Consider the following 56,540-nt stretch of genomic DNA (forward strand, 5'->3'; position numbering starts at 1 on the left):
GTGACCGTCGGGATAGACCTCGGCGGTCAGCTTCAGCTCGGAAACGACGTTCGCCGCCTGCTGCAGGTTGATGTCGGTCACGGCAACGACCTGGCTATTGAGCAAGGTCTGGCTGCAACGACGGATGTGGTCCTGGCCGATGGCCCCGGTGCCGATGACGCCTAACTTCAATGACATGTGCGGACTCCTTGTGGTTGTTCGATTCAGGGCAATCAGTACTGACGGGCCTTGGCCAGTCGTTCGTTGAGGGTTTTGGCCACTTCATTGGTGCGGGCACTGGTGGAGACTTGCGCCACGCCGACCCGCCACCACGACAGGTAGCCGTGAATCATGGTCTTGGGCAGGACCTTGATGTCGATCAGCGTCGACACCGTCTGCAAGCGCGCATCGGCCAGCGCGGCTTGCAGCTCTTCAACCGTGTTCACCTTGTAGGTCTTGCAACCGTAGGCCGCCGCGCTCATGGCGAAATCCACCGGCACGAAACCGCCGTCGAGCTTGCCGGTTTCCGGGTTGCGGAAACGGAACTCGGTGCCGAAGCTGTCCATGCCGTTGCCCATCTGCAGGTTGTTGATGCAGCCGAAGGTCATGTTGTCGAGCAGCACCACGTTGATCTTGCGTCGCTCCTGGATCGAGGTGGCCAGCTCCGAGTGCAGCATCATGTAGGAGCCGTCGCCCACCAGCGCGTAGACCTCGCGCTCAGGCTCGGCGAGCTTCACCCCCAGCGCGGCGTTGACCTCGTAACCCATGCAGGAATAGCCGTACTCGACGTGGTAAGTGTTGACGCCCTTGCTGCGCCAGCTGCGCTGCAAGTCGCCGGGCAGGCTGCCGGCGGCGGCGACGATCACCGCGTCGTCGGCCAGGGATTGATTGAGCACGCCGAGCACGCGGCTCTGGGTCAGGCAGGAGCCGGTCAGCTCGATGAATTCGCGCAGCACCGCCGGGTCCAGGTGGTCGTTGATTTCCGGAACGAAATCCTCGGCCTGGTATTGCACCTGATACAGGCGATCGACTTCCTCATCCAGCTGCGCCTTGGCCTGACGGGGTTGGTCGCCCCAGCCCGAGCGGTAATCGCCCAGAGCTTCGGCCAGTGCCTGCAAACCGGTTCTGGCATCTGCCAGCAGCTGCACGCCGTCGAGTTTCAGGGCATCGCAGGGGCTGATATTGAGGTTGAGAAATTGCACCTGCGGATCCTGGAACAAGGACTTCGACGCCGTGGTGAAGTCGCTGTAGCGGGTGCCGATCCCGATGATCAGATCAGCGTCCCTGGCCAGCAGGTTCGCGGCCAGGCACCCGGTTTCGCCGATGCCGCCGACGTTCAGCGGATGGCTGGACACCACCGCGCTCTTGCCGGCCTGGGTTTCGGCAAAGGGGATCGCAAAGCGCTCGGCAAACGCCTGCAATGCGGCGTTGGCCCCGGAGTACTTGACCCCGCCGCCGCAGATAATCAGCGGTTTGCGCTTGCCTTTGAACAGCGCGAGCGCATCACCGAGCATCGCTGCAGTGGCCGGACGACGCTCGATGCGGTGCACGCGTTTTTGCAGGAAGTAATCCGGGTAGTCGTAGGCCCCGGCTTGAACGTCCTGCGGCAAGGCCAGGGTCACCGCGCCGGTTTCGGCGGGGTCGGTGAGCACGCGCATGGCGTGGATCGCCGCGCTCATCAGTTGCTCGGGGCGGTTGATCCGGTCCCAGTATTTGCTCACGGCCTTGAACGCGTCGTTGGTGCTGATGCTCAGGTCGTGGAACTGCTCGATCTGTTGCAGCACCGGGTCCGGCTGGCGGCAGGCGTAGACGTCGCCGGGCAACAGCAGCAAGGGAATGCGGTTGGCCGTTGCCGTCGCGGCAGCGGTCAGCATATTCGCCGCGCCGGGGCCGACCGATGAGGAACAGGCGTAGATCTTGCGCCGCAGATTTTGCTTGGCGAAGCCGATGGCGGCATGGGCCATGCCTTGCTCGTTGCGGCCCTGATGGACGATCAGGTCACCGCTGTCCTGCTCCAGGGCTTGCCCCAGGCCGAGCACATTGCCGTGACCGAAAATGGTAAAGATCCCGGCGACGAATTTGCTCTGGACGCCGTCGACCTCGATGTACTGGTTATCGAGGAATTTCACCAGGGCCTGGGCCATGGTCAGTCTTGTTGTGGTCATGCTTGCACCTTCCTTTAAAGCCAAATCCGCTGTGCCTTGAAATGCGCTCCCACAGGGGATCTTTATCAGCCTTGAGTTTTTTGCAGGTGATCCATGCTCGCGCCGATCGCCTGCTCGATATCCGCCAACCCATGCACGCTCTCGGCAAACGGCTCGAACGACAGGTAGCCGCTGTACCCGCTGCTCAGCAAGGTGTCGATCTGCGCCGAGTTACCGAGAATGTCGCCCTCGCCCACCAGCACCCGATGGCCATCGCGAATGCTGTTCAGTGGCGCCTCGGCATCCTCGACCCCGGAGATGTGCACCAGCCCGGTCAGTTCAGGGAAAAACTCATGTTCGCCGGCCAGGTGATGGTGGAAGGTGTCGTGCACCAGGCGGAACACATCCAGCCCGCCGATGGCCTTGAGCGCGTCCACCGCCGTGCGTTTGCGGCGCAGCGAGCACTCTTCGAAACCCAGGGGCTCGATGAAACCGAGAATCCCGTGATCACGCAGGATCGGCGCCAGCTGACTCAACGCCGTGCGCAAGCCTGACGCGCGCTCGGCTTCGCTGCGCGAGTCGGCGCGGTCGTTCAACGGGCACATGACCAAGCCCCGGGCGCCGCAATCACGGGCATAAGCGGCCAGCTTCAAGGCCTGCGCCCGGCGCTCGTCGTTCCACACATCGAACGGGTACAGCGCATTGATCGACAGCACGCTGATGCCTTTGGCCGCGCACAACTCACGTACGTGTTCGGCTGCGGTGCCGTCCTCGATCTCGATGCCCTTGAGGTCGTTGCGGATCTCGATGGCGTCGGCCTTGAGGGTCACCGCCAGCTCGATGAACGCCGGCAGGGACAAACGGGGGGCGACCATACGGTTCAGGGCGAAACGCAGGGGTTTGCTCATTATTGTTGTGCTCCGCACAGGTGCATTATTTGGCTGTCGGCATGCTGAATTCAGGGCCCTTGGCGATGCTGTCGGGCCAGCGCTGCATCACGCTTTTGTAGCGACTGTAGAAACGGATGCCCTCTTCCCCGTAGGCATGGTGATCGCCGAACAGCGAGCGCTTCCAGCCACCGAACGAGTGCCAGGCCATCGGCACCGGGATCGGCACGTTGATGCCAACCATGCCGACCTTGATGTTGCGGGCGAAGGCGCGGGCAATGCCGCCGTCACTGGTGAAACACGACACGCCATTGCCGAACTCGTGGGCGTTGATCAAGGCAACGGCGCTGGCAAAGTCAGGAACGCGGACAATGCCCAGCACCGGGCCGAAAATCTCTTGCTGATAGATGCTCATGTCCGTCGTGACCTGATCGAACAGGGTCGCGCCAACGAAGAAGCCGTTTTCAGCGCCCGGCACCTTGAACCCGCGACCGTCGACAATCAGCTGCGCGCCCTGGGCCACGCCCTCACCGATAAACCCTTCGACCTTGGCCTTGTGTTCGGCGGTCACCAGCGGCCCCATGTCGGTGTCGCCCTGCAGGCCGTTGCCGACCTTGAGCTGATCGATGCGCGGCAACAGTTTGGCAATCAATTGGTCGCCGACATCGCCCACCGCCACGGCAATCGAGATCGCCATGCAGCGTTCGCCGGCCGAGCCGTACGCCGCGCCGATCAAGGCATCCGCCGCTTGATCCAGATCGGCATCGGGCATGACGATCATGTGATTTTTCGCCCCGCCCAGCGCCTGCACGCGTTTGCCGCGGGCGGTGGCCTGCTGGTGGATGTACTCGGCAATCGGCGTCGAACCGACAAAGGAAATCGCCTCGATGTCCGGGTGTTGCAGCAAGGCGTCGACCGCCGCCTTGTCGCCCTGGACCACGTTGAACACACCGTCCGGCAACCCGGCTTCCGTCAGCAGGCGCGCCATCAGCAGGCTGGCGGACGGATCGCGCTCGGACGGCTTGAGGATGAAGCAATTACCGGTGACCAGCGCGAGCGGGATCATCCACAGCGGCACCATCACCGGAAAATTGAACGGGGTGACGCCGGCGCAGACTCCCAGGGGCTGACGCAGGTTCCAGTTGTCGATGCCGCCGCCGATGTTGTCGCTGAACTCGGTCTTCAGCAGGTTCGGCGCACCGCAGGCGTATTCGACGATCTCGATGCCGCGGGTGACTTCGCCCTTGGCGTCGGAAAACACCTTGCCGTGTTCGCGGCTGATGATTTGTGCCAGTTCGTCATGATGGCGGTCGAGCAGTTCCTTGAACTTGAACATCACCCGCGAACGGCGCAGGGACGATTGCTCGGACCAGGCGGGGAAGGCTTTGAGTGCCGATGCGACAGCCTCGTCCACGGTGTTCTGGCTGGCCAGCCCGACTCGCGCCTGCACCGCGCCGGTGGCCGGATTGAACACCTTGCTGAATCGCTCACTGGCGCTGTCTTGCACCTGACCGTGGATGTAATGGCCGATTATCGGGGTGTCGCTCATCGTTATTGTTCTCCGTGCAGAAGTAGGCATTCAGGCTTTTCGAGTCAGAGATCGAGCAGCCAGCTGTGCTGCGGATCGTTATGGAACTGCCAGACGCGTTTGGGCCCGGCCATCACATTCAGGTAATACGACTCGTAGCCGTAGGGCACGCTGACCGGGTGGTAGCCCTTGGGCACGACCACCAGGTCGCTGTTCTCCACGGCCATGGCCTGATCGATGCTGCGGTCGTCGGTGTACACCCGCTGGAACACGAAGCCCTGGGGCGGGTTGATCTGGTGGTAATAGGTTTCTTCGAGAAAGCTCTGGTGCGGCAGGTCGTCGGTGTCGTGCTTGTGCGGCGGGTAGCTCGACGAATGCCCCGACGGCGTGCGCACTTCCACCACCAGCAGCGAATGGGCGGGTTCGGTGTCCGGCAGGATGTCGCAGACGTAGCGGGTGTTGGCGCCCTTGCCGCGCACACTGCGCTTCATGCTGTCGGGTTTGATCAGGCGTGGGCCGAGGCCATTTACGGTTGAGCCAGGCGCGGCACACACGGCGATTTGCACCTCGTTCAGCGCCACGACTTGCGCCTGGCTGCCCGGTGGCAAGTGCGCGGCGAACGGCGATTTGTCTTCGAACACCGACTGGCGATCGCCGATGTTGTCCCAGTCGAACGTGCCCTGCCCCGGCGCTTCGCCCTGGATGCTGACCCGACCGCTGAGCAGTACCAGGCACAGCTCCTTATCACCCGCCGAGACCGGCAGGGTTTCGCCCGGACTCAAGCGGTAAGCGGCGAAGCCGACGTATTCCAGCTCACCTTGACCCAACTCGACCATGGTCCGGCCATGGGCGTTGCCTTTGACCAGCAGGCTCATGCCGCAGTCCTCCCGGCGAGCAGTGCACGCAAGGTGTCGTAGCCTTTCTTGGCGTAGGCATAACTTGGCGCGACTGCCGGATCCTGCTCCGCTTCCACCACCAGCCAGCCCTGGTAATCGGCGGCCAGCAGCACGTCGAGCAAGGCGCCGAAGTCGATATCACCATCGCCGGGCACGGTGAAAGTGCCGTTGATGATGCAGTCGGGGAAGCTCCACAGGTCGTTGCGCGCCAGTTGCACCACCGGCTTGCGCACGTCCTTGAAGTGCACGTGGCAGATGCGTTCGATGTGTTTGCGCAGCACGTGCAAGGGTTCGCCGCCCCCCATGTAGCAATGGCCCGAGTCGAACAGCAGGCCGACTTCGCTGCCGGTCAGCGCCATCAGTTTGTCGATGTCCGCCGGCGATTCGACGTAGGCGCCCATGTGGTGGTGATAGGCCAGGCGCACACCCTGGGACAGGGTGAAACGGGCCAGTTCGGTGAGTTTGTCGGCGTATTCCTGCCACGCCTGCTCGGTGTGGAACTGCGGACGTTCCACCAGTGGGATGCGCTGGCCTTGAATGGAGTCGGCGACTTCACCGTAAACCAGCACTGTGGCGCCGTTCTGCGCCAGCAGCTCGACATGGCTGGCGATGGCGTCGATTTCCTCGGCCACCGACCGCCGGGCCAGGCGACTGGAATACCAGCCGGACACCAGCGCCAGGTCATACGGGCGCAGCACATCGCCAACGCCTTTGGCGTCCTTGGGGAACTTGCCGTTGAGTTCGAAACCTTCGTAGCCGATGTCCTGGCCTTCGCTCAGAGCGGTGCTCAGCGGCGTCTCGCCACCGAGGGCCGGCAGGTCGTCGTTGCTCCAGGAGATCGGGTTGATACCAATTCGGATAGCGGGCATGGCTGCACCTTTTATTGTTTTACATAACCAGTAAGAGCGACACGGACCCTTGTAGGAGCGGGCTTGCCCGCGAAGACGGCGGCACATTCAACATTGATGTCGCCTGACACACCGCTTTCGCGGGCAAGCCCGCTCCTACAGGGTCTTGCGGCGTTGCGTCAGGCGCGGGCGCTGCGCCAGGCATCGATCAACTCGACAAACGTGCCCTGCACCTGGCGAATCAGCGTTTCATCATCGATTTCCCCGGCCAGCCACGCGCGGCTCGGTTCCTGAAAGATCGTCCGGCCCACGGCAAAACCGCGACAGGTCTGGCTCTGACTGGCCTGTTGAAAGCCTTCGGCCAACGCCGCTGCCGGCGCATTCAAGCCCAGCAGCACCACGCCACGGCAGTACGGATCGCGTTCTTGAATCAGTTCGTCGAGTTGTTTCCATTCCTCGGCGCTCTGCGCTTCGATCTTCCACCACGCCGGGTAGATGCCCAGGTTGTAGAGGCGTTTCAGCGCGCGATACAGCACGTCCGGGTGTGGCGACGGATGATCCTTGGGCGGAACGATTTCCAGCAGCAATTCGTGACCGCTGACCTGGGACGCCTGATACAACCCCTGCAGCTGCGCTTCCTGTTCCAGGCGCAACATCGGCTCATCGTCCGGATGGAATTGCACCAGGCACTTGACGATCTGCTCCTGCGGCCAGGCAATCAGGTTGCTGCCGATGGAGCGCCCGTGTTCGAACGCCAACGGCCGCGACCCTTGCACCTCCACCGGCCGCGCCACCCACCAACCGCGACCGGTGGCGGCGTTCAGCGAATCCTGGCCGAAGCGTTGATCGGCCAGCAGCCCGACATCGGCGTCGATGCCTTGCCCGCGCAGATCGGCTTCGACCCGCGCCACGGCCTGGACGAACAGTTGCTTCAGGTCGCTGATGGCGTTGAGGTCGCGGCCGCCCTTGTGGGCCAGTTCCACCAGTTGCCAGCGATGGTCGAAGGCAAAGATGAACAATTGCTTCCACTGTTTGCGCGGCACACTGACCTGATGCAGGCGTTGCAGGGTGACGTCCTGATCCGGCCGGGTAATCGGCACCGGGCTGTTGAACAGGTAATCGAGTTCGGCCCGGGTCGGCATCGCCGGGGCGCAGGCATGGCGCGACACCACCAGGCCGCCGCAGGCATTGGCCAACTGGCAGCAACGCTCATCGCTGGCGTCCTCCAGCCAACCGCTGAGGAAGCCCGAGATGAAGGCATCGCCGGCGCCCAATACGTTGAGCACTTCCACGCGCACCCCGGGATAAATCGCACCGTCTTCCAGGCGTGCCGGAATTTCGCCATGAATCACCGTGCAGCCCTGCGGGCCCAGCTTGACCACCAGGGTCGCCGCGCTCAGCCGCCGGACGTTGCGCAGCGCGCCGAGCAGATCCTCGGCGCCGCCGGCAATCAGGAATTCTTCTTCAGTGCCGACGATCAGGTCGAAACGCGGGAGGATTTTCTGCACATGCTGGCTGACGTTCTGGTCGGCGACGAAACGGGTCTCACCGTCCGCCTTGCCGGCCAGGCCCCAGAGTACCGGGCGATAGTCGATGTCCAGCACGCGTTGGACCTGGTGTTTTTCGGCGTAGTCCAGGGCCTGGATGCTCGCCTTGTACACGCCGTCGGTGGAGAAATGGGTGCCGGTGATCAGCAGGGCCTTGCTCGAGGCGATGAAGGCTTCGCGGATGTCTTCGGCCCGCAGCGCCATGTCGGCGCAGTTCTCGCGATAGAACACCAAAGGAAAGGTCTCGCGGTCCTTGAGGCCCAGCAGCACCATGGCGGTCAGGCGTTCCGGATCGACCTTGATGCCGCTGACATCACAGCCTTCACGGGTGAGCGATTCCATGAGGAAGCGCCCCATGTGGTCGTCCCCCACCCGGCTCAGCATCGCCGACCGCAGCCCCAACCGGGCGGTGCCGAACGCGATGTTGGCGGACGAGCCGCCGAGGTACTTGGCGAAGCTTGAAACATCTTCCAGTCGCGCCCCGACTTGCTGCGCATAAAGGTCGACGCCAAGGCGCCCCAGGCAAATCAGATCCAATTGACGCCCACTGGCAAAACGAGTCTGGCCCATGCTGGCTCCTGTTATTTTTATCAGCCTGCGTCCGGGGCGATGACCGCGCCGAACACTCTTGGTGGATGCAGACTAAAACGTCCAAGGCCAAATAATCAATAATTATTCCAAATATTTTTTACGTGGAATATTTTTTCCAATAAACTCTGGTACAAGCGCTCCAGGCACAGTGCATCGTTTCAGCAAGCCCCCGACGACGGCAAGCTCAAGATTTTACTCGGCCCTACCCTGTAGACTGCGCATAGCCAACCTATTGTCAGGGGATGACCTGATAAGTCATCTCTATAAGAACAAGCCAGAAGGATTTCCCATGTCCCGCACCGATCAGCCGGCCACGACCGAGAGCACGCCCGTGAGCGATCCTGGCCCCCCGATCAATGCCGAGCGCCTGCTGGCGCTGATCACCGAGGAATACGAGAGCCTGCCGCGCCAGCTCAAGCGCATCGCCAGCTACATGAACCAGCAGAGCGACCGGATCATGGTCGACCGCATCAGCGACATCGCCCGGGAATGCGAAGTGCATCCATCGGCGATCGTGCGGTTTTCCCAGCGCTTCGGTTTCAGTGGGTTCAGCGAGATGCAGGCGCTGTTTCGCGAGGCCTATACCCACAAGACCACGCCGGTGCAGAACTACCAGCAGCGCATCCGCAGCATGATCGCCAACAAGTCGCAGAAGGCCAGCGGCGGCGACCTCGCGCGCGAGTGCATCAACGCGACGCTGTCGGGTATCGAACGCCTCGGGCTGGAACTCGATGACCAGGCCTTCGACAAGGCCGTGGACCTGGTGGTGAACGCCGACAACATCTACGTGGTCGGGGTGCGCCGCTCCTTCGCGGTGGCCGATTACCTGGTGTACAACCTGCAGCACACCAACAAGCGCATCCATCTGGTTTCCGGGCTTGGCGGCAGCTACCGCGAGCAGATGCGCAGCGTGCGCGCCAATGACCTGGTGATCGCGATCAGCTTCACGCCCTACGGCAAGGAAACCCAGCACTGCCTGCGCATCGCCCAGCACCATCAGGCGAAAACCCTGATCATCACCGACAGTAACCTCTCGCCCCTGGCCAAGCGCGCGAACACCGTGCTGCTGGTCAATGAGGGCAGCTCGTTTGCCTTCCGTTCGCTGAGTGCGACGTTGTGCCTGTGCCAGGCGTTGTTCATTGCCGTGGCGTACCGACTGGAGTTGAAGGTCGATGAGATTCACGAGCAGGTGGGTTTCGAGGATTAGCCCAGCGCCGGTTGCAGTGCGCTGAACCTCAGCTAAGGTTGTCCATCCCGAAATGGCCATCGAAGGAGAGGTTCAATGAAACTGATCGGCATGCTGGATTCGCCCTACGTGCGACGCGTCGCCATTTCTGCCAAATACCTGGGTATTGCGCTGGAACACCGGTCGGTTTCGGTGTTTCGGCACTTCGAGCAATTCCAGCAGATCAACCCGGTGGTCAAGGCGCCGACCCTGGTGCTGGATGACGGTGAAGTGTTGATGGATTCGACGCTGATCATCGATTACCTGGAAGCGCTGGCCGGTCCTGGAAAGAGTTTGATGCAGGGCGATCTCGATCAACGACTGCGGGCGTTGCGCCTGATTGGGTTGGGCTTGGTCGCCTGCGAGAAATCCGTGCAGCTGTACTACGAACGCAACCTGCGGCCGGTGGAGATTCAATTCGAACCGTGGGTGGAACGGGTCGAAGAGCAATTGGCGGCGGCGTATTCGGCGCTGGAACGGGATCTGCAAAAGCAGCCGCTGAAGACCGACGGCTCGATTGATCAGGGCGGGATTACGTTGGCAGTGGCCTGGAGCTTTACCAACCTGGTGGTGCCGGATCAGGTGAAGGCTGCGCGGTTTCCGCTGATCAATGCATTTACCGAATATGCCGAGGGGCTTGAGGTGTTTGTCAGTACGCCGATCGAGTAGGCAGAAGTGTGGTGCCTGGCCTGGCCCCATCGTGAGTTTGCTCGCGATGACGGATTGTCAGTCACCACCAAAGCTAACGATCAGCCCACCCAAATAAAAACGCCGCTTCCACCAAAGGCAGAAGCGGCAGAGGCACAAACCTCAGTAGTATCAGGTAAACAGAGCGATCAGGATGATGATCGGGATAGGTATGCCGAGAAAGAACAGCAGTAATGAGCGCATGGGAGTTCTCCTGGGTTAACGAACAGGAACTGAAGTGGTGGTTACGTAAGCGTCAGTTTCGATGTACTCGACAGCATCCCGACGACGACCACCGAAGGTTGCCGCGAAGCTGGCGAAAAACGCACCGATCAGCAGCGCAACGAACATCCACAGCGCGGTCATTGCAGCCACCTTCGCAGCGGTGTCAGCGGCTTGCTGGGCCGCCAGCTTGGCGTCGGCCACGGCTTTCTGGGTGCGGGCATAAACCTCATCGACACGACGTTCGGCATCCGCTTGAGTGAGGTTGGTCCGCTGGGCGACCAGTTGCGCCAGGTAGGTGCGGTCGTCGGCAGACAGTTGGCCATCGCTCAGGCTGCGCACGAAGATGCGGGTCACGGTGCCACGGGCGGCATCATCGCTGACGGCGGCCGGGCGATCATCGCGGAACAGGCTGTCAATGTAGTAACCGTACTGGTCACTGTCGGTATTGCCCGCCGCGGTACTTGCCGCTTGAGTCATGGCACTGGCGGCGCCACCGGCCACGCTGGCGCCAGCCTGCACACCGCCACTGACGATGCTGCTGATCGAGCCGACAATCAGCGTCGCCGTCACCAGCGTCGCCACGCACCAGGCCAGGAAGCCATGGGCGGTATCCCGGAAATACACCTCATCGCCATGCATATTCGCCCACTTCACCCGCAGGCGACCGGCGATGTAACCGCCAAGCCCGGAGGCCACGATCTGGGTGAACGCCAGCCAGACAATCGTGGAAATGCCCAGGCCCTTGGCGCTGACGCCTTCGTTGGCCCACGGCGACACTGCCGAGAAACCCAGGCCGAAGCCAAGCAGCACCAGAATCAGCGACAATGCCGCCGCCGCTGCAGCACCGGCGAAGATGGCGCCCCAGGACACGCCAGAGCGCGAGCTCGATTCGTATTCGGCAGGATAGAAACCATCAGGGGATCTATTCATTGTTTTATCGCTCCAGGCAGAAAGATGGTGTTACAACTCTTCGAATGAAGAATTGCAGTCACCGTGCCAGTCGCGAGTTTTATATAAGTCGTTTAATTTCAATGATTTATAAAGATTGAACTTCCTATTTCCATGCAATTTGCAAGGATCGGGCAATAGCAGCGGGTTTTATGCATTGCCTTTGAGGCAGGGTCACATGAAGTTTTATTTAGTCAGCCTGCGATCATTTCTTGGCAAAATGCCACGCAACGTTGTGAACTCCAGACAGGCCCACTCCATGACCCGCATCCTGACCATCGAAGACGACGCCGTGACCGCCCGGGAAATCGTCGCCGAATTGAGCAGCCACGGCCTCGACGTGGATTGGGTCGACAACGGCCGAGAGGGGCTGGCGCGCGCGGTCAGTGGCGACTACGACCTGATCACCCTCGACCGCATGTTGCCCGAGCTCGATGGCCTGGCGATTGTCACCACCCTGCGGACAATGGGCGTGGCCACGCCTATCCTGATGATCAGCGCCCTCTCCGATGTCGATGAGCGGGTGCGCGGTTTGCGCGCAGGCGGTGACGATTACCTGACCAAACCCTTCGCCACCGATGAAATGGCCGCCCGGGTCGAAGTGTTGCTGCGCCGACAGAATACCGTGACCGCCCAGGCCACCACGTTGCGGGTGGCGGACCTGGAACTGAACCTGATCAGCCACGAAGCCAGCCGCAACGGGCAGCTGCTGACCTTGCTGCCCACCGAGTACAAGCTGCTGGAATTCCTGATGCGCAACACCGGGCAGATCCTGTCGCGGATGATGATTTTCGAAGAAGTCTGGGGTTACCACTTCGACCCCGGCACCAATTTGATCGACGTCCACATCGGCCGTCTGCGCAAGAAGATCGACCCGCCCGGCAATGTCCCATTGATTCGGACCGTGCGAGGCTCGGGTTATGTCATTGCCGAACCCCTCTAAAGGCTGGCGCTCTTCCAGCAGCCGGTTGCTGGCGCTCTACAGTTCGCTGTTCGTGCTCTGGAGCGGGATTCTCATGGGGGTCATGTACTACGAGGTGTCCGCTTACCTGGACAACCTGGCCAAGCACTCGCTGATGCAACGCCAGCACTTGTTCTCGCGTTTTTCCGGCGAACAACTGGTCGACGCCCTCGCCGTCAGCATGAGCTTCGACATTCCTGGCCTCGACGCCTATGGCCTGTTCGATGAACACCATCGCTACCTCAGCGGCGCGCTGCGCCATATCCCCAAAGGCCTGCCGCTTGACGGCAAGATTCACATGCTCAGCGACTGCGCCGACTCCGACGACCCAACCCTGCCCAACGACAGTTGCGACGCGGTGGCGACCCAGGCCCAGGACGGTCGCTGGCTGGTGCTGCTGCGGGACAACGGTTCGCTGTTTGCCGTGACCCGGATCATTCTCCATGCGTTGTTCTGGGGCGTGACCCTGACCATTATCCCGGGCATCATCGGTTGGCACCTGTTGCGCCGCCGCCCCCTGCGGCGTATTCGCGGGATCCAGGCCAGCGCCGAAGCGATCGTCGCCGGCGACCTGACCCGACGCTTGCCGCTGTCCAGCCGCCGCGATGAACTGGACATGCTGGCGGCCATCGTCAACGCCATGCTCGAGCGCATCGAACGCTTGATGAACGAGGTCAAGGGCGTGTGCGACAACATTGCCCATGACCTGCGCACCCCGCTGACCCGCTTGCGCGCGCAGTTGTACCGCATGCAGCAACAGGCGGGCGAAGGCTCGCGGGAGGCGGCGCAACTGGACTCGGTGCTCGCCGAGGCCGACACCTTGATGGCACGTTTTCGCGGACTGCTGCGCATTTCCGAACTGGAAGACCGCCAGCGGCGTTCCGGTTTCGTGCAGCTCGATCCACGGCCGTTATTGCAGGAACTGCACGAGTTCTATCTGCCGTTGGCGGAAGAAGGAGAGCTGGGTTTCCAGCTGCAATTGCCTGATTCACTGCCGCCACTTTATGGCGACCGGGCGCTGTTGTTCGAGGCAGTGGCGAACCTGCTGAGCAACTCGATCAAATTCACACCGCCCGGTGGCGAGGTGATTTTGCGTGGGGTCGATGAAGGTGGGCATACGCGAATCGAAGTGCTCGACTCCGGTCCCGGAATTCCTGAAGGTGAACGGGAAGCGGTGTTCCAGCGTTTCTACCGCGCCGAAGGTGGCAACCCGCAAAGCGGCTTCGGGTTGGGGCTGTCGATCGTCGCGGCGATTGTCAGCTTGCACGGGTTTTCGCTGGAGCTGGGTAGCAGTGAACTGGGCGGGGCGCGGTTGGTGCTCGATTGCCGACAGAGCCTGATCCCCCAGACCTGACACACCCTCCCTGACGACGAAGCCCCCCCTGTAGGAGCCGGCTTGCTGGCGAAGGCGGTGGATCAGTCGACATAGTTGTCACTGAACGGACGCCTTCGCCAGCAAGCCGGCTCCTACAGGGGATTTGTGGTGTGGTCAGGCCGGGTAGTTAGCCCGCAGGGCCTCCAGCCCACCCTGATAAATCCCGGTAAACAGCGCCACCACTTCCTCATCACTCACACCCACCGGCGCAAACCGCCCCGACCAGGTCACCCGCGTACCCTGCCCTTGCGCTTCAACACGGATAGTCGCCAGGTAGTCGGTCGCCGGAAACGGCGCCTGCACAATCGAGTAGCTATACGTCTTGGCCGCGTCATCAAACGCCTGAAGCCGCTCCACCACCACCGCCCCATCCGCCGTTTGCAGACTGCGCACCCGCCCGCCTTCACTCAGTTCGCTCTGGGGAATGAACGGCAGCCAGTCCGGCAGCGAGTTGAAGCCGCCGATCAATTGCCAGACCTGATCGGCCGAAGCCGGGATATCGATAAACGCTGATGCAGTTGCCATGTACTGTTCTCTCTTAATCAGTAAGGTTCAAATCGCCATGCTGTCGACGACACCGCCGTCGACCCGAAGCGCCGCGCCAGTGGTGGCCGAGGATAGCGGCGAAGCGATATACGCCACCAGGTTCGCTACTTCCTCGACATTCGCCACGCGCTGGATGATCGATGTCGGCCGCGACTTTTGCACAAAAGCGTCGGCTTCTTCCTGAACACTGCGACCGGACGCGGCAATGGCATCCTTGAGCATCAGCTCCACGCCATCGGTCAACGTCGGGCCCGGCAGGATTGCATTGACCGTTACCCCAGTGCCGGCCAGCCGTTTGGCCAGTCCATGGGACACCGCCAGGTTGGCGCTTTTGGTCACGCCATAGTTGAGCATGTCCGCGGGGATCGCGATCCCGGATTCCGAAGACAGGAAAATCACCCGCCCCCAGCCCTGCTTGACCATGTCCGGCACGTAATGCCGGGACAGGCGTACACCGGAGATCACGTTGACCTCATAGAAGCGCGTCCACTCGCTATCGGGCGTGTCGAAGAAATCCACCGCGTCGTAGATCCCGAGGTTGTTCACCAGAATGTCGGCCCGTGGTTCGGCGGCGAACAGTTTATCCGCGCCTTCAGCCGTACCGAGGTCAGCCGTCAGCCCGCGCAGTTGCGCACCGGGCACCTGCTGGCGAATGCTCGCCAGCGCCTGCTCGACCTTGGCCGTGTCGCGGCCGATCACCACCACCGTGGCACCGGACTCGGCCAGTGCCTTGCTGATACCCAGGCCAATGCCGGCGGTGCTGCCGCTGACGATGGCAAGTTTTCCAGTCAGATCGATTTTCATGCTCAAGCTCCTGTGATGGGCAATGGTGCGCGCTCGGAGACCAGCTTCGCCTCGCGCATCGCCTGCCAGAACGCGGCAGGAATCACCGCCGACAACGCAGCCACATCTTCGGCAATCCGGTCCGGACGGCTGGAACCTGGAATCACCGCCGCCACCGCCGGGTTCGCCAGGGAAAACTGCAACGCCGCCGCCTTGATGTCGACCCCGTGGGCCGCCGCGATACGTTTGATCTGCTCGACTTTATTGACGATCGCCGGGCTGGCCTTCTGGTACTCGAAGTGCGCGCCACCCGCCAAAATGCCCGAGCTGTACGGCCCACCGACCACGATCTCGACATTCTGCGCCAGCGCCGCGTCCATTAAACGCTGCAACGCACGGTCATGATCGAGCAGCGTGTAGCGCCCCGCCAGCAGAAAACCGTCCGGCTGCGCTTCGGTCAGATCAAGGGTCAGTTCGCAAGGCTCGACCTTGTTCACGCCCAGGCCCCAGCCCTTGATCACGCCTTCTTCGCGCAAACGGGTCAGCACTTTGAATGCACCGGTGCGGGCCTGATTGAAATATTCGAGCCATTGATCGCCGTAGAAGTCCTGGGCGATATCATGCACCCAGACGATGTCCAGGCGATCGGTTTGCAGGCGCTTGAGGCTGTCTTCGATCGAGCGCAGGGTCGCGTCGGCGCTGTAGTCGTTGACGATCTTGTTCGGACGACCGTGTTCGAACACCCCGCTCTTCTCGCCCAGATCCCGGGTCGCGGCGTCTTCGACTTCATCGAGAATCACCCGACCGACCTTGCTGCTCAACACATAGTCGTCGCGGTTGTACTGGGCCAGCGCGGCGCCCAGACGGATCTCCGACAGGCCCGAACCGTAAAACGGCGCGGTGTCGAAGTAACGCACGCCGGCATCCCAGGCCGCGTGCACGGTGGCCATCGCCTCTTCTTCGGGAATGGCGCGAAACATGTTGCCCAAGGGTGCGGTACCGAAGCCCAGGGTGCCGGGCAGTTTGTCTTTCAAGCTCATGAATGAATCCTCTTGAATATGTAGGAGCCGGCTTGCTGGCGAAAACGCTAAAACAGTCGCCGCAATTATTGCGAGACGATCCACTATCCCCAGCAAGCCGACTCCTACAGAACGGTTTGTATTGCGTTGCCGATGAGCAAATCCTAGATTGCGAGCATCGGACCGTCCAAGACATAATGTGCAGTACTTGAGTCCCCAGAGGTCTGACATGATCGACATCCGCCAATTGCGCTACTTCGTCGCCGTCGCCGAAGAAGAACACGTCGGTCGCGCCGCCGAACGCCTGCACATTTCCCAGTCGCCCCTGAGCCGGCAGATCGCCCAGCTCGAGGAACGCCTGGGCCTGACCCTGTTCGAACGCAGCCAGCAGCGCATCCGCCTGACCCGCGACGGCCAGACCTTCCTCGCCGAAACCCGTGCCCTGCTGACCCACGCCAACCGCCTGGAATCCCTCGGCAAGCGCCTGGGTCGCGGCGAAGAAGGCGGCCTGTGCATCGGCTACATCGAAAACGCCATGCATGCCGGGGTGTTGCCAAACGCGTTGCGGGTGCTGCGGGTCGACCGGCCGAACGTACACGTCGCGCTGTACAACCTGAGCTCCGCCGAACAACTCGAAGGCCTGCGTCAGCGTAGTCTGGATATTGCCTTGGTCAGTGAACCGCCGACGGACGATGACTCCGACCTGCTGGGCTTCCAGGTGCTGGACGACCCGATGCTGCTGGCGTTGCCCGAGCATCATCCCCTGGCACAGCAGACCACCTTGACCCCGGCGGACCTGGCCGATCAGGAATGGATCGGCGTGCAACACCGCCAGAACTGCGCCAGCCGCGAAGACTTCGTCAGCGCCTGCATCCGCGCCGGTTTCACTCCGGACATTCGAATGGAGGCCACCGAACCCTTCACCGCGTTGGGGCTGGTGGCGTCGGGGCTGGGGATTGCGATGATCCAGAAAGGCCTGAGCCGCAACGCACCACCGGGGGTGGTGCTGCGGGAGGTGCCATGGATTGCCTTCACCACACCGCTGTGGGCGGCGTGGCACCGGATCAATCTGCGACCGCTGGTGGAGACGTTCAGGAAGGTGCTGACCGAGCCAGCGTCGGCCATATAAAAAAGGCAGATGATTCCAATATCCGTCAGCTATACGCAGTCCCTGTGGGAGCGGGCTTGCCCGCGATGGCGGTCTGACAGACACCGTTATGTCGGCTGACACTCCGCTATCGCGGGCAAGCCCGCCCCCACAGGTCAGTGTTCATCCGATAGATATCTTTTCGCGGGAAATCCGTGCATTAAACAGCGCCCGGCGGCGCTTGTTTAAAAGCCTTGCAGGTTACTTCACAAAAGCTACACCACCTTGCGCCGTTGCCTACAGTTACGCCAGAATCCGCCGGCTTGTGCGCCTTGGGCCTGGGCTCTATCGTTTCCCGGTCGCTGAAAAACAGCGATCGGGTTTCGCAGCCCAGGTAAATTCTAGGCGCACAACGTCTACCGTCCATGAGCAGGCGCTTTATCAGGTCTGTCACTCATGTCATGGCGGCTGTGCGCGGGAGATCTTCGGATCTGCCGGGTTCCTAGAGTCCTGGTCTGCGAACCCGCGTACAGCTGCCACCTTTTTCGTTTCGCAGCGAATGTTGGCAGCTCCAATTCTCTAGGAGTTCCACCATGTTCAAGGTCACCCCAAATCCCCCGGACACCGATCCAGCATCCCCCTACGAAAACCTCGGTTCAAAAAAACCCCACGAAGCCGCCGAACACGCCTTCGACTTTCACTCCAATACCCCCGCCGACATCATGGCCACCCCGCGCACACCCGGCACCATGTTCTTCGTCAACCCGCAACTCGATACCGAAACCCTGCTGGTCCACGCGTGCGAGTCACTGGCCTCGGCCAACGTCATGGCCATGGACCTGGCGGACCATATGAATGGACCCAGCCGCAACGCCCTGTTGGGCATTGCGCAAGTCATCATGCTGGGCGAACTGGCGGTAAACCGGGCGCTGGATCAACTCGATCCACCCAACTAGCCGCAATCCTGTAGGAGCCGGCTTGCCGGCGAAGAGGCCGGCACATCCAACATCGTTGTCGCCTGTCATACTGCTTTCGCCGGCAAGTCGGTCTCCCACAGTGTCCGCATCCAGCTTCACGGACTTGAGGTGGCTTTGCGCGCCCTTGCTTGATTTGTTCTCAATCAGTCCGGGGCTGAGCAAGTTATGACCGGCATTCTTTAGCGTTTTTGCAGTTTGCATTTAGTATGCTGACTCGACTGCAACGCAGAGGTGTATTCCCTATGTTTGGCCAGATAACGAAATCGGAGAAAAAGCTGTGAGGCTCGACAAGCTGCGCATTCAGAACTATCGCTGCTTTGGAGAGTTCGAGATCGACTTCGATCCGCATCTGACCATACTGATTGCTTCCAACGGTGGCGGTAAAACCACCATTCTGGATGCGGCCCGGGTTGCTCTGTGGCCTTTCGTCAAAGGCTTCGATCTTGGCAGCCAGACAGGGAAATCCGCCACTATCCAGAACGAAGATGTGCGACTCGCACAATTCAGCAGTGGCAACATGGAGTCTCAAACGCCCAGTGCCATTGAAGCCTGGGGGAGATGGGCGGACGGCGCTGGCCGGGACCATTGGTTGCAGCAACGCCTGAGCTTGAAAAAATCCACCAATACTATCGGCGACGCTGGCTCGAAAGCGCTTACCTCATACGGAAAGTCGCTTCAGGAGCAGGTGCGTAACGATACGCAAGTGATTTTGCCCATGGTGACCTACCTGGGAACTTCACGACTCTGGTACGAGGGGCGATTCACCTCGGCCGCCGCTCAAACTACGCTCGACAAGAGCGAATATTCCAGGACGTCCGGGTACCTGAACTGCCTGTCCTATTCGTCCAGTTTCAAAACCTTCACTGCCTGGTACAGTTGGATCTACCTCAGCTATCGTGAAGCCCAATTGATCGCTCTGGAGCGCAAAGAAAAAATCTCCGAAGCCGGGCTGCGCTTTGAACAGATTATCGCGGCCATCAAGAATGCCATAGACCGGTTGATAAAAATGCCCACCGGCTGGCACAGCCTTGAGTACAGCGCCAGCCATCAACAGCAGTTGGTCATGCACCATCCTGAACAAGGGGTGTTGCCTGTCGATATGCTCAGCGATGGACTGCGCAACAGCATTGCCATGGTCGCCGACCTCGCCTTTCGTGCCTGTAAACTCAACCCGCATCTCGAGGCGCGAGCACCGCTGGAAACACCGGGTATCGCGTTGATCGATGAAGTGGACATGTTTCTACATCCCTATTGGCAACAGTCAATCATAGGATCATTGCGAGCTGCTTTTCCCGCCATGCAGTTCATCGTCACGACTCATAGCCCGCAGGTGCTCAGCACTGTCCGGCGCGAAAATATCCGGGTAATCGGCCAAGACGCCCGAGGCCTGTTGATTGCTTCCCAGCCCCTTGCCATGACCTACGGTGAGCCGAGCAACAGCGTGCTTCACAGTGTGATGCAGGTCGATCCACAGCCGCCAGTCGATGAAAAACGCGACTTGCTGCAACTCACCGAATGGGTGGACAAGGGCCGCTACGACGAACAGCGCACGATTGATCTGATGCAGCAGCTACCCAGGCCCTAGGCGAACAGCATCCTCAGCTTCAGCGTCTGCAACGCAGCATAAAGCGGCAAGAGGCATTGAAGGGATGAAGTCGGTTCGCAAGCGCGGTAATGGTCCTTTTCAGCTGAATAACTCACATGCCAACCCGCCAATGACAAGCGATGCCGCCACCAGTCGCTGGAGCAGTTTTGGCTATAAGACCCAGGTCCTGGACTATCTGCTGGAGGAGCAGTACGGGTTGTGTTGCTACAGTGAACTGCGGCCTGACCGGGTTGGGGTTGGTTTCCACATAGAGCACGTCGAGAACAAGAGCCAACATCCTCAGCGAACCTTTGACTATGGCAACCTGGCGGCCGGTGCGCTGGATAGCCAAAATGATTTGCCGGCGCTCAAGACGCAAGGCGCTGAATTGTTTGGTGGTCACGCGCTCGGTAAGTCGAAAGGTGTCGATAGGGACCGCTTCATCTCGTGCCATCAGCCAGACTGTGTGCGCTTCTTCGCCTACTTGTCCGATGGCCGTGTGGTGCCTGCCGATGGACTGTCAGCGCCGGACGATGATCGTGCTCGATACACCATCGATTTGCTCAACCTCAATAGCCCTTATCTTCAAGATCTGCGCCAACGCTGGTGGGAAGAACTTGAACAGCTTTTTGAGGAACACATTGGCCAGGATATGAACCTGCATTGTCTCGCGGGTATCGACCTTATACCCACCGGAGCAAAGCTGAGTCAGTTCTTCAGTATGACTCGGGCGTTTTTTGGCAAAATTGCCGAAGAAGTACTTCAGCACGACGCTCCCCATCTGCAGTGACACACAGGACCTGTAGGAGCCGGCTTGCCGGCGAAGAGGCCGGCGCATTCAACCTCTCCGTCGACTGACACACCGCTTTCGCCGGCAAGCCGGTCTCGTTCCCACAGCCTCCTCCTCGCCACAGTAAGCCCTCAAGGGGGATTGGTGCTTTACTAAAAGCCCCCAAGCCGCACCGAGCCCGCACCATGAACCGCAACGACCTGCGCCGCGTGGACATGAACCTGCTGGTGATTTTCGAAACCCTGATGTTCGAGAAAAACCTCACCCGCGCCGGAGAAAAGCTGTTCCTCGGCCAACCCGCCGTCAGTGCTTCGCTGGCCAAGTTGCGCGATCTGTTCGACGATCCGCTGCTGGTGCGTAACGGCCGCGTACTGGAGCCGACCCAGCGCGCGTTGCAGATTCTCAAAGAGTTGCAGCCGGCGATGGACACCATTTCCGGGGCGCTCAGCCGGGCCAAGGATTTCGACCCGTCCACCAGCCGCGATGTGTTTCGCATCGGCCTGTCCGACGACGCCGAGTTCGGCCTGTTTCCGCCGCTGCTCAAGCAGATGCGGGAGGAGGCGCAGAACGTGGTGGTGCGTCGAGTGAATTTCCTGCTGATGTCGTCGATGCTCGCCAGCGGAGAGATTTCCGTCGGCGTCAGCTGCACCCCGGAACTGCCGGCCAATACCAAGCGCAAGAAACCCTGCTGGCCCATGCTTGCGAATCGCTGGCCTCCACCAACGTCATGGCCATGGACCTGGCGGACCATATGGACGGACCAGCCGCAACGCCCTGCGGGGCATTGCGCAAGTCATCATACTGGGCGAACTGGCAGTGAACCGGGCGCTGGATCAACTCGATCCACCCGACTGGACGCAACCTGTAGGAGCCGGCTTGCTGTCGAAGAGGCCAGCACACCCAACATCGTTGTCGCCTGTCATACCGCCATCGCGGGCCAGCCGAATCGTCGTTCCCACAAGAATCATTGGTAGTCATTAAATCCGAGTTCACACTAGCCCACAGTTGGAGACCGGCTTGCCCGCGAAGAGGGAATGTAAGTTGGCATTACCATTACCTGACTGCTCGTTGAGTCTGATGTGAAGACGTTTGAGCAATTGATCGAAGGCGCCTCGGTTGCGCCAATCACGAAAGCGTTGATAGACCGTAGACCAGGGCCCAAATCGCTCCTGCATGTCTAGCCAAGCAGCGCCTGAGCAAAGCACCCATAGGTTGCCATTCAGCATCAAGCGATCATCTGCCCTTGGGCGACCACCGCGCCGGGCTTCGATGAAGAGGTCTGCAACCAACTCCCAGGCTGCGTCGGTGAGTTCATACCGTTTGGCCATCGTGGGCTCCTGCATTTGATGGACGCGGACTCTACTGTATCCCGACGCATACGGGGTTCAAATGAGTTTCAGCTGATTTCGTACCGGACCTAGCAGTTCTGCTAGTTCCCACCCGTCACGAAACCGGCAACACTGGTCACTCGAAATAAGACCGATGGAGCACTGACTCATGAGGCGCCTACACTCATCGCAACAATGCCACTATCGCTACGATGCCCTTGATCGCTTGATTGGCCATACGCCATCTGATGAACCTCAGCTTCAACGCTTCTACTGCAAAAACCGGATGACCACCGAGATACAGGACGCGATGAAATATTCCATTGTCCAGCACGGTGATTTATTGTTGGCACAGTTGAGTATTCAGGACAATGCAGTTAAAGCCTCGTTACTGGCTACTGATCAGCAGCGTACCGTAACGCAATCACTTAACGCCGATCATCCACCACAGCCCATCGCCTATTCTCCCTATGGCCACCGCGCCCCGGAAAATGGGGAACTTAGTTTGCTGGGCTTCAATGGCGAGCGACCTGATCCGGTGACCGGGCATTATTTATTGGGCTGTGGATATCGGGCGTTTAATCCGGCTTTGATGCGGTTTAACAGTCCGGACAGTTTGAGCCCGTTTGGAGAGGGCGGGCTGAACCCCTACACATATTGTTTAGGGGATCCGACTAACAACTCCGATCCAGACGGACACAGCACGCTGGGTTTAGGGGCCGTCCTACGGCTTAGAATTCTGGCAAAAAGGGCAGCCATAAACGTCGTAAAGAAAAACGGCACTATTACCATGCATCGCAATAGCTCGATTCCACTAATATCGAAACCCAGGCCGGGAATAACGGCAAAAAACGCAGTAAATCAACGATCAAGAATAGAGAAATTAAACCACCTTGAATCAAACCGATACATCGAAAACCAAAAGTTTAATTATGATCTAGCATTCGCAAAAAATACAGCCACAGTGGATCCATCAATGAAAAAAAGACTTGACTTGTTATTAAGCATCAAAACAAAATCACGCACCAACTCACTATGGTCCGACGCCTTTAATTACAGAGAACTTGCCCAGAGAACAGATGAGACAGCTTCAGCCAGCGCCACCAGAATTTATTACCTTGACGAACTGACGAAACATACGCTATCTGTCAATAAACAGAATAGAGGCTACGAAATAGTTGACCAGATTGAGGAAGCTTACTTTATTCGCATAAAAAAATAATAGATGCTGTCTACAAATGCCCATCAGCACTGTTTGCTGCTGGTTAAAGTTATGGAACGGCGACTCGCGGAGCCTGGATGAATACTGCGAAGGGCCACACGCCAACGTCGTGTTCCGGTCACTTGACCGGTGTAATCGACAACAACCTCGCGCGCATCAGCCCATCGCGCCGTACGGTGCTGGCTGTGCCGCAGTTCGCCGGCCTGTGCGCGTTGATCGAGGGCAGCAGCCAGTTGCGGGCCGACGACCCGCCGTTTGACCTCAACCTGTCCGAACTGTCGATGGTCTGGAACGGGGTCAACGATAACGATCCGGCAGAACGCTGGTTGCGCTCGAAAATTGTACGCCACATGTCCGCGCGACCGCCGGCGCGTTGAGCGGGCGGAAATACACCTGATCGGATTCGCGCAGGTACACCGGCAGGTCCGTGACCGGTGGCATCGCCGGGATCTCGAAATACATCTGCACCACCCAGCCGCGGTGGTAGCTGGCGTGATTGACCACGTGCAGCAGCATCGCGCCGGCGCTCATGGTGCCGCTTTCGCCCGAGACAAAACTGAACTCGACGGGGTGATCCAGCGAATCATCGGTCTGGCGCTCGCTCCAGTCGCAGTACCAGTGATCGATGTCCTTTTGCGCCTCGCGCAGCTCGGCCAAGTCGGGATGCAGCAAATCGTGTGAGGTCTTGAAGCCGTGCCCTCGGCCTTCGAGGTGGGCCTGCCAGATGCAGTCCACGACGTAGATGTGGTTCAGGGTGCCGATCATGTTCTTGAACACCGAGACCCGATCTTTATTGACCTCGCCGGGCGGCAAGGCGCTCAGGCTGTCGAAGAGGCGTTGATCGGCCCAGCGTTTGTAATCGGCAAGCATGCGGGCAGTGCGTGCGTTGATCATCGGAGGTCTCCCACTTCAATGGGCGCACTGCCAAGCATAGCCCTCATCGACGAACGGCATCGCAGACGCTGATCATCGGTACACCTTGACCGGGCCAGGAAGATCAGAAGGTTCCGGGGTAACTGCCGCCATCCAGCAACAGGTTTTGGCCGGTGAGGAAGCCGGCGTGGGCGCTGCAAATGAACGCACAGTAAGCGCCGAACTCATCGGGCTGGCCGAAGCGCTGGGCCGGAACCTGCTTGCGCCGCTGTTCGCCGACGCTGTCGACGCTGGTGCCAGTGGCGTCGGCGGCGGCGCTCAGGGTCTTGTGCAGGCGCTCGGTCTCGAACGGCCCCGGCAGCAAGTTGTTGATGGTGACGTTGTTGCCCGCCAGCCGGGACTGGCGCGCGAGCCCGGCGATGAAACCGGTCAAGCCACTGCGGGCGCCATTGGACAGGCCGAGCACATCGATCGGCGCCTTCACCGCGCCGGATGTGATATTGACGATGCGCCCGAAACCGCGCTCGGCCATGCCATCGACGCAGGCCTTGATCAGCTCGATGGGCGTCAGCATGTTGGCATCCAGCGCCTTCAGCCAGTCCTCGCGCTGCCAGTCGCGGAAGTCCCCCGGCGGCGGCCCGCCGGCGTTATTGACCAGGATATCCACCTGCGCACAGGCGGCCAATACCTGCTCACGCACCGCCGGCTCGCTGATGTCCCCGGCCACCGTGCGCACTTCGATGCCGGGTGCCAGTTGGCGCAATTCGTCTGCCGCCGCCTGCAAGGTTTCGTTGCCCCGGGCGTTGATCACCAGGTTGACGCCCTCCTTTGCCAAGGCCCGCGCACAAGCCAGCCCCAGCCCTTTGCTGGCGGCACAAACGATCGCCCAGCGTCCCGTTATTCCCAATTCCATGACCCTGCTCCTGTTGGTTGAGTGCGAAAAAAATCCTCGTGGGTTTTTACGTTACCACTGTCTGGCATGCGCTAACGATGGATCAATGCCCGCCGGTGATCTCCCCTGTGGGAGACCGGATTGCCGGCGAAAGCGGAGTGTCAGCCCCATCAATGTTGACTGACACGCCCTCTTCGCGAGCAGGCTCGCTCCCACAGGTTTTTGCGCAAGCCGGCCAAAACCATTCGTTTCCAGAGGTCTTTAGCGAATCGCCACCGGGTTGATGTTGACCTGGGTCGAGCCCTTGTACAGCGGCTGCCCCAGCACGAACATGAACGCCCAGGCCTTGTCCCGGACCAGTGCGCGGCTGTCGATCAGCTCGAGGTTGTAGATGCCGTTTTTCGCCAGCATGAACTGATTGACCGGAAACTCCTGGCCGTCTGCGCCCGGGTAGATTTCCGAGGCCCAGGTATCGCCGCCGAACGCGACGATCTGTTTGTCCGCCAGCCACTTGGCCGCCGCCATGCCGATGCCCGGTTCCACGGCGAGGAATTTTTCGTTGTCCTTGCCCAGCAGCTCCAGCCAACCGGTGTTGAACAGCACCACGTCGCCCTTCTCAATGGTGATGCCTTGCAGGTCCAGGGCTTTCTGGATATCGGCGACGCTGAACTCGGTTTTCTCCGGCACGATGGCGCTGCCGTACACCGCCGTCATGTCCAGCACCACGCCACGGGTGACGATAGGCGGGACTTTCTCGATGCCGAGTTTCTGCACCCCTTCCACGGTCACGAAATCCGCCGCGCGGTTGCCGTTGTAATAGACGTTGTCGATGCCGATGTGGCCGATGCCGTTGAGTTGGGTGCCGACACCGGTCCAGCCCACCACCAGTTCGTCGTTGAAGGTGAACTTGTTCGGCCCCATGGTGGTGCCGCCGGCTTCGCCGGGTTGGATGTTGGTCAGATGAAAACTGCGATGGCGGAAGGCCGGCAGGTTTTTATCGATGGGCACCGCCAAGGGGTAGGTTTTGCCGGTCTTGATCAGTTTCGCGGCGTTGAGCACCGACTCGGCGTTCAACAGATTGAGCGCACCGATCTCATCCTTGGCGCCGTATTTCGACGGATACCATTTTTCGGTCTCCGCGGCGTGGGCGGCATTGAGGGTGAACAACAGGGCAAACGGCAGTACCAATCGGTTCAGCATGGGTGGTCCTTGTCTGGTTGCAGTGAACCCAAGGTACGCAGCCCTGCGGTGGGGAAACAGACAGGTACCGGTAATACAATTGTTCTGGATTGTCACGAGTGGCCATTTCGTCGTTTGGAGGTTGAACTCTGTCGGCCTGAATGACATAAACCCCGGAAATCCGGCCGAATTGATCCGGCATTGTCGAAATAGAAGCCCATGAACGAAATCCCTCCGGCGCCCTCCCCCGATCAACCGCGTTCAATCGTCTTCGTCGCCTACCCCGAGATGGGCCTGCTCGATTTGACCGGGGCTCAAACCGTGTTCTGGGCCGCCTCCAAGGCCATGGCCCATCGCGGCTTACCAGGTTACGAGCGCCATACGGCGAGCCTCGACGGCGGCTTGATCCAGACGGCGGAAGGCCTTGGCGTCGACACCTTGGCCTTGAGCGATTTCACCGATCAGTCGATCGACACGCTCATCGTGCCCGGCGCACCGAACATTCGTCAGGCCATGAATGAATCATTGGACCTGGTCGCCTGGCTGCAAGGCGCATCGGCCAAGGCCCGACGCACCGCCTCGGTGTGCAGTGGCGCCTTCCTGCTCGCGCAGGCCGGCTTGCTCGACGGTCGACGCGCCGCCACCCACTGGTTGCTGTGCGACATGCTCAAGCAGGGTTTCCCGTCGATTGAAGTCGACAGCGATGCGATCTTCATCCAGCAAGGCTCGGTGTGGACGTCGGCGGGTGTCAGCGCCGGCATCGATCTGGCGCTGGCCCTGGTGGAAGCTGACTGCGGGCGTGAAGTCGCCCTGGAAGTGGCGCGGGAACTGGTGGTGTTTCTCAAGCGCCCCGGCGGCCAGGCCCAGTACAGCCAATTGCTGCAAGCGCAAACCGGGGACAGTGCCGCATTCGACGACCTGCACCTGTGGATCGCGCAGAACCTCAGCCAGGCCAATCTCACGGTGGACGTGTTGGCCCAACAGGTGCAGATGAGCCCGCGCAACTTTGCCCGGGCCTACAAACTCAAGACCGGCCGCACTCCAGCCAAAGCTGTCGAAGTGATGCGCGTGGAGGCTGCCCGGCGTTTGCTGGAGGATTCCGAGCGCAATATCGATCAGATCGCCCGATCGTGCGGGTTTGGGGATGAAGAACGCATGCGCTTCACCTTTCAGCGCAATCTGAGCGTCTCGCCACGGGATTATCGCAAGCGGTTTTCGCGGTGAGCAAACCCGGGCCTGCGGCGAGGCAAAACTGGCCGGTCCGCGTTTATGGTCGAAGTGATAGTTTGGGCGGCAAGGAACTACTGAGTGGCATCAGGCATCTTAAGGTATGCAGTACTTCCTTTACGCTTCATGCTTTCGGAGGACTCCGTCATGCGCCGTCTGTTTCTCATCTCTTCGCTAGTGCTTTGTTTGCCCGTCGGTTCGGCCCTGGCCGATGTGGATGCAGGCGATGTCGCCACTTCGGCGGGCCTTTCCGCGTCCCTGTATTCGACCTTCAAGGATGACAAAATGATGATTCCCGCCCGGGATGACGCCTCCAGCTTCGTGGCCAGTGGCGGCACCATTCGTGGGGTGTACCTGGAGTCGGTGTTGCAGCAGGTTCGTCAAAACAATCCTGGCCTGAAGGCCAGCGATGAAGACCTGGCCAGAGCCATCCTGGTGCAGGAAGGCACACCTGCCGGTCAATAACAGCTGAAAACGTCGCGGTGGGGCTGGTGAAACCTCAATGGCATTTCCGGCCCTGCCTTCGCTTCAGACTTCACGCTACCACGCTACTTTGCGCTTGCAGTGGACAGGCGCGCCCAACCGGCAACCATCTGCACACTGATATTCACCCCGCCACACACCACGATCACCACATCCCGGGCATCGGCAATCGCCGCATGGTCCAGGTAGCCGATCGCCAACGAAACCCCGCACGCCGGCTCGACCAACTGTCGCAGGTCGTTGGCATAACGCACCACGCCCATGATCGCGTCGTCATCGCCGAGTACCACGCATTGGTGAGGAAAATCGTGGATGTGCTGCACCGGCCAGGCGGCGACCTGGGCCGCGCCGAGCGAGGTGGCGACGGTATCGATTCGCGGCAATCTGACGGGGTGCCCGGCAGCCAGCGCCGCCGAGAAAGAAGCGGCGCCTTGGGTTTCGCAGGCGACGATCCGGCAGTCCATGCGGCCATGGCGGATCAAGCCGGTGAGAATCCCCGCCAGCAAGCCACCGCCGCCGACCGACGTCACCACTGTATCGACTTGCGGACAGTCCTCGAGGATTTCATCGATGATGCTGCTGTGCCCCTCCCACAACACCGGATGATCAAAGGCCGGCACGTATTCGGTGTGCGCGCCCTGCGCCAGCGCCATGGCCTTTTGATTGGCATCGTCCCAGACCTTGCCATGCACGATCACCTCGGCACCGGTCTTGCGGATTCTGGCGCGGGTGGTTTCCGGGGTGGTATGCGGCACTACGATGCAGGCTTTCAGGCCCAGGCTGGCGGCGGCCACGGCCGTGGCGAAACCGGCGTTGCCAGCGGAGGGGCACACCACTTTGCGCTTGCCCGCAGCCTTTGCCTGGGTACACAACAGCCCCATGCCGCGCAGCTTGAACGATCCGCTGGGTTGCAGGTTTTCCAGTTTAAGCCAGATGCGCCGGGTCGGGGTCGACAGGCCCGGGTGCAGAATCAAGGGTGTTCTGATGTGAAGCATGGTGGCTCCCTTTGGCACGCCACCGGCTCCTCGATCGTTTCAACGAGCCAAGGGTGCACGCTCATTACCCTAGCTTAGTTCACCCCGGCCCCCGGACTTGCCGCTTCAGCGATAACGCGGCGCCGCCGTGGAGTTGCCGAACAACCCGGACAGCGTTTTGCGCTGGCTTTCATAGCGGTCCCACTGCTCGCCGTCGTGCAGGCCGGGAATGCTCACCACCTCGCCTTGGGCCAGGCCCGCGAGCGCGGCGTCGACCATGTCCTCGGCGGACATCACGATCTCCTGCGGCAGGTTTTCCACCGGATTACCGGCCTCGCTCCAGAAGTCCGTGGCCGTGGCGCCGGGCAACACGGCCTGGATGCGCACGCCTTTGTCGGCCAGCTCGTGATGCATCGACTGGCTCAAACCCAGGACGAAGGCCTTGGTCCCGCCGTACACGCCGTTGAGAATTTCCGGAGCGATGGCGACGATCGAGGCGATGTTGATCACGGTTCCGCTGCCGCGGGCGACGAAGCCGGGTACCACCGCGTAAGCCAGGCGCATCAGCGCCGTGACGTTGAGGCTGATCATCTCTTCCATGTCGTCCACCGGGCTGCCCAGCAATGGCATGACGGCGCCGACCCCGGCATTGTTGACCAGCAGCGTGATGCTCGCGTCGTGGCGCAGCATATTTTCGACCCGCAACAGGTCGGTTTTGTCTTTCAGGTCGGCGGCGACCACTTCCACCGCGCGGCCGGTCTGGTTGCTCAGCCGATTGGCCAGGACGTTCAATTTGCCCCGGCTGCGGGCGACCAGAATCAGGTCGTAACCCTGCCGGGCGAGACGCTCGGCGTAAACTGCACCGATGCCCGAAGATGCGCCAGTGATCAGTGCGGTGCCTTTGGAGGAGAGGGCCATGTCGATTTTCCTTCACAGTGAGACGATAGATTCGCCGGGTGTGATCCGTTATAAATTGACTGACGCGCGTCGCAAATGACGTTTAAAGTACGTTTTCAGGACATGACACTTTGAGGAACTGGCGATGACTTGCGTGGCGTTTGTCGTTTTTGAAGGTTTCCAGTCCATGGCGCTGGCGGCCATGCCGGTGTTCGAATACGCCAACTTCAGCGCCGGCGAAGCACTTTATGACGTCAGTGTGTTGTCGGAGCACGGCCGCGCGTTGCGCGCCTCCGGTGGTCTGAGTGTCGGCACCGAGGCGTTCGACGAGCGGGTGTTCGATACGGTGATCGTGGTCGGCGGCGATGCCATCCTCCAGCAGGCGCCCGAAGGTGTGCTCGATTACCTGCGCGCCAGCGTCAAGACCGCACGCCGCACGGCATCGATCTGCTCCGGCGCCTTTGTCCTGGCCCAGGCCGGTTTGCTGGATGGTCGACGGGCCACCACGCACTGGGCGTACGCTCGGGAACTGCAGGCACGGTTCCCGTCGATCAAGGTCGAAGAAGACCGCATCTATGTCATCGACGGTTCGATCTGGACCTCTGCCGGAATGACCGCCGGCATCGACCTGGCGCTGGCCATGGTGGAAAAGGATCATGGCGCCGACCTGGCCCGTGCCGTGGCGCAGAAGCTGGTGATGTACCACCGCCGTGCAGGCGGTCAGTCGCAGCACTCGGCGCTGCTGGAACTGGAACCGAAATCCGACCGTATCCAGACCGTGCTTGGTTATGCCCGGGAACACCTCGCCGAGGCCTTGTCGGTGGAACACCTGGCGGATGTGGCGCGCCTCAGCCCTCGGCAATTCAGCCGGGCCTTTCGTGCCGAGACCGGCCAGTCGCCGGCCAAGGCCATCGAGAACCTGCGCTTGGAAGCCGCTCGCCAATTGCTCGAACGCGGACGACTGAACCTCGATCAGATCGCCGTCGAGACCGGCTTCAGCGACCGTCGGCGCATGCGCGAAGCGTTCCTTCGGGCGTTCGGCCAGCCGCCACAGGTGATCCGGCGCAATGCCCGGACGGACAACGCGGCGTAGGGGCTGCGTGGGGGCTGCTCGGGATTTGCTTGGGATCTGCTTGGGATCTGCTTGGGATTTCCTACAATGAGAGGTGTCAGGCTCATGTGTGGAGGTGCGGATGAAAATCTCGGCCAGGCTGGCGTTTTTTGCCCTTGCCGCCACCCTCGCCTACCTCGGGCTCGCGGTATGGGGGCTGGGCGGATTTGCGGCGTTTTTTTCCCATCCGCCGCTGGTGGTCGTGGTGTTGGCAACCCTGGTGATGGCGATCGCGTCACTGTTTACCGAGGTCAACCTGAGCTCCGGCGAACGTGAGGACCGGGCCAATCGCTGGGTGCTTCCGGCCTTCGGGGTGATCGGCGTATTGAGCGGTTTTTTGCCGGCCTACACCGACCGGATCGAATTCTGGACCTTCGGTGGCGAGGGGGTTCGCTGGCTCGGCGCCCTGCTGTTCATCATCGGCGGTGCGCTGCGGCTGTGGCCGGTGTTTGTGCTGGGCAAACGCTTCAGTGGGCTGGTGGCGATTCAACCGGGGCATAGCCTGGTCACCGACGGGATCTATCGCCACTTGCGCAACCCCAGTTACCTCGGGATGTTGATCACGGCCGTGGGCTGGGCGCTGGCGTTTCGCTCCGGAGTCGGCCTGTTGCTGGCCGCGCTGACAATGATCCCGCTGATTGCGCGCATCCATGCTGAAGAAGCGCTGTTGCGGGCACAGTTTGGCCATGAATACGAAGCCTATTGCGCCCGTAGCTGGCGGTTGATTCCCAGAATCTACTGAAACACCACAACCCCCTGTAGGAGCTGGCTTGCCAGCGAAAGCGCCGGTACATTCAGCATTTATGTGTCTGAAAGACCGCTTTCGCGAGCAAGCCCGCTTGTATGTTTAGACTTGTAGGGGTGGTGGGACTAAAAGCCAGCATCTGACTCTAGCCAGTACAGACCGTGGGAGACTTCGCCCCACCCCTTCACCAAAGCGCCGATAAGGAATGCATCGGCCATGACCGACGATAGAAGCAAGCCAGCGCAATGGTGAAGCCCCGACAAGCCTTTAAACCCTAACCCGGAGCTTTCTTTGTGGCAATGAGTGTCTCGCGTTCTGTAGTCGGAGTGGATGTCGCCAAGGCCGAAGTGGTGGTCTATCAGGCCGACACGGATCTGCTGTTGGCCGTGTCAAACGATAAACCGTCTCTTACAAAGTGGCTGAAAACGTTACCTGCAAACAGCGCCATCGCTATTGAAGCCACCAATATCTATCACCTGGATACGGTTGAGCTGGCTCATGCAATGGGACATACCGTCTATGTCATCGACGGCTTCCGTTTGAGTAATTACCGCAAAGGAGTGGGTGGCCGCGCCAAAACAGATGCCAGCGACGCCCGTTTACTGGCGCGTTACTTGAAGAACGAAGAGGAAGAGCTACGTCCTTGGAGCCCGCCGCCGAAGGTCTATACCAAGCTTCAAAGCCTGCTTCGAAGACGAGCGACATTGGTCCAGGCGCGTGTCAGTTTGACTCAAAGCTGGAACGACGAACCGCTGCTGAAAGCGGCATTCAAACAACAGATCGCTGCCATGGGCCGATTGGATTTACTCATCCAGAAGAAGCTGTTGGACGTCGTAAAAGAGGCGGGTCTGCTCGAGCAAGTCAAACGCTGCCAGGCCGTAGAGGGGGTCGGTTTTCTTACCGCCACCGCACTGACGATGGCATTTCAACGCGGCGATTTCGCCAGTGGTGACGCCTATATCGCGTTTCTTGGAATGGATTTGAGAGTCTCTGATTCGGGGCAGATGAACGGACGTCGAAAGCTGACCAAGAAAGGTGACTCAGAGATACGGCGCCTGCTGCATAACGCGGCGATGGCTGCCAGTCGCTCAAAGACCTGGAAGCCGTTTTACGAACGCTATCTGGAGCGGGGATTAAAGACGACTCAAGTGCTGGTCATCCTGGCTCGCAAGCTGGCACGGGTGGCATTCGCCCTGATGAAGAACCAGAGCGAATATCAGCCAAATCCAGTTTTTGGGGCTTCCCCCCAAACATAGAATCTCCCACAGTTAGAGGGTGTGAAGACGCAGCTGGCCGTCGGAACCCACTACTGCGGTCACCCTGTCATAACTGACCAGCGTCGCATGCGCCGTCTCGATCGGGTGAATGTGAGTCGATGTCATGACCACGAGGTCCGCCCCCGCCGCCTCGGCCGCGAGTATCCCCACCGCCGCATCTTCGAAGACCAGGCACTCGCTCACCTCGACGCCCAGCCGCGTAGCAGCCAGTCGGTAACCCGCAGGATCAGGTTTGCCAGCGCTGACGTCTTCAGCGGTCACCATCACCTCAGGCTCCGGTATCCCCGCCGCCGCCATCCGTCGCCGCGCCAGCGCCTTGGGTGCAGAGGTGACGATGGCCCATTGCCTGGCCGGCAAGGATTTGAGGAAGTTCGCCGCACTGGCCACCTCGACAATCCCCTCGACATCCTCGATCTCGGCCTCGGTGATAAATGCCGCTTCAGCCTCGGCATCCACCCCGGGCAGCGCCAGACGATTGATGGTGTCGATGGCGCGGGCGCCATGGATGGTCGGCAGGAAAGACTCGACATCGACCCCGTGGCGCAAGGCCCAGGCGGCCCAGATCCGCTCGGCGGCGGCAATGGAGTTGAGGACGGTGCCATCCATGTCGAATAGAAAAGCGCGGTACGGGGTGTTGAAGACGCAATTGTGAACAGGCAAAGGGCTGCTTCCTTTTGCAAGAGCCAGGCGGGTATTTCACGCAATGTACACCTTCTTGCACCACCCCCTGTAGGAGCTGGCTTGCCAGCGAAGGCGATGTGTATCAGCCGACATCGATGTTGAATGTCCGGACGCTTTCGCTGGCAAGCCAGCTCCTACAGGGTCCTGCGTGAATCCAGGGCACTTTGCACACAATCGATCAATTGCCCGAGCGCCCAGGGCTTCTTGATGAACGACACCGGGTGCCGGACGCCGGAGCTTTCCGGGGTTTCGAAGCCGGACATGATCATGATCGGCTTGTCCGGCCAGCGATCGCCGAACTGGTTGGCCAGGTCCGCGCCATTGAGCTTGCCGGGCATGGTGATGTCCGTCAGCAATAGCCGGACTTCATTGAAATGACCTTCCAGATAGGCTGATGCGGCGTCTGCACTGGCTTGCGGCTCAACCACAAACCCTTCCTCCTGAAGAATTTCGCAGAGAAACTCCAGGATCAGCGGGTCGTCCTCGACCACAAGAATCAACCCGCCAGGAAGCGGTTCGCCCGCTGTCGATACTGGACTCATGACTGTGCCACTCCCTGATTGCCTGAATGATTTCGCGGTCTCAAATCCGCTGCCTACAGGTATGAGCCGCAGACACCGAGGAAATTCATTTTTGATACAGGCAACGACAAAAATCGAGAGTCCTGGAAGCGAAAGCCCGTGAATAACAGTGTTCGAATTACTGTGCCATCTGGTCCTTCTTCATGGCGTCCTTGGACATGGCATCTTTTTTCATGGCGTCCTTGCCCATGGAATCCTTGGACATCTCGTCTTTTTTCATTGAGTCCTTGGACATGGCGTCTTTTTTCATAGCGTCTTTGTTCATGGCATCCTTTTTCATGGCGTCCTTGGACATCGAATCCTTACTCATGCTGTCGTTGTTCATGGCATCGGCGGCAAACACGCTGGCAGCGCCCATGGCCAGGCACATCGACAGTACGGCGGTGGTTAACACTTTCATGATGAAACTCCTTTGAATGACAGGTTGCGAATGAGCACAGCGAGTGCTGCGCACTGAAACTGCCGGGCGCCGTCAGCTGCCACCGAACCAGTTGTAGCCCTGGTCTTCCCAGTAGCCGCCGCTGTAGGTGTTGCTGACGAATATCGCCTGGATGTGTTTGGGGTTCTTGTAGCCCAGCTTGGTGGGCATGCGCAGCTTCATCGGGAAGCCGTACTCGCGAGGCAGTACCGCGCCGTCATAGGTCAGCGCCAACAGGGTTTGCGCATGCAGCGCGGTGGCCATGTCGATGCTGGTGTAATAGTCGTCCGCGCATTTGAAGCCGACATATCTGGCATCGGTGTCGGCACCGACCCGCTTCAGGAAATCGCTGAACCGCACGCCGCCCCAGCGCCCGATCGCGCTCCAGCCTTCGACGCAAATGTGTCGGGTGATCTGATCGGTCTGCGCCATGGCGCGCAGCTCTTCAAGGCGCCAGCTGCGCTTGTCGGCCACCAGCCCGGTCACTTCCAGGCGGTAACCCTCTTCCGCCACCGTCGGTGCCTCATCGATGCCGTAGAAGGCATTGAAAGGAAACGGCCGGGTGATCATCGACTCAGGATAAGTCGGCGCCATTGCGTTGGGGTTGAACAGCCAGCCCTGCACCCGATCGTTGAACCGCGACATGGAGGACAGCGCGGTCTCGACGCTGTCGTTGTCGGTCAGGTTGCAGCCGGACAACATGGCCACGCCTCCGAGGGTCAGGCCGCGCATCAGGAAGCTGCGACGGGAACGATCCTCGATCTGCGGTGCAATGATTTTCCGGGCGTCGGTCAGGATGGACGACTCGTCCAGCGCCGAGCCTTCGATGTGCTTTTTCATACGGGTTCCTTGCGACCGACAATCATGGCCCACAACGTTTTGGGTACCAGCGCGACCATCAACAGATGCACCGCGACGAATGCCACCAACAACGCCATCGCAATGAAATGCACATGCCGCGCGCCTTCGTATCCGCCCAGCAACTCACGCAGGAGCGGGAATTGCACGGACTTCCACAGCACCAGCCCGGAGATCACCAGCAGCGCGATGTCGACCATCACGAACAGATACGCCACCCGTTGCACCTGGTTGTAATGAGTCGGGTCGGCATGCGCCAATCGCCCGCGCAACGCTGCCCACAGGTCATGCAGGACGCCGTGGGCCGAGACGGGGAAAAAGCGCCGTTTCAGCCGACCACTGAAGAGGTTGATGATCAGGTAGACAAGACCGTTGATGGCAAGAAACCACATCGCCGCAAAGTGCCATTGCAACGCGCCGCCGAGCCAGCCGCCCAGGGTGATCGAAGCGGGAAAACTGAAATCGTAAAGCGGCGACGCGTTATAGATCCGCCACCCGCTGGTGACCATGACCAGCACCGCCAGCGCATTGAGCCAATGGGTCAGGCGTAGCCAGCGAGGATGGGATGAAGCAGGTAGCGAGGACATGATGCGTTCCCGGCGGTTGATCGTTGGTGCCGAGTATGAGGGCGGGCAAATCGCCAAATCCTCACGGAAAGTTAAATTAATCGTGATAACTCCCTGGGCAGGTCCGTTGTTGATTCGTTGGGGAGCATTTGTGTTTAAAATGCCGCCCCGACCTGTTGCCGACCCTGCCCGATGAACTCTGACGCGCTCTCCATCCTCCACGATCATTTGCTCAAAGCCCTGGCAGCCGCCCCGGAAGAAACCCGCCGGCTGTTCCACGGCCGTGGTCGTTGCTGGCCGGGGCTGGAACAATTGACGGTGGACTGGTTGCAGGGTGTGGTGCTGGTGTCGCTGTTCAAAGAACCCGAAGCGGCGCAACTGGAGGCGTTGAAACAGCGGCTGCTGGAACTCACTCAATCACCTGAGTGGGCGACCTGCGGCGCGCACACCTTGGCGCTGCAACACCGTTACCTGCTGCAAAGCACCACCGAGTGGCTGCTCGGGGAGGCGATCGAGGACATGACCATCACCGAGGGCGGCCTGCGTTATCGCGTCGACCTGGGGCGCAAACAGAACACCGGCCTGTTCCTCGACATGCGCTACGGCCGCGACTGGGTACGGGCCAATGCCCAGGGCAAGCGCGTGTTGAATCTGTTCGCCTACACCTGCGGTTTCTCGGTGGCCGCCATCGAGGGCGGCGCGACCCATGTGGTGAACCTGGACATGTCCAGCCCGGCGCTGAGCCGTGGCCGTGACAATCACCGCCTGAACGGTCATGACCTGGGCCAGGTGACGTTTCTGGGCCACGACCTGTTCAAGTCCTGGGGCAAGGTGATCGGCAAGGGGCCGTACGACCTGGTGATCATCGATCCGCCGTCCTTTCAGAAAGGCAGTTTCTTGCTGACCAAGGACTACCAGCGGGTGTTGCGTCGCCTGCCGGAGTTGCTCAGTGCCCAGGGTACGGTGCTGGCCTGCATGAACGACCCGGCGTTCGGCGCGGATTTCCTGATCGAGGGCGTGATGCGTGAAGCGCCGAGCCTGCGGTTCGAGCAACGGCTGGAGAATCCGCCGGAGTTTCCGGATGCGGATGTCGAGTGCGGGTTGAAGGCGTTGGTGTTCCGGCTGGGGGATTGAGTCCCGTTCTTTGTGGGAGCGAGCCCGCTCGCTCCCACAGTCAACCGAGTTACCCCAGCCGCTGGCGCACACACTCATGCGCCTTGCGCGTCATCTGGTCCAGATGCCGATCCCGCTGCTTTTCCGCATCGAGCATCGCCCGCTTGCCGTGTTTTTGCAGCAGATAGGTATGAATCTGCCGCACCTCCAGCGAGCTGTAGATCGAGGCCACATCCAACAGCCCCATCAAGCCTTCACTGCCATGGTCGCGGGTGTTCATCAGCACCTGAGTCCCGCGCACGCCCACCACCTGGAAGCCCATCGACTCGAAATAAGGCACCTTGGCCACAGCGCAGGTGAGTTCGGCATGGGGATAACGGCCGACCATTTCCCGCAGCATCCGCCGGGCAATGCCTTGACGCCGATAACCGGCCTGCACCGCCATGTACGCCACGCCGCACGCCTCGGGATCGTCCTTGACCGGCAGGTACAGCAAAAAGCCGACAACTTTTTCCGGGTCGTCATCGTCCGTCGCGACCAGCAACTCCACGGCAATCCCTTTCGCCCCGTTCAAGGCCTCCAGATAGAGATGAACCTCATAGCCGATCGCGTACTGATACAGGTTGTACAACAGGTTGCTCGGCGGGATCGCGACCATGCTGATGTCGGTCAGGTAGTCGACGACCATCTGCAGGATCTGGCTGTTGACCGGCTCTGGGCATGGGGCTTGGTAATGGGTGATCTGGGGCATTGCAGGGGCTGACTCCGGGGGGCGGATGTGAAGCGTTGATCGCGGGGTTGCCTATCATAACGTGCCGGGGCGGCTTGTTCGCTAAAGTACTCAGCGCATCGCAATGATCGTTCCCACGCTCTGCGTCACCAGTGTCCCGTCATGTTTCACAGTTCAAGGCTGCGGTTATGAATGGACGCTAGGGACGAAGAGCGTGAGAACGATCAGAAAGGCTGAAGGTGCTGAGGTCCGCGCATGGGGGCTCTCGGTGCTCTTATTGTGCTAGACGTCGAAGGAATCGCTCTCACATTTTGCGTTAATAGCGCAAGTACTTGCGCTCGAGATAAGCCGTTGCTCGCTAAAATTTCTATGGTATGAGCTATTTGCACTCCAGATGCGAGGTCCATGTTTTGCGCCGTGGGCGCCGTGGGAATAGAGCTACCGGGATTAGCTTGCACTTGGCCTGCAGCATTCACTGGCGCCATCGGTTGGTTGACAATGGAAGTCTGGTTGATTTGAGGGCGTGTGGGTGGCGAGGCCCAGGTAAGCGCCCGTGGGGTTGGAGCGACTTTTTGTATGGGCACCTCTTTTATTAAGCTCTGAAAAGCATCCGCAGCTGTACGCTTTACTGCACTGTTCGCTGTGCTTTGTTTAAGGAACTTTGTCGATTGACGAACAAGACGAGTTTTTTGCTCACCCTGACCGACCAGGAATTTCAAGTTGTTGCGCATGGCTGCCCAAAGCAATTTCCCTACATGTCCAGAAGGGTCATTTCTGTTCACAGGATCCCCGGAGCAATAGGCATAGCTGTTCACACCGCCTGCTCCAAAAGGACTCCAACTGTCCGGACTGTTAAACCGCATCAACACCGGGTTAAACGCCCTATAGCCATTGCCCAACAAATAATACCCGGTCAGCGAGTCCGGTCGTTCGCCGTTGAAGCCGAGCAAGCTGAGTAAGCCGCTCTCGGGCGGGCGATGTCCGTAGGCTGTATAGACAAGAGGATTGTGCTGAACCGTGTCGAGCGTATTCAACACCGTGCGTTGTTGGTCGGTGGCGAGCAGGCGCGTTTCCACGGTACCGATCTGGTGCTCATGCTGCGCCAGCAGTTGATCGTCGTGCTGCATGATTGAGCGCCGTACCTCGCCCTGTACTTCGGTGGTCATGCGATCTTTCTTGTAGAAGCGCTGAGTATTGGCTTGTGTCAGGGGTGTGCTTGCAACCAGTCGATCCAGCGGATCGTAATGATAGCGGCAGAGCAGGATTGTACGGTTCGCAGACATGGTGGAGTTCCCTGAAAGATCGTCGATTCAGGGTTTTACTGTGGCGCAGTTGATTGGTGTTGGGTACTAGCAGAACTGCTAGCGTCGGCCAGACGGCGGCAGAAATGATGGGCGTGTTACCCGAGCCGGCGTCAGGCGTCGCCGGCGTTTGCCTTGTTGCGGGAGACGTTGCGATATCGGGGCTGAGACTGGTAAGTGTCAGGTGACTGAAGTGTTGGATGTGCCGGCCCCTTCGCGAGCAAGCTCGCTCACAGTGGATTCTCGGTGAACATTTGATTCGTGTACGCCAACGATCAAATGTGGGAGATTCTATGTTGCAGGGGAACCCTGCAACCTTAAATTCGGCTGGTATTCGCTTTGGTTTTTCATGAGTACGAACACCCTCGAGGGTGTACGCGGTCAACGTAGGAGCTGGCGCAGCCTGCGATCTTTTTATCCTGGCGAAATCGGGTTTATCACTCAGGCACCTGCTCAACCTCGATCCTGAAACGCCCCTTGAACCCCGTCCCCGTCACATCGAATTCCCACCCCTGGGCCACTTTTTTCATCAGCGTCTTGGGATCGTCGACATAACCGGGCGCCGCAAACTGTTCGCCATCATGGATAAACATGGTGTAAGGCGGCAGCAGCAATCCGCGAATGTAGTACTGCTTTCTGAAAATCACATTATCGGAAAAACCCACGCCAAACAGATCGCGCTCGCCGACATAAAAGTCCACGCGCATGACCATGTCCTTTTTGCTGATGCTGGCATCTTCCAGTATCGGCGTGGTGTTGAGATACCCCTCCCAGATCAGCCGGTCGGGGCCGGCCCAACCGAACTCCACAGCCGGGTCGGTCAGGCTGGTCTTGGTGAAGGGGCCATAACAGTTTTCCGAATCGGCGCCCTGGTGGAACAGTTCGAAATCGACCCCGCGCGGTTTGATCGACACGCCGAAAAAGAACTCGCTCTTGCCGAACATATCCATGCCGCGCAGCACTTCACCTTCGATCATCCGCAAACGGACCTTCACGTTGCCGAAGAAGAATCGCGTGGCGATCTCGAATGACTCCCTGGCCGTCACCAGCGAGTCGAAACCACCATGGCACTTATGCACGAAGGTTCGTGGCGCCCCCGGGATCTGTGCGAAGCTCTGTTTGACCAGGCCGTCGCTGCGGTTGTAGTTCATGCCGAATTCGTCGGCCACCGAAAACAGCCGATTGCCCAGGGAGGCCGAGCCGACGTCGTAGGATTTGTAGTTGGTCCCTACGACTGTCAGCAGGCGATCCAACGGGAAATGCTTGCCAAATTGGGTAAATGACGTGGGGATATTCGGGTCTTTTTGAGTGTTCGGATTGAAATGTTCGATCTCTTGTTGCGCCTCGGTCCCGACCCATTTTTTCAACACTTGAAAGGCGATGCCTTGATGGGGAGTACCAAGGGTCACCACTTTGTTGATCAGATCGGCGGGCTTGCGTTTAGCGTCCGGAATCGTCTGTTGGATCGCCTGCCTCACCAATAAACCGCCCATGGAGTGGGCGATGATATTGACCATGGGCTCAGGTTGCGCAGGGTTCTTGAGCTTGGCCAGGGCCCGGATAAAGTCGATCAGACGCAGCAGTGCAGCACCGTAGGCGACCATTTTTCGGTCATTGAGATCGTAGTAGCGAAATACCCACAATGTCCGGTTCGGGTCATTCGCCGTGCGTACCAGGTGCAACGCCATGGCCGGATCGATGATCAACTTGCCTTTGCTGAAAAAGTCCAAATCAAGTGTCTTCAGTTCAGCTGGAATGGCCGGCGCGGTCGCACCGACATTTTCGCCATAATAGCCGACGACATTAGTTGCATCCTGATATTGCCACGAAGACTTCAAGAACCTGAGGATGAACCCTTCATAAATGTAGTTTTCGCCACGCTTCTGGGGGTAGACCGTGCCGTCATTGAAGCCTTGATAGGTGGCCTTTTTCTCGTCTTCGACGTTGAGCCCGCCGAACCCGCGGATCAATATCAGGGGTTGCGGCCTGCGGGTGGGTTTAGCCATCGTGACCTTCCTTTCCGAGCGACTGCCGGGCATAGAAAGTGAACGTGCCGTCTATCAGGATCATGCACTTGTAAACGGCTCCCAAGACAACTTAGATGAGCCACCCGGTATCAGCAACAAACATTAACGATAAACCACCAAAGCCACTGAAACTGATAAGCCAGCGTTACAGAAATGTAACAGCAATGATACAACTTATATCACCCCAGGCAAGTTGATCAATTCCGCAACAGCATCTACCGTTTAACTAATTATTTATCAAATAACTCATAGCGGGACTGTAAACCTACATTAACAACCGCTGTAATACTCAATTAACACAAAGAGTACAAAGCAATGGATATCCAACAACTGATCTGTGCCGTTCAAGCCGCTGTCGGCGTAGAAGTTGACGGTAAACCCGGGCCACAAACCTGGACCGCCATTGCCCAACGCCTGATTCCCGATCAAGCCGCCACACTGGCAGATAACTCCACCTCCGACCTGGACCCCAAAAGTAAAAAGAACATCGACTCCTTGCTGCCACCCGTGCGCCCCTATGCCATTGCACTCATACAGAAAGCCAAACTCAATGGCATCACCATCAAGATCATCAGTGGACTAAGGACTTACGAAGAGCAGGACGCGCTTTACGCCAGAGGGCGCCCTGACAATGGCCCGACGGTCACCAATGCCAAAGGTGGCCAGTCCAACCATAACTTCGGCATCGCGTTCGATATCGGTATTTTCGAAGGGGGCAAGTACCTGGGCAATTCACCCAAGTACAAAGCCGTCGGGGTATTGGCGATGGACCTGGGTCTGGAGTGGGGCGGAAACTGGAAAAGCTTCAAGGATGAGCCCCACTATCAACTGCGCCCTTCCTGGGCCAGCGGGATGACCGAAAGGGATATGCTGGCCGCACTCAGAAAACGCAAGACAGACCAGCAGAAAGTCTTTGTCTAGGGCGATCGGATTCCACAACGCCAAGACATGGGCTCCATGGACGTCCTGACACTACTGCTGTGGCGCAACCATGCGAAACCGGATGTGGATATCGTTGGACACCACGCCATCGGCCCATTCGCCTTCGCCGATGTCGAAGTCGCTGCGTTTTACCGTCAGCTGACCATCGAATATGCCGATGGCGTCGTCTGCCTTGAGCTGCACAGGCACCTCCACCACGCGCGTCATCCCCCTGAGCGTGAGTTGGCCGGTGATCAGGTAGCGATCGTTGCCCAGCGCTTGCACGCCACTCGATTCAAATGTCGCCACTGGATGATTCGCCGTGTCGAACCAGGCGGGTTTCTGCAGCTCTTCGTTGGCATCGCTGCTGCCGGCGTCGATGCTGTCAAGGTCAATGCTGAGTGCAGCGTGGGCGGCGGCGGGGTTTTGCGTGTCGAAATCGAGGCTGGCTGCGAACTTGCCAAAGGTGCCGTAGGCCCGCGATGTGAACTGCTTATAGGTGAAGGAAATGGTACTGGCAGTCGCATTCACCTGGGAGTACTGGGCTGCCTCGACGCAGGGCAAGACCGCGAATGCGAGTGCGGCAACCCAGGCGGCGGAAGGTGAAAATCGAGGGCTCATGGGATTCTTCCGTCAGGGCTTCCTGCTGCCTTTGGGGCGCTGCGCACACCGGCCAGTCACAAGGTGTGACTAAAGCAAAGAACCGCGGTTTATTCCACTTGGCGGGCGGACTTCCGACCACCTGTCGGTCCACGCATGGGTGCGCCCGACGTTCCCGTTCAGCGGGTGTTTAATGAATGCAGCACTCACCGCAACGGACAACCGACCATGAAAATCGTCGTCATCGGCGGCACCGGCCTGATCGGCAGCCAACTGTGCAAAAACCTGCAGGCACTGGGGCATGAAACCCTGGCGGCGTCACCCAGTACCGGCGTCAACGTCATCAGTGGTGCAGGGTTGCTCGATGCGTTGAACAATGCCGACGTGGTGGTTGACGTGGCCAACTCGCCCTCATTCGAAGACCATGCGGCCTTGCACTTTTTCGAAACGGCGGGGAAAAACCTGTTGGCTGCGGAGAAAGTCAACGGTATCAAACATCATGTTGCGCTGGGTGTTGTCGGTACCGAACGGATGCTCGACAGTGGCTACTTCCGGGCAAAGATGGCCCAGGAACAACTGATCAAGGCCTCGGGTATTCCCTACACCATCCTGCGGGCCACGCAATTCTTCGAGTTCATCAGCGCGATTGCCTTCTCGGGTCGCGAGGACGGCGACACCATCCACCTGACTTGCGCCGCGTTGCAACCGGTGGCCTCGATCGATGTGGCGGCGGCACTGACCGATATCGCCTTGAAAATGCCGAGCAACCAGACCGTGGAAGTGGCCGGCCCCGAGCGCCGACCGCTGGTGGAGTTCGTCAGTGAGTACCTGCAACACATCAAGGATCCGCGCCAGGCGGTTTCGGACGATACCGTTCCGTACTTCGGAGCGCCGATTGACGACCAGACGCTGACGCCGAGCGACAATACGATCCTTGGCGCGACGAGCTTTGAAAGCTGGCTCAAGAACACCACGCATGGCTGATTGGGTGCATACCCCTGTGGGAGCACTGCGGTCTATCAAATAAGCCTCAAAAATAAAGGCCATCAAGACCGTTGCTCCCACTGCAAGCTCCCTCGCCACAGGTTAGCGCTCGCCTCTCCTTCTGCATGCAACTCATTATTCACAATACGTGCGCAACGCCTTCACTTAACGGCTCTTGATGCAGATTCCGCGATGAATATTCTGTCGTTTTAGTCACACCAGGACTTACGGGGCGTCGGGCGCCACGGGTTATGCGATTGAATTCGCCGGGCCGGCGATCGATGCCCTCAGCGTCGAGGCCAGGATGACCATGTGCAACATGGCGGTGGAGGCCGGCGCCCGGGGCGCGTTCATCGGCTCTTGCACCAACGCCCGGATCGAAGACCTGCGTGAATCTGCCCGAGCAAAACATCCGTTTGGCCGACGGTTCGGTGATCCCGTTCGAGATCGATCAATTGCGCAAGCAATCGCTGCCGCTTCAACGATAGCGCTGGAAACCTGACACTCCGCGGCGCTCTCCGGTTCATCGCAGGCAAGCCAGCTCCTACAGGTAATCGGTGTGTACACAAATCCCGGGGCAAGTTCTGCATCGCCATGGCTTCACTCGACCGACAGCTCGCGAAAGTACTCCTCCAGAAACTCCACGCACACCCGCAACTTCGCGGACTGGCTGAGTCGGGTCGGGTACACCGCCCAGACGTTGGCGCTCTGGGTGTATTCGTGCAGCACTTGCACCAGGCGCCCTTGCTCCAGCATCGGTTTGACGTCCCACATCGAACGCAATAACACCCCGCCGCCGCTCAACGCCCACTCCAGCACGATCTCGCCATTGTTGGAGGATAAGGGCCCGCTGACCCGCACCGATTCCTGCTGCCGGATCTTTGCCTGAACCGTTTTTTGCATCGCCTCACCTGCCCGGCATATACATTAACTGCCTGATTCCGACACCCTCTGCCGGCAACCGACAGACGCCCTGATTGCATGTTCTTACTCTCCACTGGCCCCGACGTTCAGCGCTTCACGTCGGGCCAGCCAGTCCTACCACTGCACACCTCGCCATGAGCGCCAGCCGGCCATGGAGGGGTGTAGGGAGAGTAAGAATAATGAATACAGGTCTTACTTCGTCACTCAACCACTTGTTCAGTACCGTCACAGGTGGACCGCTACGCGTGCCTGGCGTGGTCGCCGCCATCACCGGGCGTGACGGCCCGGTCTATCAAGGCGCTTCGGGCCAACGCACACTCGGTCAAGCCGGGGAAATGACCACCGACAGCGTCTTCGCCCTGTTTTCCGCGACGAAAGCGATCACCGCCACGGCGGTGCTGCAGTTGGTCGAGGAAGGTCGACTGGATCTCGATGCGCCCGCCAGGGACTACCTGCCGATGATCGGCGAACAGCAGGTACTCGAGGGCTTCGACAGCGACGGCAGCCCTCGCCTGCGCCCGCCGAAAAAACCCATCACCACCCGCATGCTGCTGCTTCATACCGCAGGCTTTGATTATGAGTTTTTCAACGAACACTACAACCGACTGGCCCGGGAACAGGGACTGCCCGGCATCATCAGCGGGTCTTTGGCGGCGCTGCAAACACCCTTGCTGTTCGAGCCCGGAGCACAGTGGGAATACGGCTCCAACCTGGATTGGGCCGGCCTGGTGGTGGAGGCCATTACCGGACAGCGCCTGGGCGAAGTCATGCAGCAGCGTATCTTCGAGCCGCTGGGTATGACCGATACCGCCTTTACCATGACCCCGTCGATGCTCCAGCGGCGAGCTTGCCTGCATCAGCGTGAAGTGGATGGATCGCTGAGCGTACTCGAGGATTTCATCCTGCCGCAGGATCCCGAAGTGCATATGGGAGGTCATGGCCTGTATTCGACCGTGCAGGATTATTGTCGGTTTATTCGTGCCTGGCTGAACGATGGACAAGGCGATCATGGGCGGATCCTACGGCCGGAGACGATTCGCCTGGCGGAAAAAAACGGCCTCGACAACCTGAAGATCAAAGCCCTGCCCGGCGTTATCCCGAGCCTCACCAACACCGCGGAATTCTTCCCGGGCATGCCCACGTCCTGGGGGCTGAGTTTCATGATCAATGACGAGGATGCGCACACCGGTCGCCCGGCGGGCTCTCTGGCCTGGGCTGGGCTGGCCAATCTGTTCTATTGGATCGATCGCAAGAACGGCATCGGTGGTTTTTGGGCCACCCAGACCCTACCGTTCGCCGACCCCATCTCGGTCTCCGGCTATCTGGGTTTCGAGACGGCGGCCTACCGCTATCTGACCGGCTGAGCCATTCACCTCTGGGGTGGAGAGACCCGCATCGACGGCCGTTGTGGGTGTTCTGACCCGAGACGAACGACCGGTTTTTTTGGGGCACCGAGTGGGTGGGATGGACGCCACTTCCGGTGCCCTTTTTTTTGCGTCACACGCTAGCGCAGACGGCGCTGCAAGGTGTGCGAAGGCAGTTCAGCAAACCGCCTGCGATAGATCCCGGCAAATTCCCCCAGGTTCAGATACCCCCATCGAGAGGCGATGACCGCCACCGTCGTACCCGATTGCGGATCAGTCGCCAACAAATCCCGGCGCGCCCCCTGCAACCGCTGCTCGCGCAAGAATGCACCGGGGGTCATGCCACGAAAACGCGAAAAGGCACCACTCAATGACCGCACACTGGTCCCGACTGCGCCAGCCACCTCTGCCAGCGTCGGCAGGTTCGCGGCATTGGCACTCATGAACTCTTCGGCAGCCCTCACATAACGCGGAGCGATCCGGTTCATCGGACTGCTCAGATCCAGCCCCGCCCGCCCGGCGCGGCTGGCCCATTCCTGCAGCAAGTGCACGCAAAGATTGTGCTCCAGGTGCGCGCCCATGCGCCCTTCGGCCATGTACCCGGGGGCCTCGGCCACACAGCGAACGGTGTACTCGAGCAGACTCAACCAGCTCGAACCGACCCCGCCGAGGACGCACTTGTGTCGCCAGAACCGGTCATCGGGCACGAACCCGAACCACTGCTGCGCCATCCGCTCCAGCACTGCATGGGGAATGGTCAGATTCAGCTGCAGGTGATCCGGGTCCAGATCGATCCGGTAATCAACCCGGCTGCAATCGGCAATGAAGGACTCGCCCACCGCGGTATCTTCTGTGACCGAACGCTGCGCCCAGTGCCGGGCATTGCCACGAACGGTCGTGAGCAGCAGCGCGTTCCCGGCATCGGGGGAAAAATCGTCAATGCTTACCGCCACGCCATAGGCAAAACGCGTCAGCGTCAGCTCGCCGATCCTCGACGAGTGCATGCTGGCGCTCGGCTTGATGGCCTGCCCTACGGGACACACCCGATAGGGCATGTAGACGCGATCCGACCAGTCGCTGATTTCATCCCATTCGGTAGAAAAATTCTTGTGATGCTGCTGAATCGGCTTGCCGCTGACATCGGTTAACAACGCCTGCTCGAGAAGCATAGAGGCACCTGATCTTGTTTTTTTGTCGGGCTGATGCGGCCGTTGGTGCAAGATCATCCGGTGCCTGTGCTGGCTCGTAAAGGCTTTTTTGGTTATCCATCCAGGCTCGGTGGCGAGCCCCATCGAGCGGTCATGCGTTCACCTTCGGCTTGAGTAGAAAATGCGCCAGTGCCGGAACCAGGATCAGCGCGCCGACCATGTTCCAGATGAACATGAAGCCCAGCAGAATGCCCATGTCCGCCTGGAACTTGATTGGCGACAGCACCCAGGTGAGTACGGCAATACCCAGGGTAATCCCGGTCATCACCACCACCTTGCCCGTTGATAGCAAGGCAAGGTAGTAGGCATCAGACAAGCTTGAGCCATTGCGCAGGTTGCTGAGCGTCACGCTGAGGATGTACAGCGCGTAATCCACCCCGATGCCCACCCCCAACGCGATCACCGGCAGCGTCGCCACCTTGACGCCGATGTTCAGCCCCACCATCAAGGCCTCGCACAATATCGACGTCAGCATCAGCGGCAGCACCGTACACACCACCGCTCGCCAGGACCTGAAGGTGATGAAGCACAGGGCGATGACGGCCGCGTACACCATGAACAGCATCTGCACGTTCGAACGTTTCACGACGATGTTGGTGGCCGCTTCAATTCCGGCATTGCCCGCCGCATTGAGGAACTGGATCTGATCGGTATTGTGGCTCGCCGCGAACTGTTCGACGGTCTGCACCACGCTGGTAAGCGTGTCCGCCTTATGGTCCTTCAGGTAGACATACACCGTCAACAGATCACAGTTCTGGTTGAACAACTCACGCGGCGCGCGAGTGATGATCGCATTCAACAGCCCCTGGTTCCTGGGTATCTCATACCAGGTCATGCTGCCTTCATTCATGCCGGCCGCAGCCTGTTTGCTCAGCGCCGCCAAAGACGTCGTGGACACCACCCCTGGCAACTGCTGCAGCTGCGCCTCCAGCGCATCGACCGACACGAGCGTCTGGTAATTGGCACAGAAATACTGCGGCGTTTTCACCATCACTACGTACTTGTCGCTGCTGGCGGAAAAGTTGCTGACCATGAAGCGGTTGTCGTTGTTGTAGCGCGATTCCGCACGCAGTTCCGGTGCCCCGGGATTCAGGTCACCGATCTTCACGTGCAGGCTGACGGCAAAACCGGCCACCCCCAGTATCACGGCGATGATGATTGCACCGCTGGCCCATTTGCGTTCGGTGAATCGATCCAGAAAAGCCCAGAACGGGTGCCGGGCGTGTTGCGCGTCCAGCTGCGAAAACTTGTCGTTGGCCGCTTCACGTAACGCCGCCGCTTTGCTGACACCGGTGTACGACAACAGGATCGGCAACAGAATCAGGTTGGTGAAAATCAGGGTCAGCACGCCCAGCGTCGCGGCGACGGCCAGGTCCTGGATCACCGGGATCTTGATGATCATCAACACCGCGAAACCCACGGCGTCGGCCACCAACGCCATCAGCCCGGTCAAGAACAACCGGCGAAAGGTGAAGCGTGCCGCCACCAGTTTGTCGGCTCCGCGTCCGATGTCCTGCATGATGCCGTTCATTTTCTGCGCGCCATGGCTCAAGCCGATGGCAAACACCAGGAACGGCACCAGGATCGAGTACGGATCGAGGTCAAAGCCCAGGGTCGGCAGCAATCCCAGCAACCAGACCACGGCGATGATCGAACACAGCAACACCAACAAAGTGCTGCGCACGCATCGGGTATACCAGAACAACACGATGCCGCAGATCACCAGGGTCGCGGCGAAGAACAGCTGCATCTGGCGCATGCCGTCGATCAGGTCGCCCACTACCTTGGCAAAACCGGTGATGTGGATTTTGATGTTATCGGTTTCGTACTTGGCCCGAATCTGTTCGAGCTGGCTGGAGAGCACGTTGTAGTCGAGCGGCTGGCCGTCGTCGGAGGTAGTGTCCTGAAGCGGCAACAGCACGATGCTGGACCTGAAATTGGAGGCAACCAGTCGACCGACTTCGCCCGAGCGCTCGACGTTCTGTCGCACCTGCTCCAGGCTGCCGGCCGAGCCATCGTAGTTGTCAGGGATGACCGGGCCGCCATCGAAGCCCTCTTCCGTCACACCGATCCAGCGGGTCGCCGGGGTCCACAGCGACTTCATGTATGAGCGATCGACGCCGGGGAGCAAAAATACCTCGTCGTTGATTTTCTTGACCGTTTCCAGGTAGGCGGCATCAAAAATGCTTCCCTGTTTGGCCTCGACTGCAATGCGCAAGGTATTGCCGCCCTCCCCCAACTGGCCGCGATTCTTCAGGTAGTTCTGCACATAAGGATGATCCGTCGGGATCATTTTTTCGAAGGCGGCATTGAGCTTCAGACCCAGCGCCTGGTAACCGAGCATCAAGCTAAGCAAGACACAGATGCCCAGGATGATGCGCCGGTGATTGAATAACAGCCGTTCAACCAGCGTACCGGAAGCAGGATCGAACGTTTGGGTATCAGGGACGGTGCCAGTACGGGTAAAACTATTCATTGATCGCGCTCCGACGATTCCACTGCGACCGCAGACGACAGCATGCCCCGTGCACTGCTGATGATCAGGTCGCCGTTTGCGGCTTGCGCCATGCCGGTGAAGTAACCGGGTTGAGTCACGGGAAGGACTGACGCGGTGCTATCGCCGTCGGTAAACCGCAGCACGCGGCCTGACTCGTCCGTGAGCAGCACCGAGCCATCGTCAAGCCGCAGCCCACTGGTCAGGGTGACGGGTTGCAAGGTATCGAGACGCCGCCAGGTCTCACCACGATCCCTGGATTCGAAGGCTTTGCCACGCAGCCCGAACGCCAGAATCGAACCGCTGCCGGTCGTCTGCAGCCCGAAGGTCGTGCCCTCATAAGGGGACGTCAGCGACTCGAAGGTCTGGCCTTCGTCACTGGAGCGCAGCAGCGTGCCCTGTTCACCGGCGACGAACAGATCCGCCCCTGCCCGCTCGATGCTGTAGAGGTGCAAGCCGTTGGGGTTATCGATTCGGGAACGGATCGATTGCCAGCTGTCCCCGCCATCATGGGTAATAAACGCCAGCCCGTAAGCACCTACCACCAGCCCGTTTCTGGCGTCGAGGAACAGCAGATCGAGCAGCGGCTTGTCGGGGCCGTCGTCCACCAGCTGTTGTGCTTGGGACAGACGCTCCCCAGCCTTTTCCGCATCCTCAGGGTTTTCGATGGCGCGCCTGGCTTCCTGAAATTCGATCTCGGCCGCCTGGACGCCATCGAGCTGTTTGCTCCAGCTCAGACCACCATCCTGGCTGTGCAAGACCACCCCGGCATGCCCGACCGCCCAGCCTTCGCGATCGTCGATGAAGCGAACCTTGACCAGGGTCATGCTGACCGGGGAACTGACTTGCCTCCAGCTGCTGCCATTGTCATCCGAGACAATGATGAAACCTCGTTCGCCTACGGCGATGAGGCGTTGCCCTGCCCGCGCAACGCTCAGCATCACCGACTGCACCGCCATGGCGCTGGTGATCGAGGGTTGCAACGGCAGGCCATCGGTGGGTGCTGCCACAGCGGGGCCGGCGAGCGCCGTCATGATCGACACGCTGAGCATCAACGCCTTGAACGGATGCCGATGTAAAAACCTGGGAGTTTGAATACGCATTTTCGAGCCTCGATGAAGCAGTGCAGTGGACGCCGCGTCACTGCCACGGCGTCCATGGAACACAGGGTTGAACACGCTGTTGCGAGGCTCAGCGCACCGAACCGGACGCTACCGAGTTGCCGGTAAAGAAGTTCTCCGGCTTGCGCGGTATGACGCTGTAGGTTTCACCGTTGAGGCTTTGCACGACGCTGTAGGTCTTGGCTTGCAGGTTGTAGATCACCACCGGTTTCACCACGACTGCCGGGATCGAGGGCACCACGAATGGCAGCACCTGGGACACGCGCCACAGTTTGCCCTCGGCGTCGTAGCCATCGACCAGCGACACCGTCCAGCTGTCTTCATCGATGAAGAATTTGCGCTTGGGTACGGCATGGCGTTTGCCCGGGGCGACCGTGGCTTCCAGTTCCCAGACGCGATGCAGTTCCCAGCGCACCTTGTCCGGATTGAGGTGGTTGGCGACAAAGGCATCCTCACGTTTTTCGGCGTTGAATTTGTTGTCGTTGTACGGGATGTACAGTTCTTTCTTGCCGACCAGCTTCCAGTCATAACGATCCGGATGACCGATGAAACCATGCACCTCATCGAAGTAGTTGGCACCGGATGCCACGAAGTCCGGGGTGTCATAACCCACGGTCGGCGCGCGGCGAACGCGACGCTGGCCGACCAGGTACTGCCAGGCTTCCCGCGGTTCCTGGGCGTTGATGCTGTCGTGCGTCACCAGGGACTCGCCGGCCTTGAACGGCGGTTCGTTGGTCAGGAAACGCAGCAGCGCATACTGCCCGGACCACTTGTCCACGGCGCCGTCCTTGAAGTAGTACGGGTACTGCCAATTTTCGACGCCACGGCTGGCCAGGGTGCGGGTGCCGTCCGCATTGCCAATGATGTTGGCGTAGCCCATCTGGATGGATTCGGCTTCGACCCGCAGCAGGAAATTCCAGATGACCTCATTCCCGGTTTTCGGGATCGGAAACGGAATGCCGCCGTAACAGCCCTCCACCGACAAGCCGTTACTGGTGGTCTTGCACTGGGTCGCGTTGGTAAAGGTGTTCTGGTAGACGCTGTCGGGGGCCGCGGCGGTTCGATGGGTCGGGTACACATCGAGGTGGAAGGTCTCGGGATATTTGGCCAGCAGGGCTTTGGTCCCTTCGCTCAATTTATCCGCGTACTGCGCCGCGTTCTTCGCGGTGATCTGCAACAGCGGTTTTTCACCGGGGAACGGATCGGCCGGCACATCGCCGAATTTGGCCCCGGCCACGTCCTTGGTCAGCCCGCCCGTCCAGGCCGGAATCGAGCCATCGGCATTACCGGCTTTTTCGGCCCCCAGAGGGGTCAAGGTGGTCTTGAGCCTGGCCGCCTCGTCAGGGCTCACTGCCGCGAATGCGCTGTTGGCGCACAGAGAGATCGACAGGGTGGAAAGCAACAGCAGTTTAATTTTTGTCATTATCAGGGCCCGCCTGTTCTTTGCTTAAAAGGTTCGCTGGATCGAAAACGCCACGAAATCCCGGTCTTTCATGTTTTGCTGGTAGGTGTACGAGTTGGAGGAGTTGATGATCGGCCCGGCCTCACCGAAAAAGTTGGTGTAGGTCAGCGAGGCGTACCACTGCTTCTTGTAATCGGCCTTGAGGCCCAACGTCAGGTCCCCGCCGTGTTCCGGGCCGAACGCCTGGGGCGTGACCGAAGAGCGCCCGGACGGGTTGTAACCCACGGTGATCGGGGCCTGGACGTCGATGCCGGGGAAGACCTGGAAGTATTGCGGTTCGAAGGTGAAGCGCAGGGCGAAGGCATCGCGCGTGGAGTTGGGGTCAAGCTGATCAGCGTTCCTGGTCACGCTCAATCGACGATTGAACGCCAGCTCACCGACCAATGAAGCACCGTCCCACAGCGCGGATCCGCCATAGACATTGACCATCGACACCTGGGCATGCCACGAGCGGCCAATGGGGTACGCCGGGTTGGAATCATTGTCCGAGCCCAGGCCGGTAATGATCGTGCCGCCGACCCCGGCCAATGGCGTATCAATCCGGATCGAGGTTTCGCCGGCGATGTTGGCTTCGCCGACCAGGGTGCTGAAACTCGCACCGAAGACCTTGACGTCCTCGGGATACACATTGACGAAGCTGTCATCGGCACCGGGAACCAGCGCAGCCGGACGGAAGTAAAACACCGGGGTCTTTTCGTGATACTTCGCGGCGTACAGACCGAACTCCCAGTCCTCGACCGCGAATTTCAATTGTGCACCAAACTGCCCGGAATCCCTGGCATCGATGTCCTTGCCGTGGCGCAGCTCGCCGGTGGGGAAGAACACCCGCTCCCCGCCCTCGCCGACAAAATCCGCGCCGCTGAAGTAGCTGCCTGCCGCGGGAAGGCGCGTCTTGTTCCATTTGAACTGGTAATAGGCGCCGATGCTGACCGTATCGTTCAGCTGCCAGTTGCCGGACACCTGCTGGGTGGGCATCAGGATTTCCTTGAACTGGGAGCTCGGTACCGATTGCAACTTCACCAGGTCGACGGTGGACTGCGCATTGGCGATGCCGTTGGCCCCGAAGAACAGGCTTTCGCCATAGATCTGGGTGAATTGACCGAGCCGCCCGGACAACGAGGTGGTGCCGATTTCCTTCGAGCCATAGACAAAGGCATCGAGGATTTCAGTGTGCTGTTCGTGGATGCGCCGGGTGTCGCTGGTGAACTCGTCGTGCTCGACACTTAACGAGTTGGCAGTGGCGGGTGAGTCGTTGTCATTGTCGTGGTTGTAGACATCGTCGTACCAGGAGGCCGCGCTGAGACGGGCGCCGACGTCCTTGTACTTGATGTCGAATTCGGACAGGACATCCAGACGATTGGAGATGAGCCCACGATCGAAGTTGCGGTCGCCGTCATCCAGGTTGGGGTTGCTGTTGGAGGTGCCAGGACCGACCGCGACCTTGTGGTCGAGTTGGTTCACGCGCCAGGCATTGCTGTACTTGATGGTGTTGTCCCACGTCGCCGACAGATCGGGGTTGCCAGTGTCGATCTGGAAGGCATGCGTGGGCGTCGAGAGGCTCAACAGCACTGTGGCGCTGACCGCGCAGGCAATGCTGGAAACCGGCAACGGGCAGAGCCGCTGGTTGGCTGTTTTCATGAAGATGTTCCTGTTTTTTGTTTTTGTAAAAAGGTCATCCACTCGCAGCATTGGCTGCGAATACCACGGGGCTGCGTATCGCTCGAGCGCCTTCCTTGCCCGCCTTGGTCAGCTCTACTAGTCCGACCATTTATGCGTAAATTCTATTTACTGCATCGAACATCACTTTGTGCACAAAAAATAGGCCTGCACAAATTCAAAGTCAAGAACATTTGCACCAAACAACTTTTTGCGCATAAAATCCATTTAGTGCAAATTCCAGGATGCCCACCATGATCCCCTCCCCCAACAGTCCGCTGATCGAAGTCGCGTTGACCAAGATGAAAAAAGCGATCGTTTGTTGCGAGCTGGCCCCCGGCGAAAAACTCAAGGTCGCCGAACTGTCCAAGACTTACGGGCTCAGCAGTTCGCCGATTCGTGAAGCGCTCAATCGCCTGACCCAGGACGGCGTCGTCGAAGCCAGCGATAACAAGGGATTCAGGGTGGCCCCGATTTCCACCACGGACTTTCGCGACATCACGCGAATGCGCTGTCTGCTCGAATGCGAGGCCTTGGGCGATGCGATCAAGTTCGGCGATGACGCGTGGGAAGCTGATGTGCTGGGCGCGTTTCACCGTTTGAATCTGATCGAGAAGAAGCTGGGAAGCGGCGTGCTGGTGCTCGACGATGAGTGGTCTAACCGGCACAAGGGTTTCCACTTCGCGTTATTCGCGGCCTGCCCATCGCCGTTGATGCTGAAGATGATTGACTCGCTGTTTGACCGGGCCGAGCGCTACAGGCGTTTTTCCGCCAAACAGCGAATCCGGCAACGGCACAAGGGCAATGAGCATCAGGATCTGATGGAGGCTGCGCTGGCACGGGATTCCGACCAGGCGGTGACGCTGTTGCGCAATCACATCCAGGACACGCTGGAGCGCACCATCGAAGCGATCGAACGCCAACAGGCGACGATTCAATAGATCAATCGGTACACCAGAAAAAAGCCCTTCGCCTCGGCACCGCTTTCGTGGACAGTACGAAACGAAGGGCTTGTTTTACCCCTACTGACTCAGCCCTTGCGCAAACCTGAGCATCGGCTCGCTGCCCTCACGCGGTGCAGCTTGCTCAGGCTTCTTGCACCACAGCGCAAGCTCCATCCCCTCCAGCAACTCCATCGCCCAGGCCACGGTGACCGCCCCGCCATACACATAGTGATCCGGCCGCACAATGACCACATTGCAGCCTCGACTCTCAAGCCACTGCGCCAATACCCCGTCAACCTCCTGATAATCATCCGCCGTGCGTGGACCTGGCTGTTGAGCGTCGACCAGGCGCACGACATGGATCGGCAGACCTTTGAGCGATTGACTGCTGCGCAGGCACCTCAGTAGTGCGCTGGCGTCAAACGCGGGAGCAATGACCACCCTGAAAGTCTGGCCGGTAAACTCATCCAGCAGCGCCGTCTTGCCTACATGATCGATGACCCTCGGTTGCGGGAACAGCTCGCCGGCAGGCGCGACTTGGGCGACAAACCCTTGGGACAACCCGGGAATCAGCGACTGCCTGATGGTCCCCTCCGGATTTTCCGTCATCTGCCGGATCAACCGCGCATCGCGGATCGCCGCTTTCTCGCTATCGCGTTCGCAGATCACTGCGCCAAACTCCTTGGCAGCGAGGGTAGTCTGGCGCACATGAGGAATTCGTTCGGCCTGGTAGGTGGTGAGGAACGCCGGGGCGGCCAACCCGCCCTTCACCAGTGCGAGTTTCCAGACCAGGTTCAGTGCATCGCGAATCCCCTGGCACATGCCTTGCGCCAGGAACGGCGGCGTCATGTGCGCCGCGTCCCCAAGGAAGAACACACGGTCGGCTTGCCACTGCTCGAGGATCAGAGCATGGAATCGATAGGCCGATGCTCGCCATAGCTGATAGTCCGTCTCCGGCAACCAGCGTGAGATCAGTTTCCCGATGGCTTCGGGTTGTGAAATCTCCGTCGGCTGTTCGTCAGGATTGATCATGAACTCCCAACGCCGATGCCGACCGGGGCCGACGACAAACGTGCAGGGCCGGGCCAACTCGCAAAACTGCACGTTGGTCTTGGGCAGATGCTCGCCCGCCCCTTCGTTGAGGATCACATCGACCACCAGCCATGGCTCGTCGAACGCCAGATCCTCCATCTTCAGCCCCAGTCGGGTGCGGATCGGGCTGGTGCCGCCGTCACAGGCCAACACATAGTCCGCCGTCAGCGTGCGCTCGGTCCCGTCTTTGGACCGGATGCGCACAGCCGCTTGCGAGCCGGTGCAATCGACCGACAGGACTTCTGAACCGAGCTCCACGGTGACCGACTTCAGGTCGGCAATTTTCCCGCGCAGGGCACGCTCGACGGGCGGTTGCGAAAACACATAGTTCGGCGCCCAACCCAGCGCAAAGGGCGGCTTGGCGGCGTCAATACGCTTGATCAGCGCAGAACCGGTGGTGCGATACTCCGAGGGCCGATAAGGCATGACATGCTCGGCGATCTCATCGGCCAGGCCAATATTGCCGAATACCCGCATCACTTCGTGGTCGAACCCCATGGCCCTGGGATTGGTGTACACCGTCTCGGACTTGTCCACGACGAGGGCCTTGAGTCCCCACATGCCGGCCAGGTTTGCGCACAGCGCACCCACCGGCCCCATTCCAACAATGATGACATCGTAGTCCATCGTCTACTCCGCTTTTTGTTTTTATCCATCGC

Annotated in this window: 52 protein-coding genes and 3 pseudogenes (1 of these 55 only partly in view); 22 read left to right on the forward strand and 33 right to left on the reverse strand. The window is 59.8% G+C overall.

From position 1 onward, the window contains the following. The 7 genes from ELQ88_RS21500 to iolC all read right to left on the reverse strand — a co-directional run. Positions 1-177 carry the start of a Gfo/Idh/MocA family oxidoreductase gene (locus tag ELQ88_RS21500; RefSeq protein ID WP_128870121.1) on the reverse strand. Its footprint begins 834 nt before the window's first position, so the window shows 177 of its 1,011 coding nt (coding positions 1-177); it begins with the start codon at positions 175-177; its stop codon lies beyond the left edge, outside the window. A 35-nt stretch (positions 178-212) separates the two neighbouring features. Beyond that, positions 213-2,144 carry a 3D-(3,5/4)-trihydroxycyclohexane-1,2-dione acylhydrolase (decyclizing) gene (gene iolD / locus ELQ88_RS21505; RefSeq protein ID WP_138967611.1) on the reverse strand — a complete coding sequence of 644 codons (1,932 nt, stop codon included), beginning with the start codon at positions 2,142-2,144 and terminating at the stop codon, positions 213-215. 65 nt (positions 2,145-2,209) lie between these two features. Continuing rightward, the gene (locus ELQ88_RS21510; protein ID WP_138967613.1) at positions 2,210-3,031 is read right to left on the reverse strand and encodes a TIM barrel protein; all 822 of its coding nucleotides are present in this window, start codon (positions 3,029-3,031) and stop codon (positions 2,210-2,212) included. 25 nt (positions 3,032-3,056) lie between these two features. Then, entirely contained in the window at positions 3,057-4,559 is a 1,503-nt protein-coding gene (locus ELQ88_RS21515; protein ID WP_138967615.1) for a CoA-acylating methylmalonate-semialdehyde dehydrogenase, read from the reverse strand. 44 nt (positions 4,560-4,603) lie between these two features. Then, positions 4,604-5,413, reverse strand: a complete 810-nt coding sequence (iolB, locus tag ELQ88_RS21520; protein ID WP_138967617.1) for a 5-deoxy-glucuronate isomerase — start codon at positions 5,411-5,413, stop codon at positions 4,604-4,606. After that, positions 5,410-6,303, reverse strand: a complete 894-nt coding sequence (gene iolE / locus ELQ88_RS21525) for a myo-inosose-2 dehydratase (RefSeq protein ID WP_138967619.1) — start codon at positions 6,301-6,303, stop codon at positions 5,410-5,412. Before iolE ends, iolB begins: the two co-directional genes overlap by 4 nt. Before the next feature lie 158 nt (positions 6,304-6,461). Further along, complete coding sequence (gene iolC, locus ELQ88_RS21535; RefSeq protein ID WP_138967621.1) at positions 6,462-8,399, reverse strand: 5-dehydro-2-deoxygluconokinase; 1,938 nt, start codon at positions 8,397-8,399, stop codon at positions 6,462-6,464. 310 nt (positions 8,400-8,709) lie between these two features. On the opposite strand from iolC, the gene ELQ88_RS21540 reads away from it, so the two are divergent. Both ELQ88_RS21540 and ELQ88_RS21545 read left to right on the forward strand, forming a co-directional pair. Beyond that, positions 8,710-9,627, forward strand: a complete 918-nt coding sequence (locus ELQ88_RS21540; protein WP_128870116.1) for a MurR/RpiR family transcriptional regulator — start codon at positions 8,710-8,712, stop codon at positions 9,625-9,627. Positions 9,628-9,702: 75 nt separating this feature from the next. After that, on the forward strand, positions 9,703-10,314 hold the full coding sequence (locus ELQ88_RS21545; RefSeq protein WP_138967623.1) for a glutathione S-transferase: 612 nt from the start codon (positions 9,703-9,705) through the stop codon (positions 10,312-10,314). A 237-nt stretch (positions 10,315-10,551) separates the two neighbouring features. On the opposite strand, the gene ELQ88_RS21550 is transcribed toward ELQ88_RS21545, so the two are convergent. Further along, the gene (locus tag ELQ88_RS21550; protein ID WP_138967624.1) at positions 10,552-11,487 is read right to left on the reverse strand and encodes a hypothetical protein; all 936 of its coding nucleotides are present in this window, start codon (positions 11,485-11,487) and stop codon (positions 10,552-10,554) included. A 277-nt stretch (positions 11,488-11,764) separates the two neighbouring features. Between ELQ88_RS21550 and ELQ88_RS21555 the strand changes: the two genes are divergently transcribed. Together ELQ88_RS21555 and ELQ88_RS21560 are read left to right on the forward strand one after the other, a co-directional pair. Then, positions 11,765-12,448: a response regulator transcription factor gene (locus tag ELQ88_RS21555; protein ID WP_128870114.1), complete on the forward strand. Its 684-nt coding sequence runs from the start codon at positions 11,765-11,767 to the stop codon at positions 12,446-12,448. Then, the gene (locus ELQ88_RS21560; RefSeq protein ID WP_138967626.1) at positions 12,426-13,820 is read left to right on the forward strand and encodes a HAMP domain-containing sensor histidine kinase; all 1,395 of its coding nucleotides are present in this window, start codon (positions 12,426-12,428) and stop codon (positions 13,818-13,820) included. Before ELQ88_RS21555 ends, ELQ88_RS21560 begins: the two co-directional genes overlap by 23 nt. Before the next feature lie 135 nt (positions 13,821-13,955). On the opposite strand, the gene ELQ88_RS21565 is transcribed toward ELQ88_RS21560, so the two are convergent. Genes ELQ88_RS21565 through ELQ88_RS21575 form a run of 3 tightly spaced genes read right to left on the reverse strand, consistent with a single transcriptional unit; the run spans position 13,956 to position 16,210 of the window. Then, positions 13,956-14,366 carry an SRPBCC family protein gene (locus ELQ88_RS21565; protein ID WP_138967628.1) on the reverse strand — a complete coding sequence of 137 codons (411 nt, stop codon included), beginning with the start codon at positions 14,364-14,366 and terminating at the stop codon, positions 13,956-13,958. A gap of 27 nt (positions 14,367-14,393) precedes the next feature. Beyond that, the gene (locus ELQ88_RS21570) at positions 14,394-15,191 is read right to left on the reverse strand and encodes an SDR family oxidoreductase (RefSeq protein ID WP_128870917.1); all 798 of its coding nucleotides are present in this window, start codon (positions 15,189-15,191) and stop codon (positions 14,394-14,396) included. Positions 15,192-15,193: 2 nt separating this feature from the next. Then, positions 15,194-16,210 carry an aldo/keto reductase gene (locus ELQ88_RS21575; RefSeq protein WP_138967630.1) on the reverse strand — a complete coding sequence of 339 codons (1,017 nt, stop codon included), beginning with the start codon at positions 16,208-16,210 and terminating at the stop codon, positions 15,194-15,196. Between the two features lie 208 nt (positions 16,211-16,418). Here ELQ88_RS21575 and ELQ88_RS21580 point away from each other — a divergent pair, with 208 nt between their 5' ends. From ELQ88_RS21580 to ELQ88_RS35015, 5 genes are all read left to right on the forward strand, one after another. Continuing rightward, positions 16,419-17,318 (forward strand): LysR substrate-binding domain-containing protein, encoded by a 900-nt coding sequence (locus tag ELQ88_RS21580; RefSeq protein WP_128870915.1) that lies wholly within the window; start codon positions 16,419-16,421, stop codon positions 17,316-17,318. Positions 17,319-17,869: 551 nt separating this feature from the next. Next, positions 17,870-18,232, forward strand: coding sequence for a DUF6124 family protein (locus ELQ88_RS21585; RefSeq protein ID WP_128870914.1), 363 nt, complete (start codon positions 17,870-17,872; stop codon positions 18,230-18,232). Between the two features lie 298 nt (positions 18,233-18,530). Next, the gene (locus ELQ88_RS21590; protein ID WP_346342803.1) at positions 18,531-19,838 is read left to right on the forward strand and encodes an AAA family ATPase; all 1,308 of its coding nucleotides are present in this window, start codon (positions 18,531-18,533) and stop codon (positions 19,836-19,838) included. A 64-nt stretch (positions 19,839-19,902) separates the two neighbouring features. Beyond that, the gene (locus ELQ88_RS21595; protein WP_138967632.1) at positions 19,903-20,628 is read left to right on the forward strand and encodes a retron system putative HNH endonuclease; all 726 of its coding nucleotides are present in this window, start codon (positions 19,903-19,905) and stop codon (positions 20,626-20,628) included. A 185-nt stretch (positions 20,629-20,813) separates the two neighbouring features. Then, the gene (locus tag ELQ88_RS35015) at positions 20,814-21,602 is read left to right on the forward strand and encodes a LysR family transcriptional regulator (RefSeq protein ID WP_275938795.1); all 789 of its coding nucleotides are present in this window, start codon (positions 20,814-20,816) and stop codon (positions 21,600-21,602) included. 87 nt (positions 21,603-21,689) lie between these two features. Here ELQ88_RS35015 and ELQ88_RS21605 read toward each other — a convergent pair. Further along, positions 21,690-21,956 (reverse strand): annotated as a pseudogene (locus tag ELQ88_RS21605) (transposase); the annotation flags it as partial. Between the two features lie 169 nt (positions 21,957-22,125). On the opposite strand from ELQ88_RS21605, the gene ELQ88_RS21610 reads away from it, so the two are divergent. After that, positions 22,126-23,178, forward strand: a complete 1,053-nt coding sequence (locus tag ELQ88_RS21610; protein WP_138967634.1) for an RHS repeat-associated core domain-containing protein — start codon at positions 22,126-22,128, stop codon at positions 23,176-23,178. Between the two features lie 70 nt (positions 23,179-23,248). Further along, positions 23,249-23,555: pseudogene (locus ELQ88_RS21615) on the forward strand (LysR family transcriptional regulator); the annotation flags it as partial. Here ELQ88_RS21615 and ELQ88_RS21620 read toward each other — a convergent pair. The 3 genes from ELQ88_RS21620 to ELQ88_RS21630 all read right to left on the reverse strand — a co-directional run bounded on the left by ELQ88_RS21620 (position 23,476) and on the right by ELQ88_RS21630 (position 26,143). Next, on the reverse strand, positions 23,476-24,072 hold the full coding sequence (locus ELQ88_RS21620; protein WP_128870911.1) for a DinB family protein: 597 nt from the start codon (positions 24,070-24,072) through the stop codon (positions 23,476-23,478). The pseudogene ELQ88_RS21615 and the gene ELQ88_RS21620 sit on opposite strands and share 80 nt — an antisense overlap. A 103-nt stretch (positions 24,073-24,175) precedes the next feature. Next, on the reverse strand, positions 24,176-24,964 hold the full coding sequence (locus tag ELQ88_RS21625) for an SDR family oxidoreductase (protein WP_128870910.1): 789 nt from the start codon (positions 24,962-24,964) through the stop codon (positions 24,176-24,178). Positions 24,965-25,204: 240 nt separating this feature from the next. Then, the gene (locus tag ELQ88_RS21630) at positions 25,205-26,143 is read right to left on the reverse strand and encodes a cyclase family protein (RefSeq protein ID WP_138967636.1); all 939 of its coding nucleotides are present in this window, start codon (positions 26,141-26,143) and stop codon (positions 25,205-25,207) included. 198 nt (positions 26,144-26,341) lie between these two features. Between ELQ88_RS21630 and ELQ88_RS21635 the strand changes: the two genes are divergently transcribed. Together ELQ88_RS21635 and ELQ88_RS21640 are read left to right on the forward strand one after the other, a co-directional pair. Further along, positions 26,342-27,346, forward strand: coding sequence for a GlxA family transcriptional regulator (locus tag ELQ88_RS21635; RefSeq protein ID WP_138967638.1), 1,005 nt, complete (start codon positions 26,342-26,344; stop codon positions 27,344-27,346). Positions 27,347-27,496: 150 nt separating this feature from the next. Continuing rightward, a complete protein-coding gene (locus ELQ88_RS21640; RefSeq protein ID WP_128870907.1) occupies positions 27,497-27,814 on the forward strand; it encodes a DUF2388 domain-containing protein in 318 nt (105 codons plus the stop codon). Between the two features lie 83 nt (positions 27,815-27,897). Here ELQ88_RS21640 and ELQ88_RS21645 read toward each other — a convergent pair whose 3' ends face one another. Both ELQ88_RS21645 and ELQ88_RS21650 read right to left on the reverse strand, forming a co-directional pair. Continuing rightward, complete coding sequence (locus ELQ88_RS21645; protein WP_138967640.1) at positions 27,898-28,827, reverse strand: pyridoxal-phosphate dependent enzyme; 930 nt, start codon at positions 28,825-28,827, stop codon at positions 27,898-27,900. Positions 28,828-28,932: 105 nt separating this feature from the next. Next, positions 28,933-29,724: an SDR family oxidoreductase gene (locus ELQ88_RS21650; protein ID WP_138967642.1), complete on the reverse strand. Its 792-nt coding sequence runs from the start codon at positions 29,722-29,724 to the stop codon at positions 28,933-28,935. 124 nt (positions 29,725-29,848) lie between these two features. Here ELQ88_RS21650 and ELQ88_RS21655 point away from each other — a divergent pair, with 124 nt between their 5' ends. The 3 genes from ELQ88_RS21655 (at position 29,849) to ELQ88_RS21665 (ending at position 32,815) form a co-directional block, all read left to right on the forward strand. After that, on the forward strand, positions 29,849-30,796 hold the full coding sequence (locus ELQ88_RS21655; protein WP_128870904.1) for a GlxA family transcriptional regulator: 948 nt from the start codon (positions 29,849-29,851) through the stop codon (positions 30,794-30,796). Positions 30,797-30,896: 100 nt separating this feature from the next. Next, complete coding sequence (locus ELQ88_RS21660) at positions 30,897-31,556, forward strand: isoprenylcysteine carboxylmethyltransferase family protein (RefSeq protein ID WP_138967644.1); 660 nt, start codon at positions 30,897-30,899, stop codon at positions 31,554-31,556. 296 nt (positions 31,557-31,852) lie between these two features. After that, complete coding sequence (locus ELQ88_RS21665) at positions 31,853-32,815, forward strand: IS110 family transposase (protein ID WP_138963519.1); 963 nt, start codon at positions 31,853-31,855, stop codon at positions 32,813-32,815. 12 nt (positions 32,816-32,827) lie between these two features. Here the strand turns inward: ELQ88_RS21665 and ELQ88_RS21670 are convergent, their stop codons facing one another. The 5 genes from ELQ88_RS21670 to ELQ88_RS21690 form a co-directional block, all read right to left on the reverse strand. Beyond that, positions 32,828-33,496 (reverse strand): HAD-IA family hydrolase, encoded by a 669-nt coding sequence (locus tag ELQ88_RS21670; RefSeq protein ID WP_128870903.1) that lies wholly within the window; start codon positions 33,494-33,496, stop codon positions 32,828-32,830. Between the two features lie 155 nt (positions 33,497-33,651). Continuing rightward, positions 33,652-34,059: a response regulator gene (locus tag ELQ88_RS21675; RefSeq protein WP_138967645.1), complete on the reverse strand. Its 408-nt coding sequence runs from the start codon at positions 34,057-34,059 to the stop codon at positions 33,652-33,654. 157 nt (positions 34,060-34,216) lie between these two features. Further along, positions 34,217-34,498: a pentapeptide MXKDX repeat protein gene (locus ELQ88_RS21680; RefSeq protein WP_128870901.1), complete on the reverse strand. Its 282-nt coding sequence runs from the start codon at positions 34,496-34,498 to the stop codon at positions 34,217-34,219. A 72-nt stretch (positions 34,499-34,570) separates the two neighbouring features. Beyond that, on the reverse strand, positions 34,571-35,356 hold the full coding sequence (locus ELQ88_RS21685; RefSeq protein ID WP_138967646.1) for a molybdopterin-dependent oxidoreductase: 786 nt from the start codon (positions 35,354-35,356) through the stop codon (positions 34,571-34,573). Further along, complete coding sequence (locus ELQ88_RS21690) at positions 35,353-35,961, reverse strand: cytochrome b/b6 domain-containing protein (RefSeq protein ID WP_128870899.1); 609 nt, start codon at positions 35,959-35,961, stop codon at positions 35,353-35,355. The genes ELQ88_RS21685 and ELQ88_RS21690 overlap by 4 nt, the downstream gene beginning before the upstream one ends. A 171-nt stretch (positions 35,962-36,132) precedes the next feature. On the opposite strand from ELQ88_RS21690, the gene ELQ88_RS21695 reads away from it, so the two are divergent. Continuing rightward, the gene (locus ELQ88_RS21695) at positions 36,133-37,074 is read left to right on the forward strand and encodes a class I SAM-dependent methyltransferase (RefSeq protein ID WP_138967647.1); all 942 of its coding nucleotides are present in this window, start codon (positions 36,133-36,135) and stop codon (positions 37,072-37,074) included. A 49-nt stretch (positions 37,075-37,123) separates the two neighbouring features. Here ELQ88_RS21695 and ELQ88_RS21700 read toward each other — a convergent pair whose 3' ends face one another. The 3 genes from ELQ88_RS21700 to ELQ88_RS21715 form a co-directional block, all read right to left on the reverse strand. Continuing rightward, complete coding sequence (locus ELQ88_RS21700; protein ID WP_138967648.1) at positions 37,124-37,804, reverse strand: GNAT family N-acetyltransferase; 681 nt, start codon at positions 37,802-37,804, stop codon at positions 37,124-37,126. Positions 37,805-38,007: 203 nt separating this feature from the next. Then, positions 38,008-39,066, reverse strand: coding sequence for an RHS repeat-associated core domain-containing protein (locus ELQ88_RS21705; RefSeq protein WP_138967649.1), 1,059 nt, complete (start codon positions 39,064-39,066; stop codon positions 38,008-38,010). A 455-nt stretch (positions 39,067-39,521) separates the two neighbouring features. Next, on the reverse strand, positions 39,522-41,090 hold the full coding sequence (locus ELQ88_RS21715; RefSeq protein WP_138967650.1) for an alpha/beta hydrolase: 1,569 nt from the start codon (positions 41,088-41,090) through the stop codon (positions 39,522-39,524). Positions 41,091-41,426: 336 nt separating this feature from the next. Here ELQ88_RS21715 and ELQ88_RS21720 point away from each other — a divergent pair, with 336 nt between their 5' ends. Further along, positions 41,427-42,032, forward strand: coding sequence for a M15 family metallopeptidase (locus tag ELQ88_RS21720; protein ID WP_138967651.1), 606 nt, complete (start codon positions 41,427-41,429; stop codon positions 42,030-42,032). Between the two features lie 51 nt (positions 42,033-42,083). On the opposite strand, the gene ELQ88_RS21725 is transcribed toward ELQ88_RS21720, so the two are convergent. Then, positions 42,084-42,653, reverse strand: coding sequence for a YceI family protein (locus tag ELQ88_RS21725; RefSeq protein WP_138967652.1), 570 nt, complete (start codon positions 42,651-42,653; stop codon positions 42,084-42,086). 207 nt (positions 42,654-42,860) lie between these two features. Between ELQ88_RS21725 and ELQ88_RS21730 the strand changes: the two genes are divergently transcribed. Together ELQ88_RS21730 and ELQ88_RS21735 are read left to right on the forward strand one after the other, a co-directional pair. Further along, positions 42,861-43,616, forward strand: a complete 756-nt coding sequence (locus ELQ88_RS21730) for an SDR family oxidoreductase (RefSeq protein WP_138967653.1) — start codon at positions 42,861-42,863, stop codon at positions 43,614-43,616. 229 nt (positions 43,617-43,845) lie between these two features. Beyond that, positions 43,846-43,971: pseudogene (locus ELQ88_RS21735) on the forward strand (aconitase family protein); the annotation flags it as partial. 245 nt (positions 43,972-44,216) lie between these two features. Here ELQ88_RS21735 and ELQ88_RS21745 read toward each other — a convergent pair. Continuing rightward, the gene (locus tag ELQ88_RS21745) at positions 44,217-44,540 is read right to left on the reverse strand and encodes a LysR substrate-binding domain-containing protein (protein WP_263597822.1); all 324 of its coding nucleotides are present in this window, start codon (positions 44,538-44,540) and stop codon (positions 44,217-44,219) included. 179 nt (positions 44,541-44,719) lie between these two features. Between ELQ88_RS21745 and ELQ88_RS21750 the strand changes: the two genes are divergently transcribed. Then, complete coding sequence (locus ELQ88_RS21750; protein ID WP_138967654.1) at positions 44,720-45,904, forward strand: serine hydrolase domain-containing protein; 1,185 nt, start codon at positions 44,720-44,722, stop codon at positions 45,902-45,904. 140 nt (positions 45,905-46,044) lie between these two features. Here ELQ88_RS21750 and ELQ88_RS21755 read toward each other — a convergent pair whose 3' ends face one another. The 5 genes from ELQ88_RS21755 to ELQ88_RS21775 form a co-directional block, all read right to left on the reverse strand. Further along, positions 46,045-47,073: an AraC family transcriptional regulator gene (locus ELQ88_RS21755; protein ID WP_138967655.1), complete on the reverse strand. Its 1,029-nt coding sequence runs from the start codon at positions 47,071-47,073 to the stop codon at positions 46,045-46,047. Positions 47,074-47,203: 130 nt separating this feature from the next. Further along, positions 47,204-49,588 carry an MMPL family transporter gene (locus ELQ88_RS21760; RefSeq protein ID WP_138967656.1) on the reverse strand — a complete coding sequence of 795 codons (2,385 nt, stop codon included), beginning with the start codon at positions 49,586-49,588 and terminating at the stop codon, positions 47,204-47,206. Further along, a complete protein-coding gene (locus tag ELQ88_RS21765; protein ID WP_138967657.1) occupies positions 49,585-50,709 on the reverse strand; it encodes a YCF48-related protein in 1,125 nt (374 codons plus the stop codon). The genes ELQ88_RS21760 and ELQ88_RS21765 overlap by 4 nt, the downstream gene beginning before the upstream one ends. Positions 50,710-50,797: 88 nt before the next feature. Further along, positions 50,798-52,150, reverse strand: coding sequence for a DUF1329 domain-containing protein (locus tag ELQ88_RS21770; RefSeq protein WP_138967658.1), 1,353 nt, complete (start codon positions 52,148-52,150; stop codon positions 50,798-50,800). A 24-nt stretch (positions 52,151-52,174) separates the two neighbouring features. After that, positions 52,175-53,827 (reverse strand): DUF1302 domain-containing protein, encoded by a 1,653-nt coding sequence (locus ELQ88_RS21775; protein WP_138967659.1) that lies wholly within the window; start codon positions 53,825-53,827, stop codon positions 52,175-52,177. A 272-nt stretch (positions 53,828-54,099) separates the two neighbouring features. Here ELQ88_RS21775 and ELQ88_RS21780 point away from each other — a divergent pair, with 272 nt between their 5' ends. Then, positions 54,100-54,786 (forward strand): GntR family transcriptional regulator, encoded by a 687-nt coding sequence (locus ELQ88_RS21780; protein ID WP_138967660.1) that lies wholly within the window; start codon positions 54,100-54,102, stop codon positions 54,784-54,786. Positions 54,787-54,867: 81 nt separating this feature from the next. Here ELQ88_RS21780 and ELQ88_RS21785 read toward each other — a convergent pair whose 3' ends face one another. Next, positions 54,868-56,508: a bifunctional 3-(3-hydroxy-phenyl)propionate/3-hydroxycinnamic acid hydroxylase gene (locus tag ELQ88_RS21785; RefSeq protein ID WP_138967661.1), complete on the reverse strand. Its 1,641-nt coding sequence runs from the start codon at positions 56,506-56,508 to the stop codon at positions 54,868-54,870. Positions 56,509-56,540: the final 32 nt, after the last annotated feature.

The sequence above is a fragment of the Pseudomonas sp. MPC6 genome (genome assembly GCF_006094435.1).
GTDB lineage: Bacteria > Pseudomonadota > Gammaproteobacteria > Pseudomonadales > Pseudomonadaceae > Aquipseudomonas.

Bases quoted from the DNA above. Each gene is read 5' to 3' on its own strand.
- ELQ88_RS21690 (WP_128870899.1), bottom strand. From the start codon at position 35,961: ATGTCCTCGCTACCTGCTTCATCCCATCCTCGCTGGCTACGCCTGACC.
- ELQ88_RS21720 (WP_138967651.1), top strand. From the start codon at position 41,427: ATGGATATCCAACAACTGATCTGTGCCGTTCAAGCCGCTGTCGGCGTA.
- ELQ88_RS21755 (WP_138967655.1), bottom strand. From the start codon at position 47,073: ATGCTTCTCGAGCAGGCGTTGTTAACCGATGTCAGCGGCAAGCCGATT.
- iolD (WP_138967611.1), bottom strand. From the start codon at position 2,144: ATGACCACAACAAGACTGACCATGGCCCAGGCCCTGGTGAAATTCCTC.
- ELQ88_RS21700 (WP_138967648.1), bottom strand. From the start codon at position 37,804: ATGCCCCAGATCACCCATTACCAAGCCCCATGCCCAGAGCCGGTCAAC.
- ELQ88_RS21785 (WP_138967661.1), bottom strand. From the start codon at position 56,508: ATGGACTACGATGTCATCATTGTTGGAATGGGGCCGGTGGGTGCGCTG.
- ELQ88_RS21715 (WP_138967650.1), bottom strand. From the start codon at position 41,090: ATGGCTAAACCCACCCGCAGGCCGCAACCCCTGATATTGATCCGCGGG.
- ELQ88_RS21515 (WP_138967615.1), bottom strand. From the start codon at position 4,559: ATGAGCGACACCCCGATAATCGGCCATTACATCCACGGTCAGGTGCAA.
- ELQ88_RS21550 (WP_138967624.1), bottom strand. From the start codon at position 11,487: ATGAATAGATCCCCTGATGGTTTCTATCCTGCCGAATACGAATCGAGC.
- ELQ88_RS21660 (WP_138967644.1), top strand. From the start codon at position 30,897: ATGAAAATCTCGGCCAGGCTGGCGTTTTTTGCCCTTGCCGCCACCCTC.
- ELQ88_RS21555 (WP_128870114.1), top strand. From the start codon at position 11,765: ATGACCCGCATCCTGACCATCGAAGACGACGCCGTGACCGCCCGGGAA.
- ELQ88_RS21545 (WP_138967623.1), top strand. From the start codon at position 9,703: ATGAAACTGATCGGCATGCTGGATTCGCCCTACGTGCGACGCGTCGCC.
- ELQ88_RS21695 (WP_138967647.1), top strand. From the start codon at position 36,133: ATGAACTCTGACGCGCTCTCCATCCTCCACGATCATTTGCTCAAAGCC.
- ELQ88_RS21680 (WP_128870901.1), bottom strand. From the start codon at position 34,498: ATGAAAGTGTTAACCACCGCCGTACTGTCGATGTGCCTGGCCATGGGC.
- ELQ88_RS21675 (WP_138967645.1), bottom strand. From the start codon at position 34,059: ATGAGTCCAGTATCGACAGCGGGCGAACCGCTTCCTGGCGGGTTGATT.
- ELQ88_RS21775 (WP_138967659.1), bottom strand. From the start codon at position 53,827: ATGAAAACAGCCAACCAGCGGCTCTGCCCGTTGCCGGTTTCCAGCATT.
- ELQ88_RS21630 (WP_138967636.1), bottom strand. From the start codon at position 26,143: ATGCTGAACCGATTGGTACTGCCGTTTGCCCTGTTGTTCACCCTCAAT.
- ELQ88_RS21575 (WP_138967630.1), bottom strand. From the start codon at position 16,210: ATGAGCTTGAAAGACAAACTGCCCGGCACCCTGGGCTTCGGTACCGCA.
- ELQ88_RS21560 (WP_138967626.1), top strand. From the start codon at position 12,426: ATGTCATTGCCGAACCCCTCTAAAGGCTGGCGCTCTTCCAGCAGCCGG.
- ELQ88_RS21610 (WP_138967634.1), top strand. From the start codon at position 22,126: ATGAGGCGCCTACACTCATCGCAACAATGCCACTATCGCTACGATGCC.
- ELQ88_RS35015 (WP_275938795.1), top strand. From the start codon at position 20,814: ATGAACCGCAACGACCTGCGCCGCGTGGACATGAACCTGCTGGTGATT.
- ELQ88_RS21750 (WP_138967654.1), top strand. From the start codon at position 44,720: ATGAATACAGGTCTTACTTCGTCACTCAACCACTTGTTCAGTACCGTC.
- ELQ88_RS21725 (WP_138967652.1), bottom strand. From the start codon at position 42,653: ATGAGCCCTCGATTTTCACCTTCCGCCGCCTGGGTTGCCGCACTCGCA.
- ELQ88_RS21655 (WP_128870904.1), top strand. From the start codon at position 29,849: ATGACTTGCGTGGCGTTTGTCGTTTTTGAAGGTTTCCAGTCCATGGCG.
- ELQ88_RS21585 (WP_128870914.1), top strand. From the start codon at position 17,870: ATGTTCAAGGTCACCCCAAATCCCCCGGACACCGATCCAGCATCCCCC.
- ELQ88_RS21730 (WP_138967653.1), top strand. From the start codon at position 42,861: ATGAAAATCGTCGTCATCGGCGGCACCGGCCTGATCGGCAGCCAACTG.
- ELQ88_RS21565 (WP_138967628.1), bottom strand. From the start codon at position 14,366: ATGGCAACTGCATCAGCGTTTATCGATATCCCGGCTTCGGCCGATCAG.
- ELQ88_RS21570 (WP_128870917.1), bottom strand. From the start codon at position 15,191: ATGAAAATCGATCTGACTGGAAAACTTGCCATCGTCAGCGGCAGCACC.
- ELQ88_RS21685 (WP_138967646.1), bottom strand. From the start codon at position 35,356: ATGAAAAAGCACATCGAAGGCTCGGCGCTGGACGAGTCGTCCATCCTG.
- ELQ88_RS21770 (WP_138967658.1), bottom strand. From the start codon at position 52,150: ATGACAAAAATTAAACTGCTGTTGCTTTCCACCCTGTCGATCTCTCTG.
- iolC (WP_138967621.1), bottom strand. From the start codon at position 8,399: ATGGGCCAGACTCGTTTTGCCAGTGGGCGTCAATTGGATCTGATTTGC.
- iolE (WP_138967619.1), bottom strand. From the start codon at position 6,303: ATGCCCGCTATCCGAATTGGTATCAACCCGATCTCCTGGAGCAACGAC.
- ELQ88_RS21760 (WP_138967656.1), bottom strand. From the start codon at position 49,588: ATGAATAGTTTTACCCGTACTGGCACCGTCCCTGATACCCAAACGTTC.
- ELQ88_RS21625 (WP_128870910.1), bottom strand. From the start codon at position 24,964: ATGGAATTGGGAATAACGGGACGCTGGGCGATCGTTTGTGCCGCCAGC.
- ELQ88_RS21635 (WP_138967638.1), top strand. From the start codon at position 26,342: ATGAACGAAATCCCTCCGGCGCCCTCCCCCGATCAACCGCGTTCAATC.
- ELQ88_RS21595 (WP_138967632.1), top strand. From the start codon at position 19,903: ATGAAGTCGGTTCGCAAGCGCGGTAATGGTCCTTTTCAGCTGAATAAC.
- ELQ88_RS21540 (WP_128870116.1), top strand. From the start codon at position 8,710: ATGTCCCGCACCGATCAGCCGGCCACGACCGAGAGCACGCCCGTGAGC.
- ELQ88_RS21510 (WP_138967613.1), bottom strand. From the start codon at position 3,031: ATGAGCAAACCCCTGCGTTTCGCCCTGAACCGTATGGTCGCCCCCCGT.
- iolB (WP_138967617.1), bottom strand. From the start codon at position 5,413: ATGAGCCTGCTGGTCAAAGGCAACGCCCATGGCCGGACCATGGTCGAG.
- ELQ88_RS21765 (WP_138967657.1), bottom strand. From the start codon at position 50,709: ATGCGTATTCAAACTCCCAGGTTTTTACATCGGCATCCGTTCAAGGCG.
- ELQ88_RS21640 (WP_128870907.1), top strand. From the start codon at position 27,497: ATGCGCCGTCTGTTTCTCATCTCTTCGCTAGTGCTTTGTTTGCCCGTC.
- ELQ88_RS21705 (WP_138967649.1), bottom strand. From the start codon at position 39,066: ATGTCTGCGAACCGTACAATCCTGCTCTGCCGCTATCATTACGATCCG.
- ELQ88_RS21580 (WP_128870915.1), top strand. From the start codon at position 16,419: ATGATCGACATCCGCCAATTGCGCTACTTCGTCGCCGTCGCCGAAGAA.
- ELQ88_RS21620 (WP_128870911.1), bottom strand. From the start codon at position 24,072: ATGATCAACGCACGCACTGCCCGCATGCTTGCCGATTACAAACGCTGG.
- ELQ88_RS21650 (WP_138967642.1), bottom strand. From the start codon at position 29,724: ATGGCCCTCTCCTCCAAAGGCACCGCACTGATCACTGGCGCATCTTCG.
- ELQ88_RS21780 (WP_138967660.1), top strand. From the start codon at position 54,100: ATGATCCCCTCCCCCAACAGTCCGCTGATCGAAGTCGCGTTGACCAAG.
- ELQ88_RS21645 (WP_138967640.1), bottom strand. From the start codon at position 28,827: ATGCTTCACATCAGAACACCCTTGATTCTGCACCCGGGCCTGTCGACC.